Origin of the sequence: Leptolyngbya sp. Heron Island J, assembly GCF_000482245.1 — a bacterium.
Lineage (GTDB): Bacteria > Cyanobacteriota > Cyanobacteriia > Phormidesmidales > Phormidesmidaceae > Leptothoe.
Genome location: NZ_AWNH01000079.1, coordinates 1 through 56804, shown reverse-complemented (window position 1 = coordinate 56804; position 56804 = coordinate 1). Strand labels below are relative to the sequence as shown.

Here is a 56804-nt window from a genome sequence, read left to right as displayed (position 1 = left end):
TCCTTCCATGCCTTCAGCATTGTGGGGTTGATTCCGATGCTTGGGATGATGAAATAGAACAACAGGGGCGGAAACCCGTACGCGATCGCCAGCTTTCATAGACATTCAGTAATCCAAAAATTGAAAATTCGTGCGATCGCATTGCGAACAACAGGAATCAACATGCGTTTAGTATATTTTCTCACAAGATAGCGTCCTAAGTATGACCTTAAACAACGGCGTCGTTGCTACAGGTGTCTTGTGCGGACGGTATTGAGAGGCAGTGATACCTAGGAATCAGGGGTGGTGATGGTATCCTGCGGCTCGGGGGGAGCTGTACGCTGTAAGTTCTGCCACAGCAGCATGCCTGCTACACCAGCTACGCTAAACGCAATTAGCAGCAAAATAGCCAGTACCAGGGCCTGGAGAGAGCGTTTGGGCTTGGCCTCAGTGGGCCCATCAATTTCGGCTGGTTCCTCGCTTTCACCATACAGCAGCGCTTTAGAGGCTGCCGTGAGTTCTGTCGGCTGGCTCATATCTGGCTGAGTTGGTAAGGGGGGAAGGGTTTTCTCCTCAACGACGACTGTTTGCCCTGTGAGCCTACAGCTCATCAGCACCACTGCAATATTGTCATGACCGTTCTTTTGATTGGCTAACTCGACCCATGATTCAACGGCAGCGGGCAGCGACACAATATTTTTGATGATTAACCCAATGTAGTTGGCCCAGGACGTTTCTACCCGTTGATGATCGCTCAGGCCATCGGAACATAGCAGCAAAACGCCGGTTTCATCGAGGATAAAGCGTTGAATATGAGGGGTTAGGCTGTTGGCTTCACGGGTGCCCAGGGCCTGGATGAGAGCACCCGCATCACTGCGGACATGGGCTGCTGCAGGGTAGCTATTCCCCATGGTGATTTCACGCCCTGCCACATCGTCATCTACCGTTAGCAAATGGCATGCTTCTGCGGTGATCCAATAGGCGCGACTATCTCCCACATGGGCAATATAAAGTTCATTAACTTCCTCGTAGCCATCTGGTGTGGGAATCCGTTGGGGAATCATCACCGCTACTACCAGGGTTGTGCCCATGCGCTGTCGCTCGGTGCGACCCTGGCTGTCGTTTTGGCTGGCGACCAGGTTATTGGCGACTCGAATGGCCGCTTCAATCTGATCCATGACCACATGGGGAGCCAGAGGTTCTTCCTGTTCAGCGATTTCTGCCAGCAACCCTCGCAGCTGGAGCTGCAGCGATCGCACCACGGTCTGGCTAGCAATTTCACCGCCCGCATGGCCCCCCACTCCATCGCAGACAATGGCAATCCGAGGCAGGCTGGGCAAATCGGCAGTACTAGACCGCTCTAGTTCCACAGCGCTGGGATAGCAAGCATCTTCATTTTGAGGTAGCTGCCCGCTGCTGGTACTGCCCGCCACCTCGGTCATTAACGAAATTTCCATGGCCTGACTGAGCAGTACCCGGTTCAGCTTTTCTAGAAGCCGATCAAAATTAAGTTGCTCATCCTGACACTCATCCAGGATAGGTTGCAGGCTATTAGCGACCGTAGGGACTGACTTTGGCAGCAGATTCGCAATTAAATTGGCTAGTTCTTGTAATGGCGGTTGACCTGGAATCAGATTGCTTAGCCGTACCCGCCAGCCATCAACATGAATGGCTTCGGGGGCGGTGAGGCTAGCGGCCATATTCAGGTCAAACAGATGGGGCCACAGGCTAAACAGCTGCCAGCACCAGTAAACTTGCCGAAACGGTGTGGCTCCAGCCCAGGCGGCTCCCAGGGTGGGGAAAAGTCTGCCATGGCGATCGATTGGCGCATTGTCCAACAGCAGTACAGGGCCATCGACGAGTTTGCATTCACCATAAACCGTTGGAATGTGTAGCTGGTGAGGATAGGCTTGCAGGTAGGGCCGCGCAGCGGCTGAAACCGTGTCTGGATTTTCTGGTGGTTCTGGTGCTTGGGTATCTTGCCATACGCCTGGACTCAGTACCCAATAACGTTCATTCACGCTTTGGCCAGGCGGAACATCACGCCCAGACCCCAGGGCTAAAACGTATTTCTTAAAGGGGTAGATGTCCACTTGAGTCATGGGTGCCAGGATAGAAAATTTTCATGTCCAAGCTGGAGTGTTGATCTTTGGAGCTACAGGGAACTGCAGGGCTGGGCTTGGACGTAGTTTAAAGCTGCTAAAACTGCAAAGGAAAAAAAGAATAGGTTAATGGTAGTCGCAAAGCGATCAAATGAGGAGTTCTTTAACATCTCTGCCAATCTGAATTTGGCTAGATTACCCTTGAGATAGCTGGAATGTTGAGTACCCATGAACTTGGCGATTTTTTGGATTCTGCTTGGTGTTGCCCTTTGTGTGATGGAGTTAATGGTGCCAACGGCATTTTTGGAATCGGCGCTAGGGGTAAGCGCGATCGCAGTTGGACTGCTGGGAATGTTGCTACCGATGGCATTTAGTTGGCAAGTAGCCCTGTGGATGGTGCTTTCATTGCTGCTGTTCTGGGCACTGCGGCGATTTGCTCCCCGACGACAGCCGCCGGCACTGATGGATTCGACAGAAGCGAGAACCATTACGTCGATTCCACCAGGGAGTAGCGGGCGAGTCATATATGAGGGCAATTCATGGCCTGCTTGCTGTAGCGATCGCGAACTTGCGATCGCAAACAATCAAACCGTCATTGTCGTGGGTCGTCAGGGGAATACTCTCATCGTTATGCCCGAGAGCGCCCTGTTGTAGGGTCGTTGCAGGCAACGACCCTACAACAATCCCAAAATATTTTTTAGAAAGACATACATCATGAACCCATTTGCACTGTTGATTATGTTGGCCTTTGGCGGTTCTCTTGCTGCTGGGTCAGTCCGTATTGTCAATCAAGGGGATGAAGCTCTAGTAGAAAGTCTGGGCCGATATAACGGCAAAAAACTGCAGCCTGGTTTGAATTTCACCGTGCCCTTTATCGACAAGATGGTTTACAAACAAACCATTCGTGAAAAGGTGCTCGATGTCCCACCCCAGCAGTGCATCACCCGCGACAACGTTTCCATTACCGTAGATGCCGTTGTTTACTGGCGCATCGTTGATTTAGAGAAAGCGTATTACAAGGTTGAGAATCTTCAAGCTGCCATGGTGAACCTGGTGCTCACCCAGATTCGTTCAGAAATGGGACAACTGGAGCTAGACGAAACCTTTACCGCTCGGGCCGAAATCAATGAAACCTTATTACGAGAGCTAGATATAGCCACTGACCCTTGGGGGGTCAAAGTGACCCGTGTGGAGCTGCGAGATATCGTCCCTTCCAAGGCCGTCCAGGATTCTATGGAACTCCAAATGGCTGCCGAACGGCGTAAGCGGGCAGCTGTACTGACCTCAGAAGGAGAGCGAGAATCTGCTGTAAATGCAGCCCAAGGTCAAGCTGAGGCTGAAGTTTTAGCCGCCGAAGCGCGCAAAAAAGCATCTATTCTGGCCGCTGAAGCTGAGCAAAAAACCATTGTGCTCAAAGCCCAGGCCGACCGCCAAGAACGAGTCCTGCGGGCCCAGGCCACAGCCGAAGCCGTACAAGTCCTTGCCCAAAAACTAAAAACCGATCCCGCCGCCCGCGAAGCCCTACAGTTTTTGTTAGCCCAGGGCTATCTAGATGTCGGCAGCAAAATCGGTGCTAGCGACAGCAGCAAAGTCATGTTTATGGACCCCCGCGCGATTCCTGCCACCTTAGAAGGGATGAAGTCTATTGTCGGTGATTTAGGGCAGCATTAAATTATCGCCGTTCCCTGAGCGGAGTCGAAGGGAACGGTTCCAGTAGACACGTTTGGGAGGCCAGACCATGGGCAAGCTAGTGATACCAAAACTATCTGGAAAGCAGATAGGCCAAGTCATCACTCCTATTCAAGTTGCCAATCGTATTGATCAGGTTTTGCATGAGCGTAAGTTCATGCCAATAGATGAAATTCGTTAGAGTGCTTTTAGCCTGACACCATCTGGCATTTATCGCAGAGGCCAAAAAATTCGAGAGTGTGATAAAAAATGCGGAAATGATGGGAGTCATTAAGGTGCTTTTCCAGTTCGTGGACTGGGCATTCATCGATCGGTAGCGACTCACCACAGCGAAGACAGGTCAGGTGGTGGCGGTCTTCGTGGGTCATGCTATATACCGCTTCACCGTTAGAAAGCGTACGCACCTGGACCGTGCCATCCAGTTTTAGGGCTTCTAGGGCTCGATACACGGTAGCTAATCCGATGCGACTACCGTCTTGTCGCATCACACCGTGCAAATCCTGAGCAGAAATCGCCTGCTCTTGATTTTGCAATGCTTCTAGGATGTGCTCCTGGTTGCGGGTACGACGAATAGCCATGGGTTTGGAAGGAATGGATTCTATTAGCTTAGATCTTAGGCTCCAAGTTGAGATAGATTAGGGGCTAATGTAGTCTGTCCCTATGTATTTGAGATTCCAGGGGTGCGATAATATGAAGCCTGTTAACATCCAACACTTTAGGTTCTCCGTAGCGTAAACGGCTAACTGTGGTTTGGATAAACGACTCACCCCCTAACATTCTGGATTTACATTGTGGCGCAGACTTATCAAGCTCAAGTGTATGTGACTCTTCGGCCTTCAGTGCTCGACCCAGCAGGTACAGCGGTGCGCTCTGGGCTAGAGCATATGGGATATGACAATGTGACGCAGGTTCGCATTGGTAAATATGTAGAGGTGTCGCTGACGGCGGATAGTGAAGAGGCGGCACGTCAGCAGCTTGACCGGATGTGCGATCAGTTATTGGCAAATCCGGTAATTGAGAATTATCGGATTGAGTTGCAGGCAATGGCGGCGGCATAACCCTCCCCGTTGCCCCTCCTGGGAGGGGATTAGGTTTTTGATTATGACAGAGGTTTTATGAAATTTGGTGTCATCACATTTCCCGGTTCTAATTGCGATCGCGACGTAGTCTACGTCACTCGCGATATCCTTGAGCGGCCCACCCATTGCATCTGGCACGAAGACAACGATCTAGGCGACGTGGATGTGGTGGTGGTCCCCGGTGGCTTTAGCTATGGCGACTACCTGCGCTGTGGTGCGGTGGCTCAGTTTTCCCCGGCGATGCGCTCAGCGGTCGAATTTGCCAATCAGGGTGGCTTGGTTCTGGGTATTTGCAACGGCTTTCAGATTTTGACTGAGGTAGGGCTATTGCCGGGGGCACTGATGCGCAATCGAGATATGCGGTTTATTTGCGATCGCACTCCCCTCAAAGTAGAACGTACTGACCTCACCTGGACCCAAAACTATACGAAAGGGCAGGTAGTGACGATTCCCATTGCCCATGGTGAAGGTTGTTATTATGCCGATGTGGATACGCTTAAGTCGCTTGAAGACAACAATCAGGTTGTTTTTCGCTACAGCAGCCCCGGGGGAGCGGTGGACGACAGCAGCAATCCCAACGGTTCCCTCAACAACATTGCCAGTATTTGCAACAAGAAAGGAAATGTCCTTGGCATGATGCCCCACCCAGAGCGAGCAGCTGATACCAGACTAGGCGGCACGGATGGATTGTTATTATTTGAGTCAATTTTAGCAACAGCGTTAAGTGTTGCTTGACGTTTAAAGGTCTCTGTTAGTATCAGATTTCTCCGAAGTTTTGACTAGCCAATATTAGAAAGTTTTCAGCATGAGTAATCTGTTCGGTGGCTTGTTCAGCTGTCAGTGCATTTAGTTGACCGTAATCGCCAGTTGTTCGTAAGGACTGTGCTTCGATAAGGTAGCGATGAAATTCGACTGGTACGCGTTGGGGTTTGGCAAATTCGCGCCCAAAGGCAGAGATGACGGCTGAATGTTTGGAAAAAGCTAAACCTTCACCCGCTAGAAATGCTTGAGCAACGTAGAACATGCTGTAGTAGGCACGCGATATCGCATAGTCTGTAAAGTCCTTGCTCAGCAGAAGCTTGGCTGCTTCTAAGCTTTGTTGTGCTTTTAAGACAAGTTCACGCTGTTCATCGGTCATAATAGAATTCCTTCTCTGCGAACGTTACGCAGAAGAGGAGTATTACGGTTACTGTAATGGTCTTCATCCATGAAAAGGCAGCTGATGACGGCATCGTGCTGAAGTGAAAGATCAGCTACTATTTGGCTGGTCTTTTTGATTTCTGCTCCAGCATTTACAGGCGGTCTTAAAACGACAAGCACATCAATATCTGAATCTTTTTCGGCTTCACCACGAGCTTGAGAGCCAAAGAGGGTAAGGTGTAAGAGTCGATCTTGATAAAGCGTCGTCAACTTGGTTTTTAGGCTAGAAAGGATTGCTCTAGTGCTGGGGTCTATAGTTTTCTTTACTTCCATGGCATTGGAATTTAGCTGATAGGACGGTTTTCTCTACTCGTATCGTGCATATATACCAATCTTGCCAGAAAAACTTCTAATCGTCCCTATTGGGGACATCTTTCAGCCCACCTATTGATATATTTTGCCATCGTGTTTAATCCATCCTCCAATATGTTCTCCAGCCGGATCATGGTGAGTCCAGTGGATAACACCCCCTTCGGGGTTCCACTCGTATTCACCATAGAATGTGACCATATCACCAACCTGAAGTGCTTTGATCCTCGGAGCTAAGTCGATATTGTGAGCTACTAACAGAGTTTGTCCAGAGCTAAGCTTGATGATGAATCGCTGATGTTTACTGCCATCCAGATCATCGGAGAGAAGCTTGATGACTTTTCCTTGGCCTCCCACTTGAAGGTCATTTTTTTGTTCTTTGAAGGCTTCTTGTAATAATTTCTCACTACTATCAACAGTTTCTGACTGTGCGGGCTCAGAAATGTTGCTGTTGCCTTGTGGAGGTTCACAGGCTATAGCGAGAAGGACTATAAGAGTAATCGCTAGAAGTTTCTGTGTGATGTGCATCGGCGAGAATAGTCATGTGGATAGGGATGTCTGCCCACTATCTTTTTGGAGATTATCTTTATTTAACTGAACAGTAAGAATGGTCTCAATGTTTAGATTTAGGCTCTAGTCAATGTGTTGACAAAAACGCTAACAAGACAGATGTGTAGATTTGTAGGGTGGGCAGCTACAGCAACCGCGGCTATTAATCGAGACTGATTTTGCTCACCTTACGGTTACGTTGATTTTGGCAGACCATTCGGAATCGTGAATTGTCGATCTGTATGGCAATAATCATTGCCTGCCATGCGACCTATGGGAGCGAGCTTGTGAGTATCAACGCGATAGTTTTCGTCTACCAGATCATCGCGGACAAACCAATGGATCACTTCACCGATAACCAGGTTAAACGTGCCAACAGGGACAATTTGTATGGTGCGACATTCAAACGCGACAGGAGATTCTGCCACCCTGGGCGCTTTGACGACTTTGCTTGGGACTGTTGTTAGGTCAATGTGGTCAAACTCAGAGTCACCGTAGGGCAGTGGTTCCGATGCTTCGGCGACCTGTTGAATATAGGGCTCAACGGCCAAATTAATCACGTACTCTCCGACGCCACCTTCACTGACGGGGCGCACATTGCGTAGGGTGTCTTTTTCAGAGCCGTCTGATTTGGGGGCAATACTAAAGGCCAGGGCCAGAGGCTTATGACCAACAGCATTAAAGTAAGAAAAAGGAGCCAAATTTGTCTTGCCCGTAGGGGAAATGCTAGAGACAAATGCAATGGGTCGCGGGACTACGGTGCCAATCAGCAGTTTGTAGCGTAAAGATGGGTCTAGGGAGTCAGGATTAAGTTCCATAGCAGGAGATGATCAAAAGCTTGACTCGAACGATACAGGCGTCCTACCCTAATTTGCAAGGCAATGATTTCCGTCGTGGCCTTAACTCAGAACTCAATAACTGGCACCACCAGCGAGTGCTACCAACACTACGCTGATGGCTAACTTCCCGGATTACGCAGCAATCCAGGTCGCTGGGGGTATTATGCACCAGCCATCCCGATTTGCGAAATATCATGGCGGAGTGGCTGGCTGTTGGGTTCTGGTCAACCAGCCCCTTGCGGTCTATTTGGGCCAATCAAGGGGCCATCGTTATCTGGAGACCAGAACTATGTTTCAAGAACCAACCCAGGACGCATCTGCGTCCAATTTTCTGCGTAGGCCTGAGCCCCTATCCGAGCACGCTTACGAACCTGTGCGCCATATTGTCCTTGGTAGTCTTACCGCCGTGCGCGACACGATTAAACTGCTCCATAAGCTCAACTACGCCGAGCCCAACGACTGGAGTAAACCGTTGCCCACTGGTAGGCCCAATGAAGTCATGGCCATTTTGACCAAAAAGGTCAGAGTCGATTAGGGGCAGTAACTGCCAAACCTGAGTTATAAGGCTGTTAAAAATAACTGAAACCATAACTCAGAAAGATTGTTGCCAGTGTCCTCCCCTTACCAAGGCTACTGTATATACACATCTAAAAGATGATGCCTTGAAAGGTGGCTTTGGCCTTGGATTAGCCCTCATTCTAAATCCTTCTCCCCCAGGGAGAAGGACTTTGAGGCTAGGCCCCCCTTCTCCTCCAGGGAGCAAGGGGTTGGGGGATGAGGGCTCGGAAACCTAGGGCAACTCTCCGACTAAAGAAATTCTGTTGTGACACATTTAGTTGCGAATAACCTCGACCAGGGGACGAAATAATTCATTCAAATCCTGGTGTGCGCTTAAAAGTGTTGGAAATGGTCGACTGCCGTAATCTTCACCGACGGTTAGTGGAAAAATATCTGCTTCCTCTAACGGTGTCCATACGGCACCTGCTGCCTGGGTAATGGCCCAAACTGCGGCGATATCCCAAATCTTGGGGGTGGCTTCTACGGCTCCAAGACTTATGCCCGCACCAACTGTCAGCAGATTGTAGGTGGCGACACCCAACATGCGAATTTTGCATGGGAAAGGCTTTTGCAGCACCTTAAGACTGCGAGCGCAAAGGCTAAAAAACTGGCTACCGGCGGCGGCATCTGAGGAGGTGTATATCGGCTGACTGTCGAGAAAGGCCCCGCTGGGGCCGTCTAGGCCAGAGTTTCCCATGAAAAACCCATGGAACCGTTGGTCTAGGGGAGGAATGTATACGTGGCCAAAGACTGGTGTGCCTTTGTACAGCAGCCCTAATGAAATGCCCCACAGCGGAACGCCCCGAGTGAAGTTAGTGGTGCCGTCGATGGGGTCAATAATCCAGCAAAAGTCTTGCTCTGGAAAAACATGGGTGTCTTCTTCGCTCAACACACCATGGTCTGGTAGTTCTTTTTGTAACCGTCGCCGGAGTTCGCCATCGGCCCACTTGTCTGACTGGGTGACCAGACTGCCATCGGCTTTTTCTTCGGCAGTGGCGTTGCCAAAGTCTTTAAGCAGCTGGGCTCCAACGACGGTCGTTGCTGTTTCTGCCACGGTGAGGATGTGTTGCCAGTCTGGGGTCATGGGGTTAGTCCATATCACTTTCTAGGGCGGTTGCGATCGCACTTTTCGCAGTCGTCTGAAACTCACGAATATTCACCCGACTGACAATCGCCACTGCAATCAACATACCAACTGCCTGGGTACCAAAAACAAGACCATAGGCGGGTAGCAGTTGATCATCGGGAACAGGTCCAATGGCAAAGTATTCCAAAATGCTTTTACCCAAAGACAGCAAACTACCGCCTAGCACAGTGGCTGTACCACGAGCAATGGCCTGGGCCAAGCCCCAGGCACCGATAAAGGTGCCTGCTACCTCGGCCACGGTCAAATCCAACATCAGCAAAATAGAGCCGGTGGTCAATACCCCCGAGGCGAGGCCAAACAACCCGACACCAATCATCAGCTGCTGAGGGTCACCCGTTGTGCCAAAAACAATCAGCAGAATTAAACAGAAAGCTGCCCAGAGACAGCCAAATTTAATGGTGCGCTTTTTACCTAGCCTGGGGGCTAAGAAAAAGCCGGTGGCAACAATGCCAAACAATGTACCCATGCCAAAGTAAGCATTGAGTTTGGTGGTTTCAGTAATGGGCATACCAAAAATCTGACCACCGTAGGGTTCTAAGATTGCATCCTGCATAAACAGACTGAGGCTAAGTACCAGCAAGAATACAAAGAATAATCCTGTCTGACGACTAGCTGTCAAGACTTTGAGTGCAGTGCCAAATGTAATCTGATCGTCTCGCTGGCTATTTCGCTGTTGCAACCGTGAATATTTTTTCTCAATGCCAAAGGTGCTCAGAATGGCAATGCCACAGACGATAGACGGTGCAATGATAAACAATCGGTTAACTGAGCTCCGTAGCTGATCGAGGGTGGGGGTATCGCCCAAAGAGCCGAGGACAATCGTGGTAATAATTACACCGGAGACAATGCCGACCATCAGCATGCCCCAGCCAATACCCACGAGCTTTGACTGGGTGTCATCATCGGAGACATCTACCAAGAGTGCTGTAAACGGTGTGGATGTGGATGCTAAGGCTAAACCGTAGAGGGCAAATACAAAGGCTAGCAAGCCAACCCAGGGATAAACAGCATTTGTCCATCCATCGGCTTCGACGCGGCTGCCAATTTGCCAAACGATTTGGACGGCTGTGAAAGCCATGACTGCCATAGAAACAATGCCGAGCCAGATATAGCCGCTGCGGTGATAGCCAAATAGCGGTTTGGAGTCTGACATCTGGCCAATCCACACGCGGGCTGGGGCCATAAACTGATGGACTGCGATCGCGCCAGCAGCAATCAGTGCTGGCACCTTCAGTTCATCAATCATGACGCGGTTGAGCACCCCAAGTGTCAGCAGCGACATGATCCCCAGGCCCATATTAAAAATGCCCAGGCGTAGCATGGTGAATAGGCCAATTTTGGGTATGACACGGTCTGCAGCTGTATAGCTACTGGTCAGATCTGGACTGCTCATAGCCTTCGATTTTCTAAAACGGTTTGTGAACTGAAAGTGTATTCCCAGCTTAAACGCCAACAGCCCCCCACGAACAGGATCTCAATGCATTGTAGATAACCCCCATAGGGGCTCCCCTTGTGGGTACCCTGCCAGCAGGGGAACCCATCGACCAAAATCCCTAAACAAAAAAAAGCGGCAGGTATTCCTGCCGCTATAGCCAAACTAGGAGAATTAGAGGAGAGTCATCGGGAACGGATGGCTGTTAGACGTGCTTAGGTATTCCCAACTAAACACGCCGTTACAGCCAGTGAACATTAACCAGCCGTTGTGTCAGCAACATTTACCTTCACTACCTGGTTACGGACCTCAGCCGCTTTAGGGACATGCACTGTCAGGATGCCATTGGTATAGTCGGCGCTGACCTGTTCATGTTCGATGGCTACAGGCAGATTCACTACACGACGGAAGCTGCCATAGCGTCGCTCACGACGTAACACCTGCTTGTCGTCAGTCACCTCAGGGGCAGTATGTTCGCCAGAGATGGTGATGCTTTTACGGCTGGCTTCAATATTGATGTCGTCAGCCTTGAGACCGGGTAGAACTATTTCTAGAACATAGTCATTACCGGCATCAACCAGATCAATCTCAGGTATCCAATCTGTTGCTGTGGGTGTTAGATCTTCAAAAATGTTATCGAGTTGTTGTCTAATGGTTTCGATTTCGTGGAAAGGCTGCCAGTAGCGTACGATCATGTTTTGTTTCCTCAGCTCTTGATTGTGTTGTTTGTAGAGTTGGGAAGAGCGTTGTCTGTGGCCTCTTCCTTGTGTCTTACAGTCATCATGATGCCCTATAGAAATAACAATACCCAGGGAAGAGAACCTCACCTGATATTAGGGCTTGCCGAAAGTGTTGTTGTTATCTTTGCCCAATCTGTCAGGAGAACCCTAATGGTTGGATCGGTTGACCGTACTGAAGCTATGGTGAAGCAAAGGTAGACCTGAAACCCCATGGTAAAAACAGCACTGATTACAGGCGCGTCTGGTGGCATTGGTTACGAATTAGCAAAGGTTTTTGCTGCGAATAACCATGATTTAATTTTGGTGGCTCGCAGTATCGACAAGCTTCAGCGTATTCAAGATGAATTGACCAAAACCCATGGCCTACAGGTTCATGTTATCGGCTGCGATCTAAGTCAAATCGATGCCCCACAGCTGCTTTTTGAACGTATACAGCAGCAGCAACTTACCGTAGATGTTTTGGTGAATAACGCGGGTTTTGGTGATTATGGTCCTTTTGCTGACTGTGATTGGGCCAAGCAAATTGCTCTCATGCAGCTGAATATGGGCAGCCTGACTCACCTGATACGCCTGTGTTTGCCACCGATGCTGGAACGCGGCTATGGCAAGATTCTGAATGTGGCCTCTACAGCCGCTTTTCAGCCGGGGCCTTTTATGGCGACTTACTATGCCAGTAAGTCCTATGTCATGTCATTTACGGAAGCGCTGGCCCATGAAATTAAAGGAACAGGGGTGACGGCAACAGTGCTGTGTCCCGGACCAACGCGAGGGACAGGCTTCCAGGCACGGGCGGAGCTAGGCGATGTAGACTTTTTTAAGAAGTTTAAGCTGCCAGCAGCGTCTGAAGTGGCTCAGTTTGGCTATGCTGCTTTAGAGCGCAATCAAGTGGTGGCGGTACATGGATTTTTTAATCAGCTGCTGGTGTTTACTAATCGCTTGATGCCTCGTCAGTTGGTAACTAATGCTGTGGGCCAACTGCAAGCGCCACCGGAAAATTGATTAGGGCCGACGGTTTTTGTTAATGGTGAACGAAATGGACGGGGAATGCTGCTGGGGCGCTGGTGGTTTTTGGGTGGCTGCTTTTTGGGGAGCTGGTTCTGGCTCGGGGGGCGTAGGGACGTCAGTGGTGGATTCAGTTGGGGGGAGGGAGGTGGTAGATGTGCTGCTTGCGATCGCAAGACCTACCCCGGCCAAAATCGACAGTGGTAGCGAAGCTTCTGCCAGCCAGTGCAACCCAGTCACCCAGTTGAACAGTGCCAGCGCCACATAAAAACAAACAATACAGACCGCCCAAAATTGCATAGGTTTTACATCATGGATGATTAGTTGATCATTTAGTAATTAATCGTTGACGGTTAAGTCTACAAACACCGTTACACAATTTATCCCCAATTCCTCACGCTTTATATCCCATCACCAGCCCCCTCAGCCCAACCCCAACCAACGTTCATCAATCTGCAATCAATTTTCCATTATCTAGCGGCTAGAGGATGGCAATAGCGCTAGAGTGAGGTAAGTGGGGTGCTGCCCCCTGTAAGACGTACATTAAATGGAATCATTGTGGACGCTGCATTTAAAGGAATCATTCGGCTATCAAAGCGGGAAATTGAACAGATGCGTAACGCCTGTCAGCTGGCTGCGCGTCTATTGGATCATCTGGAGCCAATGGTTAAACCCGGTGTTAGCACCCTAGAACTAAACGATGAGGCCGAGCGTTGGACCCAGGCCCACGATGCCAAGAGTGCTCCCTTGGGATATCCCGGCGGCGAAGGGGTTGATCCGTTTCCCAAATCCATCTGTACCAGTGTTAACGAGGTCGTTTGCCATGGTATTCCCAATGCCAAGCAAATTTTGCAAGATGGCGACATTATTAATATTGATGTAACCCCCATCTTGAATGGCTATCACGGAGACACCTCTCGGACATTTTTCGTTGGAGACGTATCCCCCCAAGCGCGCCGACTAGTGGAAGTCACCCAAGAAAGTATGTACCGTGGGATTAAGGCTGTTAAACCCGGTGCCCGGATCGGTGATATTGGCGCGGCTATTCAAACCTATGCTGAAGCAGAAGGGTTTTCGGTGGTCCGTGATTTCGTCGGTCATGGTGTCCATCGGATTTTTCACACTGAGCCCCAAATTCCCCACTACGGCACGCCAGGTAAGGGTAAAAAGCTGTCCGCTGGTATGGTATTTACCATTGAACCGATGATTAACGTCGGAACTCACGAAGTGGAGCTACTACCCGATGGTTGGACCGCTGTGACCAAAGATCGGCTGCTGACAGCTCAGTTTGAACATACGGTTGTGGTGACCAAAGAGGGAGTCGACATTTTAACTCAGTTACCTGTAGCTGCGACGGTGTAAGCAACCGCGTCATCCCATGCATAGAGTTTGCTATCTGCTTTTACTGATACTGGTGGTAGCCTGTACGCCGTCTCAGGAGACTGAGCCCATGCCTGCTGCCGCACCTGAGGCGGCATCTGAACCAAATGCGTCAGCTCCCATAGCTGCCAATGAGCTGCCAGTAGCCGATATTGTCTCGGTGGCGGTAACTGGTGAAGCTAATAGTTACACGTTTGCTGTGACTATTAGCAGTGCAGATACAGGTTGTGAGCAATATGCTGACTGGTGGGAAGTGGTTGATGTGCAAACGGGTGAATTGCTATACCGTCGCATCTTGGTCCACAGTCATGTAGATGAGCAACCGTTTACCCGTAGCGGTGGACCTGTGGCTGTTGCACCCGAGCAGCAGGTGGTTATTCGAGGGCATATGGGTGGCATTCAGAGTCGCTATGGCGGCCAGGTATTGCAAGGAAGTGTTGAGACCGGATTTAGCCCTGCCGAAGATTCTCTACCTGGTCTAGAGACTGTTGAGCCTTTGCCTGAGGGCTGCACTTTTTAGGTTTAACAATGATTGTTGCAATCGTTGCAATCCATGTTGAACAGTTTGCCAGTTTCGCGTATTCACGGGGTATTTTGCGGTTAAAAATTCTCTTTGTTACACTTTAAATTCTCTTTTCTTACTAATGCTGGCTCTAAAATAGCTTAAGATTTCAAAGCACAGAATGCTTTTTGATCCAGCAAAGATCTGGAAACAAGGATGCTGCTTCAGAATCGTGTTGCTCTGATTACCGCAGGAGACTGTCGGGTCGGGCGTCGTATGGCTAGCCTGTTGGCGCGTCACGGGGCCAGCCTGGTGCTATGTGGTTTGGACCAGGCCCAGGGTAATCAACTGGTGCAGCAACTGGAGCGCAAAGGGGCTAAAGCAAGGTTCTGTTTGGTGGATGTGGCGGCTCCCAATGATGTTGAAGCGGTGGTGAAAGATGCGATCGCTACCTTTGGTCGGATAGATATTTTGTGTAACAACGCCAGCTTTAGTCTTTTGGGCAATGATGCAGCAGTGTTAGACCTGACAACAGAGTCCTGGGAGCATATCGTTAGCATCAGCTTACAGGGAGCCTTTCTGTTCAGCCATTATGCGCTACCGTTTTTGAGCCGTTCGACCATGGGCTCAATTATCAATATCGTGCCCTACCCTCGTAAAGGGATGCATGTAGTTGAAGGCACGAGTCGCGGTTGGATGATTGCTATGACTCGTGACATTGCTGAGGGAACGCTCAGAGCCGGTGTGCGCGTCAATCTGATTTGGCCCCATGTGGCTGTGAGTGGTGCCACTTTAGCCAGCTATCAAGTGGCACTGGCCCACAAGGTCTTTCGCATGCCCAGACGGGATAAGGATGCAGCTCGTGCTATTGCCAGGGCGACTCTGTATTTGGCCAGCGATGTGTCTGTAGATGTGACTGGAGCGGTGGTTGTGGTGGATGCGGATTATCCGCAATGGGCATAGGTTTAATTTTGTAGGGGCGTTCCATGGAACGCCCCTACAAAATTGGGGAACGCCCTTACAAAATGGGCATTAGGCAGCCAGATCATCCTGAATTTCTAACTCTCCTGTCCAGACCTGGGAGAGGAGTTCAACGCCAGCTTCACTAAGTAAAACATCGCCTCCCTCATAGCCAATGTCTTCTGCTGAGCCGCCTGCAGCTAGGACTAGATCTTCTATCCAGACATGACAGGGGGTAATCGGGGTCAGCTTGAGCAGTTGGTCTAATAGCTGACAGGTGTTTGCTGTGAGATTCTGTTGGATCAGTTGATATAGAGCAATGCCAGTGCGCTGCTCTACTCCACCCAAAACTTGATGCGCATACCAAGCAGCTTCATTGGTGGGTAGCTGTTCTAGACGCTGTTGTAAACGTTGTAAGAGTGCGGTTACAAAATCAACTCCCAGCTGCTGATTAAGGGTTTGCACGGGACCGTCCAGGTCGCGTTCGATCACACTGGAAATGTCATGCCAGTCGATATCGGGAAAGGCATTTTGCAACAGGATAAAGCCACGCTCGTTAATATGACAGGTTCCTTGACTAAGGTCATAGGAGAAATCTTCCCCCGGTTGAGCACCGGCTTCAATCAGCATACGAAAGAGTTGAACGTTATCAGAATGCATAATAGTGTGATCAATTGGAGATGGGCGATAATAAGTTTTTAATATTTTATTTTCATATCAAGCTAGCCATTACAGCGGTGAACTGGTGTATCGATCGGTACAGAATTTGCAAAAGTATATGAAATAAATTCAAAGAACTGGACTTTCAAAAGTCAAAATGTAGAACTTGTATATCAGCTACGGCCATGGGTTGGTGAGGGTTCTATGACACTTATGGTACTTGTTTAGTCTATTTTGGTTAAACCCATCGACAGTGCTGAAGTGTACCGTTCTATTTATAGGATAGACGAGTTGAACCGGTACTAACGTCACCCGTTGGGGCGATATCTACAGCCTACGACTGCTCTCGATAAGCGGCGTAAACGGCGTTGACGTTATACCAGTTCAAGAAAATACGGGCGACTTCCAGGGAGAGTTGGGGACGTCCTTGATCAATTAGCCACTGTAGTAGGGGTTTAAGGGTGCGCTCATTGAGTAAACCACCCAGGGAGAGCAGTCCCCATAAAAGTCGATGGAGCCAGGTCATTTGGATCATCATGCGCACATCCAGGGTGGGGTGTTTTTGGTAGAAGACGACTCCCATGCGAGCCCGCTGGATTTCGACATCGATCAGTCGGGGTAAATCGTCGAGGCTAAAGGGGGGATGCCAGTGATAGCCGACGGCCTCTGGGCATTTGACGAGCTTTAATCCTAAATTTTTGAGCCGCACGCCGAGTTCCAGGTCTTCCCAGCCGTATTGGGTGAACTGGATGTCAAAGAGTCCGGCTTCAGTGAGCCAATGTTTTGCGATCGCAACATTCCCCGTCGCAAAAAAGGCTTGAGAATAATCAGTCACCTTAAACGGTTCTGATGTGGGGGCATCAAAATTGCAGGTATTGACCACTCGACCATAGGTAAACACCCGGTCATTCCCTTGACTGGCATAGTGCTTAGTGAGGGCATCCCCATGGTGCTGCAAAAAGCCATCAAGCACTACCAGATCGCTATCAATAAAAATAATTGTATCCCCAACGGCTTTCTCCACGCCAAGGTTACGGGCGACTGCGGCTCCCCGATGGTTTTGTTCGTACAGTTTGACATGGGGAAATTTCTCTGAATGCAGCCACTCTACGGTGCCATCGGTAGAGCCATCATCCACCACCACAATTTCATAGCCTTCCACCTGGCTATTAGCCCGTAGTACCTGCTGCTCCATAGCCCGCAGGCATTTTTCTAAAATAGGCTGGCGGTTGTATGTAGGAATAACAACGCTAAAAAACATGGATCGGCAGTTAAGATAGCGACCTCTATGATAGCGGGCAGCTCGACGATCTTTGGAACGGTTGTGTTCCCGCTTCGATCCCTTGTCGTAATATAGAGGTTTGTAATTTAATCGGAAATCAACTATGGGTCGGGCTGAACGGGTTGTACTTGCCTATTCTGGCGGTGTGGACACTACCGTGTGCATTCCTTACTTAAAAAACGAATTTGGCGTCAAAGAGGTGATTACGCTGGCGGCGGATCTTGGTCAAGGTGAGGAACTCGGCCCGATCCAACAAAAGGCTCTAAGGGCTGGGGTTAAGGAGTCGCTAGTGGCCGATGTGACAGAAACGTTTGTGACTGACTATGCATTTCCAGCCATCAAGGCCAATGCCCTCTATGAGGATCGCTATCCTCTATCGACTTCCTTAGCCCGACCACTGATTGCTAAAGAGTTGGTAGCGGCTGCAACCAAGTATGGTGCAGATGCAGTCGCCCATGGCTGTACGGGTAAGGGGAATGACCAGGTGCGGTTTGATGTTGCGATCGCAGCCCTCAACCCCAACCTCAAAGTACTGGCCCCTGCCCGCGAATGGGGCATGAGCCGCGAAGAAGCCATTGCCTATGGCGAAAAATTTGGCCTCACATTTCCGGTTAAAAAGTCTTCTCCCTACAGTATCGACCGCAACTTACTGGGGCGTAGCATCGAAGCCGGCATCCTCGAAGATCCCTGGGTCGAACCCCCGGAAGAAGTATATGCCTTGACTAAGGCCATTGCCGATACACCCGACGAACCCGAGTACGTTGAAATTAACTTTGAACAAGGAATTCCTGTTGGCATTAATGGCAACAACCTGAGCCCGGTAGACCTGATTAGCCAGCTCAACAACATTGCAGGCAATCACGGCATTGGTCGCCTGGATATGCTCGAAAACCGGCTGGTCGGCATTAAGTCTCGCGAAATCTACGAAACCCCGGCTCTGATTACCCTCATTGCTGCCCACCGCGATCTTGAAAGTCTCACCCTTCTGGCCGATGTCACCCAGTACAAGCGTGGCATTGAACAAACCTACAGCGAGCTTGTCTACAATGGTCTCTGGTTTAGCCCCCTCAAAGCGGCTCTTGATGCTTTTATCGACAAAACCCAAGAGCAAGTTTCTGGCACCGTTCGTCTAAAACTCTTCAAAGGCAATGCCACCATCGTGGGGCGTAAATCCACTAACGCTCTCTACACAGAGGAACTAGCCACCTACGGCGCAGATGACCAGTTTGATCATAAAGCCGCCGAAGGCTTCATCTATGTTTGGGGTCTTCCCACCCGTATTTGGTCCGAGAAAATGCGCTCTTCATCCTAAGCCATTACATCGATCCTTGTAGGGGCATGCCCTTGTGGCTGCCCCCTTTCAATTTCTAATATTGTTGTTTTAATCCAGGTTAAACCAACCCGTCATTGCCACCGCGAGCGCATCCGCTGCATCATCCGGGCGAGGAATTTTCTCTAGCTTCAGTTCTCGTTTTACCGCCTCTTGGACATCCTGCTTATCTGCATTGCCATAACCCGTGAGTGCCTGTTTGATCTGGGCAGGGGTAAATTCTACGAAAGGTAGATGGTGCTGGGCTAATACCAGCATAACAACACCTCTAGCCTGGGCTACCAAAATTGTGTTGCCCATCCGATAAAAAAACAATTTTTCAATGGAAACAGAATCGGGCTGATAAGTCTCAATCAAACTGTTGAGGTCTTCGTAGATTGTGCACAACCGTGAACCGACCTCGGTCCCTGCTGGCGTTTCAATAATGCCAAAATCGACCACTGCCAGATCGGGTTTAAGATCTCGGGTGGTCGCTGGATCATATTCAAGAATACCGAATCCTAGAATCGCCAAACCAGGGTCTAACCCCAGGATTCGCTTTCTCATTTATCGAGCACCTACAGGCGTGCGACCGTTGGCAGACGGATCAGGAATGGTTACACCAAAGACATTACCAAAGGTTTTCTCGACCTTATAGCCAGAGTCAATGGACTCCAGAGGATCTTTACGCAAACGGTGACGTAGGCAGAGCGCGATCACGGTTTGAATATCGTCGATAGTGACTTCCGTACGTCCCTCATAGGCTGCTAGTGCTTTTGCTGCTCGATTGGAAACAATATCACCGCGCAGACCATCCACATCTAGTTCGGAGCAGACTTGAGAAATCTGAACTCGATATTCGTGATCGATTGTGACCTCTTTAAGACGCTGCTGCGCACTCACAATTTTCTCTTGAAGAGCAGTTTGCTCAGCTTGGTACTTGACCAAAAATGCATCCGGATCTTGGTCAAACTCAGAACGCTGTTCCACAATCTGTACGCGTTGGGCGGGGTCTTTAACTGTGCGAATTTCTGCATGCATCCCAAATCGATCCAGCAGCTGTGGCCGCAGTTCACCTTCTTCTGGGTTGCCAGAGCCAATCAAGACAAACTGAGCTGGGTGACGAATGGAGATGCCCTCACGCTCCACAGTGTTGCGTCCCGAAGCGGCTGAGTCCAAGAGTACGTCTACCAGGTGGTCATCCAGTAGGTTAACCTCGTCTACATACAGCAGTCCTCGGTTGGCTCTAGCCAATAGGCCAGGCTCAAATGCCTTAACGCCCTCGGATAAAGCTTTTTCAATATCGATGGTGCCACAGACACGATCCTCAGTTGCTCCCAAAGGCAGGTCTACCATGGGCACTTTCATCGTGCCTACAGGAATTGATTGCCCTGCTAACTCACGCTTAACCTCGGGATCTTCAGGTGAGCGATTAAATGGATCGTTCTCGACTACGCTGATTTCTGGTAATAGGTCTGCCAGGGCACGAATTGTAGTGGATTTGCCAGTACCGCGATCGCCCATAATCATTACCCCGCCAATCTTGGGATCAATGACATTCAAGATCAAGGCAAGCTTCATATCTTCTTGGCCGATTACCGCAGTAAAGGGAAAAACGGCACGCTGGGTGGGGGTAGCAGTACTCACAGGGCTTTTTAAACGCAATACATATTAACGACTGGTTTAATTGTGCCACAGTGCGGTTCGCCTACTGCTGTGATTCAGGTTCTGCTCAGGTCTTGCTCAGAAGGATACGTTAATCTATCAACAACTTCGCCGATTACGTCCCTGCTAGTTCTAAGTTATGAGCTTTATTCACATCCGTCCCAACTGGCAACTACCCGAAAAATTGGCTACGCCAAAAGCTGTCTATCTCAACCGTCGTCGGTTTCTCAAAAATTTGGCTGGCGTTGGTTTAGGGATAGCGGCAACGAGTTGTACTGGTCGCCCCCTGACGGCTGAAGGGACAGAGGAGCTGACCAGTACTTTTGGTGAGCCGCTTGATAATTTTAGAGCCAATCCAGCATTTGCCGATGCGGGGCGGCCGGTGACTAATCAGCTATTTGCCAGTCGCTATAACAACTTCTACGAGTTTGGCCTCACCAAAAATATTTGGGCCAATGCCCAGAAGCTACCGATAGATCCGTGGAAGCTGGAGGTATCGGGGTTAGTTAAAAACCCTAAAACCTACGACTTAGACGATCTCTATCGTAAATTTCCCCTAGAAGAACGAGTATATCGATTTCGCTGTGTAGAAGCCTGGGCTATGGTTGTTCCCTGGCTGGGGTTTCCGATGCACAAAGTCTTAGAGGATGTGGAACCAACTGCGGCTGCTAAGTTTGTGCGTTTTGAATCGTTTTACGATGAAAACATTACTGAGGGGCCAGCTGTCTCATTTTCAAATCTGCCCTGGCCTTATCATGAGGGGCTGCGGATTGATGAGATGGCGAATGAACTAGCTTTCTTTGCTGTGGGTATTTATGGCCGGACCATGCCTAAACAGCATGGAGCCCCAATTCGTATGGTGGTGCCCTGGAAATATGGCTTTAAAGGGGCCAAATCCATTGTCAAAATTGAATTTATGGCAGAGCAACCTGCTACTTATTGGAACACCATTTCTCCAAACGAATATAAGTTTGAAGCCAATGTCGAGCCTGATGTGCCGCATCCTCGTTGGTCACAAAGGCGTGAGCGCCTGATTGGATCCGGTGAAGCCTGGGATTGGGAAAAGCAGGATACATTGATTTATAACGGTTATGGCGAATATGTGACCGATCTATACGCTTAAGGTGTAAAGTCTTTCGGTTTGAATGTTGAATGCGAGTGTAAGGCGTTTATTGAGAGCCTTGCACCCAATCCTCACCAAGGTGCTTTTTCATTTTGCAATGTAAGATACCTGCTTCTATAAAGTCAGACCCTGCAATCGAATACCCAATAGATTGATAGAAGGGAACTGCCGTTTTCTGGGCGTGACACCATAGGTAAGGTAGCTGATGTTCATGGCCAATGGCTTCAATTTCTTGCATCAGTAATCGTCCCAAACCTCGGCGTCGAAAACTGGTCAGGACAGCCAGGCGGCCTATTTTGCCATCTTTAAGGACGTCTAAGCGGGCCGTACCTGCAGGATAATCGTCAACTAGGGCCAGGACATGTTTACAAACGGCATCACGTTCATCCATTTCCAGCTCTACGGGTACCCCTTGCTCGGTGACGAACACGGTTTCACGAATAGAGCGAATTGCAAAATCGTAAGCTGAAAGTTCACTACGGACAACTGCAATGGCCATGGTCAGAACTGAATAGATTTATACAATGACGAATAATGAATGGGCGCTTTGCCAAACTCATGCATATTGCTGACCCCGACTATATCAATACTGTTTTTTCGTTTCCCTATCGTGGTGTAACGATTCAAATCGCCAGCAGCACTCATCTAGACGCAAAAATTTATACGGCTTGGATTGATTACGCTACAGGTAGTGCTGTCGCTGTACCTAAGGCTTATAGCCGCAGTGAAGCGATTAGACGAGCTAAAACCTGGGTAATGGAGAAATTTACATTCTGATACAGAAAGTAACAGCCAACGATGATCAGAAAACTGATATCCGCTGACTGTTATTTTCTGTATTGGGTGTTGTGAGGAAACGCCTTAGTCTGTCGTTTCCTCGGAGCCAGCATCTGGTGCTGAGGAGATGTCCTCCTTTTTATCTGGAATGAATAGTTTTTCTAGACGCTCTTTAGACCAACTTTCGCTGACAAATGATACGGCGCTAATCTCTTTCAGGCGCACCAGCCAAACGGTACGACGGGATACTTCATCGTCAGGTTCGTCGTCTTCATCAGGCTCGTATACATGTACGTAAACGATTTCAACGCAGGTATCGTCCAGATAAACGGGAACACCACTTAACCCGCCCCAAGGAAGGCGGACCTGTACCTCGTTACCCTCCTGCATAGCCTCATCTAAACGCTGATGTAGACGCCCATAGTAGGATTGCTTCTTGCTATCCCCAACGAGATAAGGTACTTGCCGATTTGTAGTCATGGCGCTCCCTGTCAAGCTAGTGAACAAATTTTGAGAATCAATGACACGTCAGCTCAGGCTGATGTGATCAAGCTGCAGCTATTCACTGCTCTTATTTCGTTACGGGTATGGGTTGATGACGATTAAATCCCGCTGAAAAGCCCCCCGTGCCAGATATTTAGTTTCATAACCTAAATTATGTCAACTAAATAAGTAGTAGTTGTGGAGACACCTCAGCGGTAAATTTAGCATGATCATCCCGTACTTATAGGTTAACTAGTTGGCCTCGAGGTGACAGTAAGTATTTCCGCACATTATTGATACGGGCCATGGGCATGGGGGCTATTGGTATTGGAAGGGCTGAACTTGCTGATATCTACGCAAGTATGCATGCGCACAGGTGTCTACTACCATGAGACTTCTGATATCTACAAGTATGACAATGCCCATTTCGTACTATGGACTGGTTTTAAGGAATGATAGGCTTTGATTTGATTGGCTTTGATGGGAGCAGAGAACAATCTTTTTAATAAATGCTGTCTCATAAAGTCTCATAAAATCTTTTTGCTTGTTATTTCTTGATGAAATAATTTTGCTGTTATGCATAGAGTTTACTCCATAAGTGATATCGCCTATTAAGGCAGGACTTATTTTATGAAAATATCTTCATTTTCGTGTTTAAGATGAATAGGAGCAAAGTTTTTGAAAAATACTCTACTGTTTATAGCTCTAGAGGATTGTGCAGAGCCATTATCATATTGAATGCTTTTTATAGAACCTCTCAGAGCATCGTTCGGATACAATAAGGACGCAACAAGGACGCAACGAGAATCTTTCTATTTTTAGAAAATTCCAGAAGGTATTTTTCGCTCTCGAAAGAACCAATTCTTAACCTGTCATACCTCCAGTCAGGGTTATATATCTGAGGGCTAATGTAGTCAAAGCTATATTGAGATACCATTGCGTTGAATGCCAACCAATCCTAAAAAAAGAATGTAAACTCTAGGTATGGTTTCCATTTGTTGTGCTACAAAATGTAGCGCTCAATGTACATATACTTTGCAAAACTATTAATGAGCCTGAACACCAAACTGCCCACTACCGATATGCAGGTTACTAGCATCCGTTTTGAACGGGAGTTGATTGATAAGCTCAAGACCCTGGCAGGTAGTCGCGGCTATCAGTCACTGGTGCGGGAGGTGCTGTGGGATTATGTTCGCCAGCATTCGGATGATCCTGGTTTTCAAATACAGCGTCAGCAAATCCGGTCAATTATGGCCGCTGAAGCACAACGTCGTGAGCGCTGTGCTTTAACGGGCGTCACTATTGAGCCTCAAGAAGAGATGTGGATGGCGTTTACGACAGAACATGAGCTGGTGCCTTTGAGTATTGATAGTTTGGAAGAGGATTAGGCTGAACTCTTGTAGCATTATCCGTGTGTTGAGCTGTGTTTATGTCGGCTAATGTGACCTGTGCCTGAGCCGTTGGCCAGGCACAGGTCGTTTGATTCGGGTTGAGTCTGGTAGGCTGACGGCTAAATGAGTTTGTATAGCCTATGTCTTCTAGCAATTTGTGTCCTTGTGGTAGCAAACGCCCCTACGCCAACTGCTGTGAGCCATATCTGGTACAAGCTGCTATAGCGCCGACTGCAGAAGCTTTGATGCGATCGCGATACGTAGCCTACTACAAAGGCAATATAGAGTATCTAATTAACACCCGCTATCCATCAAAACGGAAATTTGATGATCGCATTAACCTCATCAAAAGTCTCAAGACCACCGTATGGGAATCGCTAACGGTGGTCAGCACCAGGCAAGGTAAAAAAACTGACACAGCCGGCTATGTAGAATTTGTAGCCGTTCACAGTCAGCCAGAGTGGGGGCAACTCCACGAGCGTTCTAAATTTATAAAAGAGAAAGGCCGCTGGTTTTACGTCGATGGTGAGCTGCTGCCGCCCATACTACCGAAACGTAATCAGGCCTGTTGGTGCGGCAGTGGGAAAAAGTTTAAACATTGCCACGGCTAAAAAGTGTTGAGTTTTGAATTGGCGCTCTGGGGTTGATTGAGTCAAGTCCAAGGGCTGCAGCGCATTATGCAAAACCCAAAATTTAAAGCGCATAATACACCCCAACCTACTTACTACAAACTGCGTAGCCAATTTACGCACTGGCCTCAACTCATCGCTCAGCTATTCACGCTACGTTAGTCTCAGTGAGGAGCCATCCGCTAATTTAGGTATATAAAGGAGTTCGCCATGAGCTGGACGATCATGCCTCAGAACCCATGCCAGAAAGTTCTCTCCCCAACCAACCTCCTGCCGGTTGCGAAAGTGCTTATCCTCAGCGTTATAGTAGGGCCAATTTTAGGGCCCAGTGTAGCCTTGGCAAGCGATGGAGAAGAGGTGCCTGAACCTGCCAGTTCCAGATTTACCTGCGAGATTCAAAATGGCGAGTATACAGTGATGTATCGCCCTAAGAGTGAACCAGGGCAGGCATATCCGTGGGCTGTACCCAGTGAAATGGGCGGTGGTTGGACACCTGAGCGACGCTGTGAAACCATCAGTGCTCGCCTGGAAGAATATCGCCCCGATGGCTTGGTGGAGCTACGTACTGATGTTGAGAATGGCTATAACACAGTCTGTGCTACCACTGACGAGGATCTAGAAACCTGTCGGATTGTCTTTACTGTACCGCCTGGCCAAGATCCGATCGCTACTCGCGACGCCGTTTTCTCGAATATTACCCTGGCTGATGCAGGGACGAATACGAGCGCTGTGAATACGTTTGTTGGCGGGATGAGATTACCAGAAACTGATTTGTTGGGCACCGGAGGGCTCAATGATGAGATTTTAGGAGCTGTACGTGGAGCGCTAGGGGGGCACTCAACTCGTCGTAGTCCTAGTGGTATATATCTAAAGCCCTACTTAGACCCAGCAGATGGGGGAACTGGTCTGTACCTCAATTAATCTCAATTAATCAGGTTTGTCTCTGATATAGCCAGATGTGATGTAGCCAGATGTGACTACTTGAAGCTACTCTTTGGGCGGCAGTAACTGATTGGACCACAGGTCTTTGGCCTCTAACCATTCTCGATTAAAGATTTTTGACTGATATCGAGAGCCACTGTCACAGAGCACGGTGACAATGGTATGGCCAGGTCCCATTTGCTTAGCCAGGGCAAAGGCTGCGCCTACATTAATGCCGACAGACCCACCCATAAAGAGACCGTCTTTATAGAGAAGTTGGTAAACCACCCTGAGCGCTTCTGGGTCATCAATGCGAATAGCATCATCGGCCGGGGCTCCAGCCATGTTACCTGTGACGCGTCCATTGCCTATCCCCTCGGTGATGGAGTTACCTTCAGATTTAATTTCACCGGTTTTGACATAGCTATATAGGCCACTGCCCATGGGGTCGGCAACGACACACTTAATGGCAGGATTTTTTTCTTTCAGAAACATGGCTGTACCGGCATAGGTGCCACCGGTCCCGGTTGCTGCTACCCAGGCATTGATAGTGCCATCGGTCTGCTGCCAAATTTCTGGACCGGTGGTCTCATAGTGGGCCTGGCGGTTGGCCAAATTTTCAAACTGATTTGCCCAGATAGCATTGTCCGTCTCTTCAGCGAGTCGGCCTGATACCTTAACGTAGTTGTTGGGGTCTCGATAGGGAACAGCTGGGACCGTACGCACATCCGCTCCTAAGGTGCGTAGCAGGTCAATTTTCTCTTTAGATTGTGTTTCGGGAATGACGATGACGCATTTATAGCCTTTAGCATTGCAAATGTGGGTCAGGCCGATACCAGTATTACCAGCAGTGCCTTCAACAACGGTACCACCGGGCTTGAGCAGCCCCTTTTTTTCAGCGTCTTCAATAATAAAGAGAGCGGCTCGGTCCTTGACTGAGCCACCTGGATTAAGGAATTCAGCTTTACCTAGGATTTCACAGCCAGTTTCATCGGAAAAGCTATTGAGTCGAATCAGCGGGGTGTTGCCAACGGTGCCAACAAAACCTTGCTTGATATCCATAGGAGCCTGTGTCCAGTAAACGTTGGGTAATCAGTCTTTTTATCCTAATGGGGAATGGGACATGGGAAACGCTAGAAAAGCATAAAAGAAATGTAGACGTTGCTGAATCGAACCATGATGCCATCGGTAAAGTAAGGGCTGATTGTACTTTCTTCAGACCGGTTTATCCTCTAAATCGGTAACAGCGAAACGCAAACACCTATGACCAAAGGCTGAGGTCGATGGAGGTATCTAACAATGGCAGGGTTTCAATTAAGCCTGCTTCCACCAGCTGCTGAGCAGAGTGCTGCCAGCGCCTTGGATCGAGGGTGCCGATGGTCTGACCGTTGTTTTGTACGTAGTTGGCAATAATCTTAAGGGATTGGGTTTGGTAGTTAACATCCTGATAGTCTGGCTCAACATATTGCTGAACCAAAAGCTGGGCGGTTTGGGAGGGATGGTTGATGGCCCAGCGCCAGCCTGCAAAGGTGGCAGCTAAAAACCGCTTTAGATAGTGAGGTTGCTCAGTGACTAATTGCGTAGGGGCAAAAATTACCTGACTGTAGGCGTCGAAACCGTATTGATGGAAGGTTAGTACGGTAGGGGGTTGGCCTAGACGACGGGCAAAATCCAGTGGTTCATCTAGGGCGTAACATTGGACAGCGTCAAATTCGCCGTTAATTAGACGCTGATGCTTGTCGCGATAGGGGATGGTGACAATGTCTATTTGGTCTGCGGGGATATGGTTTTTGGATAAAACCAGGGCTAAGGCTTGACGACCGTCGCTATGGACACCGATACGTTTGCCTGGGAGCTGTTGGAGATGGCTCAGGTTTTGCTCGGGCAGGCTCATTAGGGATAAGGGTGAGGCTTGCAGCATGGTTGCGATCGCAACCACTGCCACCCCCTGTGCCTGCGCTGCCAAAATCAACGACTCTTCTGCACAGCCCAGGGTATGGGGTTGGGATACAACCGTTTGAATCACATCTAAATCAGGTGGAGCTGGCTTGAGGGTAACAGCCAGTCCTTGACGTCGATACTTGCCGTAAGCCTCTGCCACACACAGACCCGCAAACTGCGCATTGAGCCGCCAATCGAGCTGCATAGTTAGTGGCTGCAATCGACGCCAGGGTATCAGTCCGGCTCCAGCTTGTAAAAAAACGCGGCGCGATATCAACGCAGTATCTCTCCAGAACAAATAATTAACTGACCGTTTTCCATCGTAAAGACATTCGCCCGAATTCGGGCAATCTAAACCCGTGGATACTGGGCAGGAAATTTTGATGGTTCGAAGTGGAGCAATCTTTGAAACCTTAGTAGATAGACAGCAGCTGTGGACTACACTGTTCAACCACCTCAAGACAGCTATTCATCTGAAAACCCTACAAGGACAGTGGCTCTATGCCAATGACGCCAGCCATCGGCTCTGGGGACATGGCCCGATTGGAGAGACTACAACCGAGCAGCCCAAAACTGACCGAGATCTATTACCCCTGGCCCAGGTTGTAGACTTTGCCCAGGCAGATGCCAAGGTTATGCGCCATCAAAACGATACTGAATTTACAACCCGCTACTCACGTTATGCCAGCACAATTCTGGTTCGTAAATCTTTGATTTCTTTAACCCACGATCACCCGTTGATTTTGACTGAGTGTCAGGATGTGACCAATTGCTACCAGCAGCCTACAAATACTGACGCTTTGGAAGATGTTCTACAAGAGCTTCAGCAGGCTCAGCTACAGCTTGTTCAGAATGCAAAAATGTCTCACCTGGGGCAGTTGATGGCGGGTGTTGCCCATGAAATTAACAATCCGGTCAATTTTATCTATGGTAATATTCGCCATGCTCAGTCCTATACTCAAGATCTGATTGCATTAATCAGTGCCTATCAAGCGGTCTATACCCACCCCATGGACAACTTGCAGACATTGTTAGATGAGAGAGACTTTGACTTTCTCTCGACAGATTTACCTAAAGTATTGGCATCTATGCAATTAGGGGCTGAGCGGATTCGGTCAATTGTGGCATCGTTGAGCATATTCTCGCGGATGGATGAAGCAGAGATGCAACTTGTTAATCTCCATGAGGGGATTAACAGCACACTGATGATTTTGGAACATCGATTGAAGGCTAATAATCACCGCCCTGCCATTGTTGTTCATAAACAATATAACAAGTTACCCTTGGTGGAATGCTATGCGGGGCAGCTCAATCAAGTATTTATGAACCTATTGGTCAATGCTATTGATGCGATCGATGAATCTATTGAGAACAATACTTTGGCAATACTGCCATGCATTACTATTTCTACTCGCTTAGAAAAGCAGCAAGCGATTATGACCATTCATAATCATGGTCCCGGTATTCCAGTCCATATTCAGTCGCGATTGTTTGACCCATTCTTTACCACAAAGCCCGTTGGGAAAGGAACAGGTATGGGGCTGTCTATTAGTTACCGAATTATCAACGAGCGTCATGGGGGGCGCTTGACCTGTGAGTCAAGTGATGAAATCGGAACAACCTTCACCATCGTGCTTCCCGTCCGCCAATGCCTGGTTGCCGATGGGAGCAGACCTCAATAAAAAAGGTGCCCCCAAAAGAGCACCCTTGACGGTTCCAGCGGAGTGGATATCTAGAGAATGTTGTTTCTCACTTATTATTGCCTATTTGCCTATTTGTTAGGCTGAGGAGTCATCCGGAGGTAGGGCTTAACCTCGGTAACACCTTTGGGGAACTGTTGTTTGGCATCTTCAGTAGAAATGGAAGGGACCACAACACAATCACCACCGTCTTGCCAGTTAGCAGGAGTGGCTACCTTATGGTAATCAGTCAATTGTAGAGAATCGATGACACGTAAAATCTCATCAAAGTTACGACCAGTGCTGGCAGGGTAAGTGATGGAGAGACGTAGCTTTTTGTTGGGGTCAATCACAAATACAGACCGCACAGTCAAGGTGTTGCCAGTGCTGGAATTGGGATGAATCATCCCATACAACTCAGAGACTTTCTTGTCCTCGTCGGCCAGAATGGGGTAATCAACGCTGGTACCTTGGGTTTCGTTGATATCACCAATCCAGCCGTTGTGAGATTCAACACCATCAACGCTCAGGGCAATAGTTTTAACATTGCGCTTGTCGAACTCAGCCCGATACTTGGCTACGGTGCCTAGCTCAGTGGTGCAAACAGGGGTGTAGTCAGCGGGGTGGGAGAAGAGCACAACCCAGCTATCGCCAGCCCATTCGTAAAAATTAATATCCCCAGCGGAAGATTTCTGGGTAAAGTCTGGGACCTGATCGCCTAATTGAAGAGCCATAACCGAATTTCCTAATGTTTCCTTACATCAACTGCCTGTAATACTGCCCAATGCAGGGCAGCTTCAGATAAGCATCTCATAAACCCCGGTATTCCGGTCGGAGTTTAGATGATTCTTAATCATCCTAACGTGAAAGGACTCAAATGGTATCAACTGCAGCAGTTGTCTAGGAGTAAATATGTATATTTTTTAACCCCGTTGGGCTCAGTGATTAAGCCCAAATAATTGATTGGCCGGGGTGTCTGCTGCCTGGTGCTGACCGTTAGCTATCAACGCGTAAATGTCAGGAATTGATGCCAAACCTGATCTATAGCTGGAACGATAGCGTTGCTGTAGAAACAGCAACCGTCATAGCGGAGTCAGGGTGATTGCTGCGATTTCGATCGCTTTGGTTTTGTCTGAACTGTTTCACCTGTAGGGTGAGCATTGGGTGCTGAAAATAGATAAGCTGGATTCGTTCTAATATCCTCCAATACCCATTAAGCTTAGGAACTGTAGCGTCAAAGGAAAGGCCATGGCAGAGACAGCTAAACGAGTCCTGTTGGTAGATGATGAACCCGGCTTGCGCGAGGCGGTTCAAGCCTATTTGGAAGACAGCGATTTTCAGGTGCGTACAGCTAGCAATGCTACGGAAGGCTTGGAGCTATTACAGCAGGAAACGCCAGATGTGCTGATCTCAGACATTATGATGCCTGAAGTGGATGGTTATACGTTTCTAAAACAGGTGCGCGAAGACCCCCGCTACAAATCACTGCCGGTCATTTTTTTGACAGCTCGTGGGATGACTAGCGATCGCATTCAGGGCTATAACGCAGGGTGTGATGCCTACCTATCCAAACCGTTTGATCCAGAAGAGCTGGTAGCTATGGTCAGTAACCTGATTGAACGTCAGGCAGCCCGCACACCAGAGGCTGGCACCGTCCCTGATATTGCCGCCATGGCGCGCCAAATCGAGGAAATCAAGGCGCTACTCACCCAGCGAGGAACGATCCCACAAAAAACGTCACCGATTCGTATTGATCTGACACCTCGCGAGCAGGATGTCTTAAACTTGGTAGCCGAAGGCCTGATGAATAAGGAAATTGCTAGCCGACTGGGCACTACTGTACGCAACGTAGAAAAGTACGTGAGTCGTTTATTTGGGAAGACGGGGACCAACAGCCGGACAGAACTAGTCAGATTTGCCCTTGAGCATGGGTTGGTGACGACTTAGTGGGGGTGAGCTGATCCCCACGTATCCTTACTCATCAAATAAATCCAATGGAAACGGCCCATATGTGCCATTAACGAGGTCATACTCGGGTTCGCTGGTATGAAAAGAGACGAGGACGCCACGATTCGGTCCCACATAGTCATCTAGATACCAGGCCCCCTTGAGGGTATTGAACTTGAGGTAAACAGCTCCCTGGCGTTCAGGAAGTTCCAAGTTAATGGGGCGACATAGATGTCCCACATAGGCTTCAGTCGCTGCCTTACCTGCAGCCAGGGTATCTGTGCAAATGCCGAGGGTTTCGTAATCGGCTAATTCGCTAAACCACATCAATGCATCAACTAGATCCTGCTTTTGCTTTTTAGAGAGCTGAGGCGGGGTGACTAAACAACTAAACTGAGCCAGCTGCTGACGGATCTTTTTAAGATTGGCCGGTGAAGGAGTGAGGTCTAGCATCGCGTTTGAGTAGAGGAATGCTGTAAGGCTGGCTGATGATTTCGTGTTGATCAAGGTTGCTCTAAGGCGGGTTGATGGGCTCACTAAATCATGTGGCCGGAATCTTGCCCACATCCAATACTCGCGGTTTACCGGGAAGACGGCTACAGATTGTGCCTTGGATATGGGGTGAAGACAACAGCGCGTTGATTATTATGCCATTGAGCCCATGCCTATGACACTCACCTGCGATCGCAGAGCGCGCTATAACCTGCGGGTTAAGGATATGCCGACAGAGCAGCGGCCGCGCGAACGTCTGATGACCTACGGGGCTAAAAATTTAACATCTGCTGAACTGCTAGCTATTTTGCTGGGCACTGGCGTCAGCCGTGGGCATAAACTATCGGCTGTGAATTTAGGTCAATACATCCTCAATGCATTGGCTCAAGAAGGGGCGTCGGCCTTGGACGCATTACGAGATGTAACACCGCAAGAGCTAATGACCATACCGGGCATTGGCGCGGCTAAGGCCACTACTATTCTGGCTGCCCTGGAGCTGGGTAAACGCGTATTACAAAACCGCCCTGCTGATCGTACGCTGGTGGATGATCCCGCCGTCGCAGCTGCAGCCCTAAGCCAAGATTTAATGTGGCAAGCCCAGGAGAGATTTGCGATCGCCCTGCTGGATGTTAAACATCGTTTACTAGGCACAAAAATTATTTCTCTGGGTACTGCTACTGAGACGCTGGCCCATCCGAGAGAGATTTTTCGTGAAGTGATTAAGCAAGGAGCAACTCGTGCTATTGTGGCCCACAATCACCCCTCTGGTATGCTTGAGCCCAGTGATGCGGATTTAGACCTGACACGCCAGCTACTGGCAGGGGCCAAGATCCTGGGAATACCGCTTTTAGACCACCTGATTTTAGGCAATGGAGATTTTCTGAGTCTGCGTCAGACTACAGAGCTGTGGCACGGGCAAGATGAATAAATATTAGGTAAATATTAGAACCGCAACAATTTATTTAGCCCACAACAAATTACGAGATACACTTTAATCCACTCAAGTCAGGTTTGAGTGAAGCTTGCTCAGCATAACTAAATAAATGTTTATAAATCATCGTCTCAGAGGATTGTTCAATACGATGCTTCTCATTCGATGATAGGTTTGAATTTACTCGACACACGAATGACACACGAATGCTATCGGTCACACCACTTTATCTAAGTGAGCTATGGACTCTAGCTTAATTCTTTCGAATGTTTTAAACCCACCTGTCTTATTTTTCTTTCTTGGCTTAACAGCCGTACTGCTCAAGTCGGATTTGGAAGTTCCCCAGCCGATCCCCAAACTGTTCTCTCTGTATTTATTGTTGGCCATTGGTTTTAAGGGTAGCCATGAATTCCATGCCAGTGGTTTAAGTGGGGATATGGCGCTGGCGTTAATTGCCGCTGTTGTAGTGGCGGCTGTTGTGCCTGTTTATTCTTTCTTTATTTTGCGGCTAAAGCTCGATCTCTACAACGCCGCAGCGATTGCAGTGACCTATGGGTCTATCAGTGCGGTAACGTTTGTAACGGCTAGCTCGTTTCTCTCTCGGGTAAATGTTGACTTTGATAGTCATAGGGTGGCTGCTCTAGCATTAATGGAGTCACCTGCTATTATTGTGGGCCTGTTGTTGGTGAGAGTTTTTGCGAACCACCGTGATGCTAGAAGTTCGCAAGACACGTTTGATTGGTCTGAAGTATTGCGGGAATCTTGTCTGAATGGGTTGACCTTTGTCTTATTAGACATGGGACTGGTGGCGGCTCGCCGATTTAAAGATTTGCTCACAGTTCGATGGCGTTGGCTTTAACCTTTCCGTGCAACATCATCATCATCACTTCTGTTTACTTTCAGTTAATTCAAAACCTTTGGGGTTAGATCATGACATTCTCTCCATCTGTCCTACTACCCAGTCTCAACTTCAAGAATCTGCGGGGAGACTGCTTTGGTGGTGTAACCGCAGCTATTGTTGCCTTACCCTTAGCTTTGGCATTTGGTGTGGCCTCTGGGGCCGGACCCATTGCCGGTCTATATGGAGCTATCTTCGTTGGCTTTTTTGCAGCCCTGTTTGGTGGCACCCCGTCGCAAGTTTCCGGTCCGACCGGTCCAATGACAGTTGTCATGGCCTCCACCTTTGCCGCCCTGATCGCCAAACACCCAGAAACTGGTTTAGCCATGGCCTTTACAGTGGTCATGCTGGGTGGTCTGTTTCAAATTCTGATGGGCATATTGCGATTGGGTAAATACATTACCCTGATGCCTTACACCGTGATCTCCGGCTTTATGTCAGGTGTGGGTGTGATTATTATCTTGATTCAAATCGGTCCCCTGTTAGGTCATACGGGGCAAGGCGGGGTGATTGATTCGATTCTTCTCTATCCAACCGTCTTTAGTCATATCAATCCTATTGCTGCTGGCCTGGGGTTGTTAACCCTAGCCATTGTGTTTGCCGCTCCGCCCAAGCTCAATCGCATCTTGCCAGCTCCCTTGATTGCCTTAGTTCTATGTACCTACATTTCGGTTAGATACTTTCCCAATAGCGGTATTCCTCGCATTGGTGATATCCCTTCAGGATTACCCAGTTTGCACCTGCCCTATTTCTCCTGGGACAACATCAAAGACATGCTGGGGTATAGCATCATGCTGGCAGTCTTAGGGGCTTTAGACTCCCTGCTAACGTCTCTGGTGGCAGACAGCATTACTCGGACTCAGCACAATTCTGACCGTGAGCTCATTGGTCAAGGCATTGGTAATTGCGTTGCCGGTCTGTTTGGCGGTTTGCCAGGAGCAGGCGCGACTATGCGTACCGTGATCAATGTGCAGACTGGAGGTAAAACCAATCTTTCCGGCATTATTCATGCGGCTGTGCTGGCGCTAATTGTACTTAAAGCCGGAGGCTTGACCGAACCCATCCCCCATGCCGTACTGGCTGGAATTTTAATTAAGGTCGGAATTGACATCATCGACTGGGGCTTTTTGAAGCGAGCCCATTTGCTTTCTACCAAAGGGGCAGGGTTGATGTATCTAGTCATGGGGCTGACAGTATTTGTAGATCTGATTACCGCTGTAGCGGTTGGTGTATTTTTAGCCAACCTGCTGACCATCCAGGCGATTACCGATATTCAAGTACAGGATATGCGGGCGGTAACCCACGGCGATAACGAAAACTGGCTGGCCCCGGAAGAACGCGCTTTACTAAAAGCGGCAAAAGGTCGAGTTTTAATGTTTCACCTGAGCGGTCCTATGAGTTTTGGGGCAGCCAAATCCATTTCTCGACGGCTGGCAATTGTAGAAAATTATGAAATCCTGATCCTGGATCTAACAACTGTTTCTAGATTAGGAGTCACTGCTCTCTTGGCAATTGAAACCATGATTAAAGATGCCCTCGATAAACGACGAGAGGTGTTTTTGGTAGGTGCCCAGAGGCAGGTTGAACAACGGCTGCAACGGTTAGACGTTTTGCGAAAGCTACCGCCAACGCATCAGGTTTCTGAGCGCATAGTTGCCCTGGAACGCTCTATGGAGCTAATTCGTAGCTATGCCCCCCCTGCGGAAGTGTAGGCAAATGGATTAAAAATTACCATTCAGCTTTTTCTATAGATATGATTAAACGGCTTGAGCTCATTGTTGCTGCCGTCATCGTTGAGTAAGGGCTTGCACAGCTGGATGAGTGCGAAGCTCCTGGCTATTCGCGATGGGATTGAAAAGGGCGACCGAGGACAGGTACTCGATGATTTGAATCTAGGAGGAGACCTGGGCAATGCCTATGTTTTTTACTCTGCCAGGCTTCCTAGTTGGCCCTGATCACTGAGCGACTGCAGCTCATACTCAATAAATTTGGAGGAGAAGCTTATGTTTCAGATGTAGCTGTCCTTAATACGGTACACTGTGTGGCGTAGTGGTGAGCTGCTGGCCATTAGAAAGGCGTTAAGCGGCTCTGTGCTGGATGACGAGTTTCTCATGGTTAGTTCATGCTCGTCTTAAAGCATTTTTGAATAATCAGTGTTAGGTTCCTGTCTGCAAATTGGCTTATGCCTATTGCGCATTGGGGGCATGCTGATTGTTCATTCTATGGTCCTGCACCCAGGCTAGGGAATGGAGTTTTAAGTGATTATAATCATGTGCGCCATTATTTGATCTGAGAGCAGTGCCTTCTGAAAACCTCTAGCTTGTAGTCGTTTCAGATGACCTGACCCGGTATCTTTGCAGTGGTTTGTGTGTTCAGGGTGGTTTTCATTGTGACTGTTGGTTAGAGAATCTAAGCTGATGTATAGCCCTACGCAAACGTTAATTGGGACGTTTATTGACTATCTTCAAGCTACTTATCAAGCTGTTTTTGGGTATGGTCAGCCCCAGCACACCGAATTTTTGTGCTCTGCTGCGAATCTAACGTTAGTGGCGATTGCTCGCAGTGATGCTCTTTATCATGATTTGGAGCACACAATTTTAGTGACGTCGGTGGGGCAAGAAATCTTGCAGGCGAAGCGAGTCTGTGAAGGAGATGACAGCGTCACATCAGAGGATTGGCTGCATTTGGTCACCGCTCTGCTCTGTCATGATATTGGGTATTGCAAAGGGGTCTGTCGTCACGATGATTGTGAAGCGGGACGCTATAGGACGGGGATTGATGAAGATTTTATTGTGCTGACGTTTGGGGAAACGGATGCTGCGTTAGGGCCGTATCATGTAGATCGCAGTAAGCTGTTTGTGCAAGAACAATTTCAGCATGCTGCTTTAATTGACAGCACTACTGTGCAGCGGATTATTGACCGGACTCGATTTCCGGCTTCGGCAGACTATGTAATTGCAGATATCAGGGGGCTGGCTGATCTGGGTCGTTCGGCGGATTTGATTGGACAGTTTAGCGATCGCAATTATTTACAAAAGCTGCCGGCACTGTTTTATGAATTTGAGCAAAGTGGTGCTAATGCTAATTTTGGCTATCGGCATATCAAGGATGTCCGCCTAGGGCTGACGGGGTTTTATTGGAACTGTGTGCATGGGTATGTAGAAGATGCGATCGCTTACCTCAAACACACATCAGCGGGTCAGCAAATCATCATGGAACTCAATGCCAACTTATCAGCGGACAAAACTCGTCTGTGCGCTTAGGGGATTGCACAAAAATCAAGTCCCAGGTTGAGACTATAGATGGGTGGATGAGTGATGGGGTAACGGGGGAATTATTCAAGCGCAGGAGCCTTAGCTGGCTGGCTGACCCTCGGGATGCTTTCATCTACAAGATTCAGATGAATGGCCTTCCTGAGTAATTGGTGCATTCTCCAAATCAGCAACGGCATTAAATTTTAGTGATCGTATCTTGCAACATCTGTATCCATATCGGCGGAAAGCACCTAAACTAGGTGCTGTTCTTACCTTAGAGACCAATGGCACCACGCGATGCGAGCAAAACTGCAGCTGCTGCTGAAACCGTAAAAGCTACGCCAACCAAAGACGCAGCCCCAGCTAAATCAGCTCCTACAAAAGCTGATCCCCCAGTGGATACAGAAAACTTAGATACTATCTTCAGCGCTCTCAAAACGCTGATGACGACAGTGGACAAGCTACAAAAATCACGTCAGGAAGTAGGCGATATTAAACCGTTGATTGTGCGCATGCTGGATGGAGAACTCTTATCAGGAGATGAATTAGAACAGCTAAAGACCGGGGTAAGCGGGCTTTCTAAACTGGTACGAATTTACAGTGACTATCAAACTGCGCTCGAAAAAGCTCAGCCTGCCAGAGAAATACTAGATACTGTACTGAAGTAGATTCATGGCAGAGTATGACTGCTGTTAGGGCTAATCATATCTGTTGCATGTAAAGAAGTGACCAATCGCTGCTCAACCAGATAGGAGCTTCCCCAGCTAGCAATAAAAATTAAACGATAGCCCTCTGAAACAAAACTTCTTAAAAAATATTGACTTAATTCAGATATCCAAGGGCCTAAAATCCCCTTTTTACAAGGGGTTTTAGGCCCTTAAATGCTATGGAGAGTGGTTTATTTGAAAGCAATTGGCTAAGACAAACCACTAGCGTGAGCCGCATGACTGGTTACCTTAAGCCGTAGTTGCCTATAGACAGAGCTATTTGAACGCTTTTAGCATCTGTTCTTATCTGCCTGTAAGGGGCTGTATGATGTTTCATCAACTAATGTATGTTCCCCAGGGGGAATGTGCTCTATGGCCAACCAATCTGATGAGCCTGCCCCTTATTGCGGATACTCTGATGGGCATTGCCTATTACGCCATTGCTTGCTCTTTGATCTATTTTCTTCAGAAGCGCAAAGATATCCCCTTTACTTCCATCTTTCTATTATTTGTAGCGTTTATTGTTGTTGGCGGTACTAATCATTTCATAGATGTCTGGACACTGTGGCATCCAGATTACTGGCTATCAGGCACGGTCAAGGTGATAACAGCAGGGATTGTCGTTTCCACAGCGCTTCAACTTATCCCAGTCATCCCTCAAGTCCTTGATCTCCCTAGTCCAGCTCACTTAGAGCAAATCAATCAGCAACTTCAGCAACTTCAGCAAGAAATTTCTGAGCGAAAACAAGCTGAGCAACAACTGCAGCAGCTTAATCAATTTTTGGGACTAAACCTCCGGGAACGGACAGCTGCCTTAGTTAAACAAGAGATCCAGCTGCATGCCTTTTTAGATAACGCTACCGATCTGATTCAGAGTGTGTCTCCTGAGGGGAAGATTTTGTTTGTGAATCAAGCGTGGAAAACAACTTTAGGATATAACGATGCCGATGTCGATCAGATGTCAGTTTCTAGGATTATTCATCCTGATGAAATTGCTTGCTTTCAATCAGTCATACAACAGCTATTGACAACACCAGGAGATGTAATAGCTGTAGAAACTAAATTTATCGCCAAAGACGGTCGGGAGATTCTGGTAGAAGGCAACATTAACTGCCAACTGGAAAACGGACAGCCTGTGGCCTTACGATGGATTTTGAATGATGTTACACAATACAAAAAAGCGACGGAAGAACTGCAGAATTCTAAACTATTTTTAGAGCTAATTCTAAATACAATTCCACTGTATATTTTTTGGAAAGATCAAGAGAGTGTTTACCAAGGCTGTAATGAGCGCTGGGCGACAATGGCAGGTTTGGCAAGCTCTGAACAGGTAGTTGGCATGACTGATCAGCAGCTTCCCTGGACCGATGACGAACGGGAGTGGTATCTGCGATGCGATCGCAAAGTACTCACCACCGGGCAATCCCTACTAAATATCCAAGGGCAACAAACCCAAGCCGATGGTCAACAGAAATGGCGACAGGCTAATAAAGTCCCCATTCGAGATGCAACTGGTCAAATCGTGGGGCTATTAGGCATCATTGCAGATATTACCAAGCGCCAACACACTGGAGGACAACTTCAGCAATATACTAGCCAGCTAGAAGTCGCCAACCAGGAGTTGGAAGCCTTTACCTATTCCGTGTCCCACGATTTACGAGCACCTTTGCGAGCGATCAATGGATTTAGCCAGGCTCTACTAGAAGACTATGGGGATACTCTGGATGAAACCGGAAAAGACTACTGTAATCGCATTCGTAAAAATGCAAGCCGTATGGGCCTGCTAATTGATAATTTGCTGACTCTATCGCGGGTAGCACGAGCTGCAATGCACTACGTGACGATAAATCTGAGTGACCTGGTGCAAGAGCTGGCAAGCGAATTACAGACATCTGCCCCCCATCGTTCTGTCGAATGGATAATTGCCCCTGATGCACTTGTATACGCCGATGCCAACCTGATGCGAATTGTACTAAACAATTTGCTACAAAATGCCTGGAAATTTACCAGTTACCATCCAACTGCCCGCATTGAATTTGGTGTGCTGCAGCAGGATGAAGACCCGATCTACTTCATCCAGGATGATGGAGCCGGGTTTGATTTAGCCTATATCCAGATGCTTTTTAGAGTTTTCCAAAGATTACATACAATTCATGAATTTCCGGGTACCGGAATTGGGTTGGCCACGGTTGAGCGGGCTATTCATCGACATGGGGGAAAGGTTTGGGCTGAGGGAGCTGTAGAGCAGGGAGCCACATTTTATTTTACGATTCCCAAGTATCTGCACTCTGTGGCGACCTAGGCCATGATTTGATTTGAGGAGAAGTTTAGTGGGTCGCAGAGGGGGCCTGGATGGCATGCAATCATCTTCAAGCTTGGCTGCTTAAGGATCTACCGCTTGCAAAAACCTTTCAGACCCAGCCTCCTTTCTGGATAGGAGCCGCTATGACAGCTGTCATGGCTGTTTTGATTGAAGCTTCCCGTCAAGCAGGTAGCATTTTGCCCATCCCGTTTATGTTGCTGCTGCTGGCGGCGGTGCTCTCGGCCAGCATCGGTGGCATTCGGGCGGGATTATCCAGCTCAGTTATCTGGGCAAGTTATGTCATTTATGCCGCGACTGTCCCATTTGGACCACCGACCTTGACCGGAGGGCCTGGTCAAGTGAGTTTAGGTATTTTAGTGATGCTCTTGGTAGTGCTACGTCAGGGCATCACCAGCGATCGCAACCGACAGTTGAACCAAAAATTAAAAGCCCTAAATGAAACCCTAGAGAGTCAGGTGAGAGACCGCACCGCTAAACTCTCTGCAGTCAACGCACAGCTGCAACAAGAGATTCAGGAACGGTATCAGATTGAGGCAGCGCTACGCAAAACAGAAAAACAATTTCGAAACGAAGACGGCGCGCCTCTCTTATCCCAGGGCACAGTCCAGGATATAACAGAGCATCAGCGCATCGCAGTCGAACGCTCAAAGGTCAACCAAGTTCAATGTGAACTCACCTTCCTAGAGCAGATTCTAGAGAATATTTTAGCCGGGTATTGGAACTGGGATATTCCTAATCATCAGGAATATCTCAGCCCAGGCTTTAAACGCATGTTTGGCTATGAAGATCATGAGCTGCCCAATTCTCCCGACACCTGGCAAAAGCTCATCTTTTCAGAAGATTTACCCAAAGTCTTAGAGTGCTTTGAACAGCATGTTCATAGCCATGGTAAAGTCCCCTACTATAACGAAGTACGCTATCGTCACAAGGATGGCTCAACAGTCTGGATAATCTGCTCAGGCCAGGTAATCGCATGGGATCAAGCAGGTAATCCACTGCGAATGATTGGCTGCCATGTCGACATTAGCGATCTCAAACATGCCGAGGACCAGGTTAAACGCTATATGGCTAAATTGGAGATCTCTAACCAAGAGTTAGAAGCTTTTTCCTACTCGGTTTCCCATGACTTACGGGCTCCTTTGCGGGCGATTCATGGCTACAGCCAAGTCCTACTCGAAGACTACGGCAATGCTCTTGATCAAGTAGGCAGAAACTACTTTGAGCGGATTTGCATCAATGTCAACCAGATGAGGGACTTAATTGATAACTTGCTTAATCTCTCGCGTGTCTCGCGAGCTGAGATGTGTTGCACCACAGTCAACCTCAGTGCCATTGCTCAAGAGGTAATGGCTGAGCTATGCATGTCAGAGCCAGAGCGCAGCGTCGACTGTAGTATTGCTCCCGCAGTGATGATCTATGCTGACCCTGACCTCATCAAGATTGTGCTGGCCAATCTTTTACAGAATGCCTGGAAATTTACCAGTCATCATCCTATTGCGCACATCGAATTTGGCATCATTTCCCCTAACGAGCAAACGATATATTTTATTCGAGATGATGGAGCCGGTTTTAATTCTGCTTACAGCAAAATGTTATTTGGGGTTTTCCAGCGTTTACACGCGCATCATGAATTTCCCGGTACTGGTATTGGCTTAGCAACGGTTCAACGGATAATTCATCGTCATGGCGGTAAAATTTGGGCCGAAGGAGCCGTAGAGCAAGGGGCTACTTTTTACTTTACAATTCCACGTAGACCTTCTGAATTAAGTGCATAACTATGGTTTCCCTTCGTCCTATCTTTTTAGTCGAAGATAATCCCGATGACGAGAAACTAACCATCCGTGCTTTACAGCGTAGTAATATCACTAACGAAGTTCAGGTGGCCCGAGATGGGGAAGAAGCCCTGAAAATGATACTTTCGGCTACCCCACTCCCCTGTGTTGTGTTGTTAGACTTAAAACTACCTAAAATTGACGGAATAGACGTATTACAGCAGATTCGAGCTAATGAACGAACCCGATTTTTACCAGTTGTCATCTTGACATCATCCAGCGAAGAGGGTGACATCGTGGAAAGCTACAGTGGCGGTGCCAATGGTTATGTCCAGAAACCAGTCGATTTTAAGCAGTTTACTGCAGTTGTGACTCAACTGGGTCTCTTTTGGGCCCTAATTAATGAGCCTGTAGCTGAAAAATAGTTATAACCATGGATACTCTCCTTAATGTCCTGATTATCGAAGATTCAGAAGATGATGCTCTACTTATAGTTTTAGAGTTACGTCGTGGCAATTTTAAGCCTGTATGGGAACAAGTGGAGACAGCGGATGAACTACGCACTATGCTTGCAACCCGCAGTTGGGACGTGATTATTGCAGACTATCATATTCCTGGTTTTAATGCACCTGCGGCTCTCGAAGTTGTCAAACAAAGCCAGCTAGATATTCCCTTCATTATTGTTTCTGGTAAAATCGGTGAGCAGCTGGCGGTAGAGATGCTGAAAGCAGGTGCCAACGATTATCTTATGAAAGATAACTTAATCCGATTACCTGAGGCCGTGCGGCGTGAATTACGAGAAGCTTGCAGTCGGGTAGAGCAAAAACAAACTGCCGTCGCCCTAGAAGCTAGTGAAGCTTGCTTACGGCTAGTAACTGAGAATATGAGCGATCTGGTATGTTTACATGATCCTATTGGGCGGTATCTCTACGTAACCCCCTCTAGTCATGCCTTACTGGGGTATAGATCTGAGGAACTTAAGAGACTTAACCCTAATGAGTTCATTCATCCCAACGACAGAGAACAAAATATTCTAGATTTTTCTACGTCAGTATTGTCTAGTGCGTCTATCCCAGTTACTTATCGTATGCGGACCAAAGCTGGAGAGTATATTTGGCTAGAAACTCTCAAAAAACCTATTTTCAATAAAAATGGAGCACTTATCCATTGGCAGACAACATCGCGTAACGTTAGTGAGCGCGTCAGAGCACAAAACCAACTAAAGCATGATGCTCTACACGACAAACTTACCGGGTTGCCAAACCGCAGCCTGCTTATGGAACGACTACAGCTAGCACTCAAACGAGCTAAGCGTTCTCCCGACTATCAGTTTGCTGTACTTTTTTTAGATCTTGATAACTTTAAAGTCATTAACGACAGCCTTGGCCATTTCTTTGGAGATGAACTTCTTTTAGTTATCGCTAAAAAACTCACTCAGATTGTTCGCGAGATGGATTTGGTTGTGCGATTAGGGGGAGATGAATTTGTCATTCTGTTAGAAGAGATTTATGGTATTAGAGAGGCTGTACGTATAGCTGAGCGGCTTTTTAAAAGTCTATGTATCCCAATTAAGTTAGCTAGCCGAGAAGTCTTTACCAGTGCCAGCATTGGTATTGTATTGAGTGCTGTTAGCTATCAACATGCTGAAGAACTCTTACGTGATGCCGATCTTGCTATGTATCGGGCTAAGAACAATGGTCGAGGACAATATGCGATCTTTGATACTGCCATGCGCCATCAGGTCGTCCAACAAATGCACCTGGAAAACGAACTGCGACAAGCCCTAAAAAATGAAGATTTCATTCTTTATTATCAACCCATCATCAACCTTGAAACACGGGTTATTCAGGGTTTTGAAGCGTTAATTCGATGGCAACATCCCCAACGCGGCTTGATATCGCCTTCGGAATTTATTCAACTTGCCGAAGAAATAGGGGTGATTGTTCATATTGGTGAATCCATGCTGCATCTGGCATCTCAACAACTCGAAGTGTGGCAAACTCAATTTCCAACAAATCCTTTAAGTGTGAGCGTTAATCTCTCAGTAAGTCAGCTGCACGAATTTCTATTAGAACAGCTAGACGAAATAATCAATATCTATAGCTTCCAGCCAAGTAGTCTGGCACTAGAAATTACAGAGAGTATGTTGGTGCAACATGTTGAGGAAACACGTGATCTGCTCGAACGGATCAAGAGCAGAGGCATTCAAATTAGCATTGATGATTTTGGTACAGGGTATTCTTCTCTCAGCTATTTACATAAATTTCCCATTGATACGCTCAAGATTGATCGTGAGTTTGTGAGTTTGGCAACAACGGATACTCGCAACCACATTATTGCAGAGTCTTTGACGACCTTAAGTCATCTACTAGGATTAGATACGATCGCAGAGGGAATTGAAACAACTGAACAACTAGCTTGGTTGAGAGAGATTGGGTGTCAATCAGGTCAAGGCTTTTTGTTTTCGCATCCTATTTCTGCGGCTCAGGCAACAAAGCTGTTAGCAAATAATTTACCCAATTTTGTAGTGCAGCCAGAATATAAATGATGGCTGTTATGGTGTCTTGACCTAAGTGCAGAGCAAGTTTTCTGCTAAACGGAGAGTATGGGGAGCTTGTCTTGGTGATAGCTATACTTGCAATAACTCCTAAGTGATGGTAGGCCAGCAGCTTATGGGTGGCGACTGAATGGTTGAGTTGAGGAGACGTCGTGGCTAATTTGCAGCATTTGGAGCAGCTACAACAGGGCGTGCAGCGGTGGAATCAGTGGAGATTGAATAACCCCAAAATTAGGCCCGATTTGAGTGGAGCCACCTTGCTAGTAGCCCAGCTAAGTGGGGCCAATCTAAGTCGTGCCAGGCTACGTAGAGTGAGGCTAGAGCGGGCTGAACTGAGTGGAGCTAATCTATACAAAGCTGACCTGAGTGGAGCCGATCTAACCGACGCTAATTTAAATGGAGCTAAGTTACGTAAGGCTAGATTGCGAGGCATAAAGCTGGGAAGAACGGAATTGCAAGGAGCCAACCTAAGTAAAGCTAGCTTGCCTGAGTCGGATTTAAGTGGAGCCAACCTGAGTGGGGCAAATTTAAGTGGGGCAAATCTGTGTAGAGCTAATCTCAGTGGAGCCAACTTAACTGGCGTTGATCTGAGTAACGCCTGGTTGGTAGATACGCAGGTGCTGGGTGCCGTATTTTCAAAAGCCTTGTTTACAGGAGCTTGTATACAGGGCTGGAGTCCTAATCGGGCAACGATATTGGAAGGAGTGATTTGTGACTATGTCTTTCTAAAAGATTTTCAGAAAGAACGTAATCCCAAAGGACGCACCTTTAAGTCTGGTGAATTTGCCAGGGCATTTCAGCAAGCTACAGGCATCGTCGATCTGATCTTTAAGGGGCGCATTGACTGGCAGGCGTTTTGGCAATCCTTTCAAAACCTGTGTCAGCAGTATGCTGCTGCCAATCTCTCTATTCAAGCCATCGAGAAAAAACAGGGCAGTGTATTTGTTATTCGGCTGGAAATGTCTCCAGATACGGATGCTGCCATGCTTGAGCGTCGGGCGAAAGAACTCTACATGGCTGAGGTACATGCATTGGATGCACAGTATAAGCAGTGGTTGCGATCGCATGGATACCCCTTAGATGTGGCACGCCTCAGCATCAACATGGAGCGTCGCGATAAAGCAACGCTCATGGGCATATTGACCACCATGGCCTACAGTCAGCAGGGACCAAAGTACCAAAACTCCTTGAACAGCCTTGCCAAACCTGCCAGGAAGCAGTCTAACGACCATATCCATCAGACACGCCCCCTAAAAAAATTAGAGCCGATTCAAGTCAAAATTATCGAGATGTTGCTGTCTGGCATCTCCCCTGGGGCCATCACACATTTAATGAGACTTGAATCGGGCCAGGTCAGCTTCTATCAGCGACAGCCAGCATTTAGACAAACATACTGGCGAATTTTTCTCAACAAAATGTTGGACCTGGCCAGGCTGTTGATGACCACCTTAAAAAAACTAGTCAATGATATCCAACTAAGATTGAAATATTGTCTCTGGCTGATGGGGTGGTGGTTAGCGCGTTTTTCCGCTGTTATGGACTACCAAGGCCCTCCCAATATCCCCGTGCTTCAAAGTGAGATTATCCATTTGCTGTTATTGGGAATGACGCCCGGAGACGTTGGCAATGCTCTGATGATTGAGCCTCAGCAAATTGATATATATAGACAACGACCAGCCTTTCGGGTTGCATTTTGGTATGCCTACTGTCAGAAATTACTGATCCTAATCGACCAGGCTACGGATGCCGTCAGAGAAATAGTCACCAATCGCCAAATCTCCCCCTGCTATTGTCTACTGGCAGCTGGCTGTTTGCTAGAGAAATTGCCTACCAACTTTGCCCGCACTCTCGCAAGAATGGAAGTAGAGCAAATGGCCTGTGTCCTGATGGCTATCGGTGCTGGCCAAATTTCTTATTTGTCATCGACGTTTTAGGACATGTCTGGCAAGGAAGCGCCCCATGGTTCAGACGCCCTCAGTCCACCACCACGGGCCATGCGCCAGTCAGGCAGGATATTCCCCATGCAATTCTTAAAGTTTTGTAACACAATGGGAGATGACGAGTAACGTTTACCTGTCCCCCATGACGGCTACCTATTCTGCAACCACCCCATCCCAGACCACACCGCTAGCAGCTGGTGGACCCGATCCAGAACGGTTTGACTGGTTTGAAGCCTGGTATCCCGTTCATTACGTGGCTGATTTAGATAAGGCTAAACCAACTCGCTTTACCCTACTGGATCAAGATTTAGTGATTTGGTGGGAACCTCAGGCACAGACCTGGCGCGTTTTTGCCGATCAGTGCCCCCATCGGTTAGCGCCGTTGTCAGAGGGACGGATTAATGAGTCCGGACAATTGGAGTGTCCTTACCATGGCTGGTCCTTTTCCGGTAGTGGAGCCTGTGAGCAGATTCCGCAGCAGTCCCCAGACGGAGAGGCTCATTTGTCAAATCGGGCTTGTGTCGCCTCCATGGCCACAGAAGTTCGACAGGGATTACTGTTTGTCTATCCGGGTAAGCCAGAAAATGCGGCTCGGGTAGAGGTGCCGATCATTAAGCCAGTGGAAGAGGAGCCAGATGCTTGGGTGATGCTCAACACGTTTCGGGATTTGCCCTATGATGCACTGACGCTGCTGGAAAATGTTCTGGATGCCAGCCATATTCCTTACACTCACCATAAAACTGTTGGCAAACGAGAAAATGCGGCCCCGATGCAGATGGACATTGTGTCTCTAGATAAACAGGGGTTTCAAGGGCTTTGGCCAGAGGGTCCACGGCGGGGCGCATTGGGATCGCAGCATACCTCTTTTGTTGCGCCTGCTTTGATGTACCACGACCTGACCTCCAAGCAATTTGGTCGAACTTTGACAGTTGTTTATGCAACACCGACTCATAAAGGTGAATGTCGTTTATTTGCCCGTTTCCCGTTTAAATTCTCTTCTAAGTTACCGAGCTTGTTTATTAAGCTAACACCACGGTGGTATAGCCACGTGAACAACAATCGTGTCTTAGAGGATGATCAAATCTTTTTGCATCTGCAAGAGCGACTGTTGGAGAGAGCATCTCATCGCGCTTATGCGCAAACCTGTTATTTGCCAACCCAGGCGGATCGCTATGTGGTGGCGTTTCGTAAGTGGATCAGTGATTTTGATGCCGATCCGTTTGCTGGGCAGACGTTGCCGCCTGAGAAATCTATCGATGTTTTAATGGATCGCTATCACTCTCATACCAAGCACTGTGGTAGCTGTCGTCCGGCATTGGCGCGAATTAAAAAGATTCGACTGGGTGCTGCGATCGCAAGTGCAGTCATTTGGTCGTTGATACCCTTAGTAATTGCAATTACCAACACCATCACCTGGCCAGCAGGCGCTATTTTAGGCGGTATGCCCTTAATCTGTATAGCGCTGTGGCTCTGGTTAGGCAACTTAGAACAGAAGTTTTATCAGGGTGATGCCACCCCACCCCGTAATCTACCTGGCTAGGATGCTGTGATTCAGCCTGTCCCCAAGCCACACCCGCTTATCCAGGCAAAAACTACTGAATACTGATTGTCAGTTCGTAGGTTGCATTGCCACGGGTGCCACCGATCACGACCCGATAGTCGCCTGTGTGTGGCAAAATGAGGGTTTCATTGAGAGCGCTAAAGGCCAGAATATATCCGCTAGGCGAAATCACATCCAAAACGGCATTGTCTTCTAGGGATTGAACGCTGACGCTCATTTGTTGACCACCGTTAGCTTTCAATAGATAAACATCTCGATCGCCGCGCAGGACGCTATTGCTGATAACGGCCTGGTTGGTGTCCGGTTCAAACTCAACTCGTCGGGTTCTGAGATTGGCAGCGCTATTGATCAAGTCTTGAGCTTCCAGGCCACTGTAGTCCTGAAATGCTGGATCAACTAACTGACAGTCGGTCAAATTAAAGATATTGTCCTTTGTCTGTAATGTGTCGTCCGTCAGTGTCCAGGTTTCATTGGTATTCTGCACCTCTTCTTCAATCCAGGTGGTGATATCGACGGCGGTTTCAGACTGGGTTAGGGTGCCTGAAAAAGCATGGGCAGCACTAGTGAGAAAACTGGCTTCTTCATTTTGTGTCGAGGACCGGGCATCGCCTTTAATCTGGTTATTGTCATCCAGGGTAAACCGTAGATAGGTGGCCAGGATGCCGTTGTTGAGTAAGTAGCAATAACGGCCAGGAATTGGCTCAAAGGTCTTTTCTGGGTCGGTTTCCTGGGATGGAGTTGGGGCGTTGGCGAGTTCAGAGGTGGGCTGAGGAGATGAGGGTGCGATCGCATCTGCGCTTTCAGGAATATCCGCACCACAACCCACAATAGCGCTGAGCACAATCGGCACCCCAAGGTAGCCAAAAGCCGAATTAAAACGCGCCATAGTAGTCCCTTAGAACAGCTTCTTTGTAAAGCATAAAATTAACCCGTGGCTGATTTAGAGGATGAACCGATCCGTTAGAGGTGCCATATATCAGCATCTTTCAGGTAAAACCATAGTTCGGGTCAGCAACGCCAAAGTAAATTATTCAGAGGTTGCCAATCGAATCTGGGTCATATCTAGATCCGTTCGATACTGCCAAGTTTTCTCGCCGTCAGTCACACTGATAGACCATCCCGGTACAATCATTTGGGCACAAAATTCATCTAGACCACTTAACCCAAGACAGGCATCCGGCCAGTCTGCCTCTGCGCTCTTGACGATGCTCAGATCCGCAGGGGAAATATTTTGTTCCGTGGCGACTGCTTGCAAGAATGCTTGTTGTAACTCTGAAGATAGAGACGCTTCAGACATATCTACAGTTTCCTCCAAACCGGAATTATCAGGACCTGGTACCGATGTAGATAGCTCATCAGCTGAAATACAGCTCGTAGTCAGCAGCAGGATCACCGCTATCATGAACACAATTTGTTGCATTGGCAACCTCCATGTTGGCTGATCTAGCCGATATCGCCTACCTTAAAGTATGTAAATTCCTACTAACTCAAATTCGTACATACTCGTTTTAAGTTAGAGGTCAGCGAATCTTCGGTTCTCTACTTAGTAGTTTAATTTCATCGTCCACCCAAAAATACTGGTTCCTTAGCGTCATATATCAGTAGCGTCCTATGAAACGGTTTTATTTAACCTTTGTTTGTTTAGGCATCGTCTTAGCATTGTCACTGGGGTCATTCTTTCCCACCACAGTCTCGTCCACTGATGCATTTGCACAACAACCCTCTAATCGCAATATACAAAACGTTGCTGTTGGAGAATTTGATTCTATCGTTTTAGATTTCCTCGAAACACCAGAGGTTCTCTCGAATTTGTCGAGTACCTTAACCTCCCTCGGTCAACAATTGGGTCTCAAACCCATACTCAATAGTGAGTTTTCCCAGGCCGATAATGTATACGTCGTTCCTGGCAATCAGGCACTGCTAGATAAACTTAAAAACTCTAAATGGCTCTCTCAAACTGAATATATTGAACCCAATTATATTTATTCTCAGGCTGGGGTACCCGTTAACGACCCAGACTATGATAAGCAGTGGAACCTGCGTCAAATCAAAGCTCCAAATGCTTGGCAGCGAGGAGTAACAGGTCAGGGTGTCACAGTGGCTGTGATTGATACTGGTATTAGTCAAGGTCCCGATTTAGCAAAAACAAAATTTGTTCCGGGTTATGACTTTGTCAACGACCGTGAGAGCGCTCTTGATGACAATGGTCACGGTACCCACGTTGCTGGCACCATTGCCCAGTCCACCAATAACCGCTATGGCGTAGCCGGTATTGCCTATGGCGCAAAACTGATGCCCCTCAAAGTTCTCAGTCGAGGGGGCTCAGGGACCATTGCCGACATCGCAGAAGCGATTCGGTTTGCCGCCGATCACGGTGCCAATGTGATCAATATGAGTTTAGGGGGCGGTGGCGATTCGAAGCTCATGCGTGAAGCCATTGACTATGCCCATAAGCAGGGGGTTGTTATCGTGGCGGCGGCTGGCAACGAAGGAAGAAGCAGTGCGTCATATCCAGCCCTATATCCGAATGTAATCGCTGTATCAGCGGTAGGGCCAGATCAGCAAAAAACCTCCTATTCCAACTACGGAACTGGTGTCGATATTGCGGCTCCAGGGGGTGCTACCCGCAACAAGGAACAGGATGGCATTTTGCAGGAAACGATTAATCCGCGTGCCCAGGGTGAATTTCAGTTCAAATATTTTCAGGGAACCAGTATGGCCTCTCCCCATGTGGCTGGGGTGGCAGCATTGATTAAATCCCGTCGTCCTACGCTATCACCGGATCAGGTATGGAATGTCCTGAAATCATCCGCGCAGCCAGTTAAAAACGATAGCCAAAATTACTATGGAGCGGGATACTTAAACGCTGCTGCCGCTATTGGTGGTGGTGGCATCCCGATTACCTTTAATCCACTGACGATTCGTTGGATTGACATCGGTCTTAAGCTCCTAGCTGCTGCTTTACTAACCTGGCTATTGACCCCCCGTGACAGTGAATTTAATCCTTGGAGTTTTACGTTTCTCCTCGGGATTATCTTAGGGAGTGTGGGCCTCTTTTTGCTACCCGCCATCCGCATTACAACCCTGCCACACTGGCCCTTACGACTATTGGGCAGTGCGATTCCAGAAATGGGTGGTGCCATTATGAACCAAACAACCTTAAATCCCATTTTTGCCAGCATTCTGATTCCCATTGGTCTGATGTCGGTGCTGATTAGTCAGCGTCACCTCAAATGGCTGGTGCTTGGAATTTCTGTTGGCATGACTGCATTTATGGTGATAGCCGCCTCGGGTTCACCCACCATCTGGCTAATCGGCTCTGGACGGCTGGCGCGATTATTTCTGTTGGCTAACGCCCTAATCTGCTTCTTTTCCACCTATTTGTTTATGAGAGTGGCGGTGGATGATGCTCAAAGATAGCTGTTGAGTCGGTGCTGAGGTGACATAGTCCCTCAGCCGCCGTCACGCGTCAGCGCTACCATTGCAGTGGTAATACGGTGCAGTTCTTCAGGCTGAATAATATAGGGCGGCATGGTGTACAGCAGTTTGCCAAAGGGTCGCAGCCAGACTCCCTGGTCGACAATCTGGGACTGAATGATTGCCATGTCCACAGGCTCATGGAGTTCAACCACACCGATGGCTCCTAGGACGCGTACATCCTTGACTAAGGGAGACTCACGGCAAGTAGCTAGCCCTGTTTTCAGCTGTGTTTCAATGGTCTGGATTTGGGTTTGCCAGTCGTAGCTTTCTAAAATGGCAATACTTTCTAAGGCAACAGCACAGGCGAGGGGATTGGCCATAAAGGTGGGACCGTGCATAAAGACACCAGCTTCACCCTGGGCAAACACCTGGCTAATTTTGGGTGTGGTTAATGTAGCCGCCAAAGACATAAACCCACCGGATATGGCCTTACCGATACAGAGAATGTCGGGGGAGATGTCGGCATGCTCACAGGCAAACAATTTACCCGTGCGGCCAAAGCCAGTGGCAATCTCATCTAGAATTAGCAGTACGCCATACTGTTCACACAGTTCCTTAGCTCGGCGCACATAGTCAGGGCTATAAAAGCGCATGCCCCCTGCCCCTTGCACCACAGGCTCAAAAATGGCGGCTGCGATCTGGTCATGGTTGTCAGCCAGAAGTTTTTCAAAGCTAGCAATATCCCTATCGTCCCACACCCCCCAGAACGGGATTTGGGGCACGTCGGCAAAATACTGCTGCCTCAGCACCTGATTAAACAAGTGATGCATGCCATTGACCGGGTCACACACTGACATGGCATCAAAGGTGTCGCCATGGTAGCCGCCCCGCACGGTCAGAAATCGATGTTTTTGAGGCTGCCCCAGGTTATACCAATACTGAATCGCCATTTTCATGGCCACTTCCACTGAGACCGAACCAGAATCACAAAAGAAGACCTGCTGCAGGGGGTCTGGAGTCAGTTCGACTAAACGCTGGGCTAGCTGTACCGCAGGCTGATGGGTGAGGCCCCCAAACATCACGTGGGACATGCGATCAATTTGATCCCGTGCCGCCTGGTTAAGGCGGGGGTGATTATAGCCATGAATACAGGTCCACCAGGAGGACATGCCATCCACCAGGGTGCGGCCATCTTCTAGCTCAAGATAAACCCCTTGCGCTGACTTGACTGGGAAAATGGGTAATGGGTTAGGCATGGCAGCGTAGGGGTGCCACACATGCTGGCGATCGATGGTGAGGAGCTGATCGGTGGGTAACGGAATCATGGTTTTTTGGGGTGGGTTGATTATGGCGTTAGCGGTTAACCCACCCCGCCTTTCAGGCACCCCTCCCAGGAGGGGAGGTACTGGATCCCCTTGTAGAGAACTAGCTTCGGGGATTTAATATGCAACACTTAAATATCTTTACGATACTTTTCCCCTCCTGGGAGGGGTTCCGGAGTGGGTTGCCGTGTTATTCAACAGTGACGGTGATTTTCTCTGAGATCACTGGATTTTCATGGGGAATATGGCTGTAGTTGCCTAATACGAGCTGCAGCGTATGGGCTCCTGGGGTCAGACTGAGCTCGGTTTCGGTTTGGCCTGCGCCGTAGTGGAGTACTTGCTCAGAGCCCTGCAGGGGTTCGGTCAGAGACGGTAGCTCGTCAACATCGATCAGTAAATGGTGGTGACCGGTGTTGGGACGGTCTATGCCGGCAGGAGCAATGCCCATGCCCGATAGGCCAAACTGGACGATAAAGGGAGAGCTGACTGTCTCACTGTCACTGGGCGAAATAATGTAGGCTGTTGCGGCTTCAGGCGCTGGGGAGAGGTCTAATGCATAGGCCGAAGGGACGAGTAGGCCTAGCAAGCAGGTGAGGCAGAGGGTTGCGATCGCAAGGCTGCGCTTAATACAAAACACCATAAATAACACACACTCGAAAACGGACATTACCTATGGTAAGCCGTTGCGTAACCACCACGGTCATATCTGTAACTGTCACAGTAAAAACAAAGGAGTTTTCAATGGTTTTAGGTCTAAATTAATAGTCCACCCACAAAAAGTGTCCTCTGCTTTTCCGCGTTGCTGGAGACCGGGAGATACAACAGAACCATGCAAGCGAGGTTCAGTCATTTCGGGGCACAAACACCCATGAAACACTAGCCCCGTCTGCCACAAAACGTTTCGAGGAATTCAATCATGTTCAATCGTATTCTTTGCACGCTGGGGCTAACGGCTGCTGTTCTTGCTGCAGCTCCCCTAACCGCCTCTGCTCAAACTGCTCCCGACTACAACTATGTTGGTATTGGTGGTAGCGACGAGGGTTTTGTTGTTAACGGTAAAGTTTCTCTTTCTGAGAATCTTTCTGTTCGTCCTGCTGTTGCCACTGACTTTGATTTTGATGATGGTGATGATGTAGTTTATGTACTGCCCATCACCTATGATTTTAATGCTGTTGATCCTGCGGGTCGTCTCAATCCCTTCGTGGGCGCTGGTATTAATGGTGAGCTGGGTGATGACAGCTCGATTGAAGCGGCTGTAACTGGTGGTGCTGACTATCGTGTTAATGATCAGTGGCTGGTTAATGGTTCTGTTGTTTGGTCTCCCTTCCAGGATGGTGACGATGATGTAGACTTCATGGCTGGTGTCGGCTACAGCTTCTAAGACTAAACACGTTTAACGCTAAACGCTCGTTTTCATAATAATCTCCTAGTTGGCCCCGCTTGCGCGGGGCTTTTTTGTTGTGTTAATGTTCTCGCGCACCGGACACAGATGACTTTTGCACTCAACAGTAACTCAGATTCGTTCTGGCGCAGAGGAGTTGTTATGCCGCTCAACTAAAGGTGGTGGCCAAGGCTTGGCAAAGGTAAAACATTCAGGTGAATCCCCACATAACGTAAGATGTTCTAGTTTTGCTTTACCCTCCTCTACAGTGGGCAAATAACCAGTAGGGATCCACCACATAGCAAAATGCTCGCCTTGGTACTTCTCAAACCAGTTACGACGACGGATAAAAAACTCACCATGCAAACTCTTGTAAACATAGGACTTTAATTGCTCTACACTCTGCCAAATTGACAGATTAACCAGCATTCTCGGATCAGGATATACTCGAATATTGGTTGCATTTCCAGATGCAGTTTGTAATCGCCAAACAAAACCCGGACTATGATCTGCAACTGAATTTACCTCATTAAGTGCAGCGGCAAACTCAGCCATAATTGGATCGTCTATAGGAGCTTTCATCAGAGCAATATTTATTTGGGCAAGACAATAGTCCTGTCGATACGGTAAGTTCATTTCTTCTAAGGTCATAGTTTCTCGCCTCAAAAAAGCATGCTCTAAAGTATCTACGAACCCAAGTTAATTCGTCTTGAACGATCTTGACATGTTGCGATAGCGACCTGGTGTAATTCCTAGAATTCTCTTGAAGTGACGAGTCAGGTGACTTTGATCTGACATGCCAACCATGATTGCGGCATCTGCAATAGATATGCCTTGCCTCAGAAGCCGCTTTGCTTTTTCCACACGAATTTGATTTAGATAAGTATATGGTGGCATTCCTACGGCGTTACGGAATACGCGAATTAAATATGAGCGATTTAAGTTTGTAATTTTTCCTAATTCTTCTAGTGAGATGTTAGAGCTTAAGTTATCGTGAAGATACTCTTTAATTAAACGTACAGATTGATGTTCTTTACCTAGTCGAATAGATTGAAGTTTAATATCAGCATAGTTGAGCAGAATGTCTGATAAAACTTCAATTAACTGGCTCTGTTGTGCTAACCGACTGTTTGATTGTTCAAGCACTACATGTAGAGAAAGGATATCTCTAGCCAATACCTTATTCTGAACAACAGCGTCCTTGAAGTAGGGAAAGCCCCTTATTTGAACATCACTGGCTATTTGCTGAATGAAGTCGATACTGGGATATACCATTCGATAAGTAAGTGGTAACTCCTCCGCAGAATAGCCCGTATGGACTTCCTCTGGATTCATAAAAATAACACTTTTGGAAGGAGCCAAATAGTTAGTCCCTCGGTAATAGTTGCCTCCTATTCCAGCCTCAATAACGCCAATTGAATAGCTTGGATGAGAGTGGCGAGCATAGCTGTAACAGATGGCTTCTGCCCGAAATAGTTCCAAGTTGCCGAACTCTGGCATTAGCCACAGCTTTGTACTCTGGCAAGTCGAATTACTCATATTAAAGAAACTTGTGTGATTACCCTGACTTTAAATACTAGACAACAATAGTAAAACTCACCAAGGATTCGGCTGCATAGTCGATTAAGTGCAGCAGTGTTTGATAGTCTACATATTGTATCGAGTTCTTTTGAGCCGCCGCTGCAACAATTTGTTATGCTCTGTTATTTTCTTTATATTCACCGCTGTTAGAGATTGTTTGAAAAGTGCCCTGGCGACTAGAAGTCGAGGACTTTGTTCGGATAGGTGCAGTTTTAGCTGCCAAACCCTTTGCAAACATGCTCTTAGATAACTATGGAATAAAGGCATGTCTTGCGTCTCGATAATTATCAAAACTAAGCGAGATTTCAACCAGGCTTTCAACACACTACCCTCCATAGGGTAGCGTTTATCATAGTTCGCCAACCAGAGAACTACGAGCGGTAAGCAATGACACGGATCTCCACTAATGCACCTTCAGTGATGAGTTCAGAAACACCAATAGCTGACCAAGCAGGATAAGGATCTTTCACATATTCATCTTTGACCTTCGTAAAGGTATCAAGATGTTTACGTAGAGCAACATGGTAAGTTGTCATTTCTACAACATCATCAAAAGAAAGTGTTGCTTCTGTCAAGTACAGTAGAACCGTTTCAAAAGCCTCTCGAAACTGTGCCTCTGGATCGCTTGAGATACTACGATCAGGACGTGTTCCTGTAGCACCTGAAAAGAACACGAACTTGTCAATTTCGATAGCGGGTGTGAAGTGCCAGTCGTTGTAATAATGAGAAAACTCTTTGGGAATAATCGGCTTTTTCATGTTTTACCTATCAGAACTAAAGGGAAGGTTGGGGGAGCCATAACTCTGCCTGGGAGGTATTTATCCAGAAACTTTCTGGATAAATACCCTACAAGTATATCGACCAGAAAGTTTCTGGGTAATATCTTCAGTTTCGGAGTTATCCAGAAAGCTTTAGAGTATCTTTTCTAGCTCAAATAAACGATTGAGCAATAATTGCTACATAAGAGTTTCATGGTTTTTATATAGCCATAGAGTAAGTGATAGACATTATTGGTCAACTCTCAGGTGTTTATCGGCTAGTGGATATGGAGTATGGTGTCTATTGGATTCGTAATCAACCGCAACATGGCAATCTGCTGAATACATTCAGCAGATTGCGCCGCACATAGCCGTTGCTATCTAGGGCGTTTAGGGATCACCTCTGTTGTGAACTATGTGCGCAAAGCTATATTTCTAGCTTGACGTGAGAAATGTCTTAGCGGTACTTTAGTTCTCACGCCCTGCGGGGCATGACTACAAAGCTCAATATTTGGCACCAGCGGCAGGTGCTGACAACACCGTACCGCTGGCTGACCCCAAGACTGATTACGGCAGTCCGGTCGGGTAAGGAGGAGCCATCGCTGACTCCCCCTCCCCTAAGAACCGTGCGTG

60 protein-coding genes (1 of these 60 running past the window's edge) are annotated in these 56804 nt (G+C 48.0%); 32 read left to right on the top strand and 28 right to left on the bottom strand.

What is annotated here, in order from left to right; genetic code table 11:
- Nucleotides 1-105: the beginning of a ferredoxin-thioredoxin reductase variable chain gene (locus N836_RS62140; RefSeq protein WP_081716941.1), read on the bottom strand. The gene continues 138 nt to the left of window position 1, outside the view; 105 of the gene's 243 nt are visible here — the first part of the coding sequence; it begins with the start codon at nt 103-105; its stop codon lies beyond the left edge, outside the window.
- Nucleotides 106-269: 164 nt separating this feature from the next.
- Complete coding sequence (locus N836_RS62135; RefSeq protein WP_023074923.1) at nt 270-2081, bottom strand: PP2C family protein-serine/threonine phosphatase; 1812 nt, start codon at nt 2079-2081, stop codon at nt 270-272.
- 228 nt (nt 2082-2309) lie between these two features.
- Here N836_RS62135 and N836_RS62130 point away from each other — a divergent pair, with 228 nt between their 5' ends.
- From N836_RS62130 to N836_RS77935, 3 genes are all read left to right on the top strand, one after another.
- Nucleotides 2310-2735 (top strand): NfeD family protein, encoded by a 426-nt coding sequence (locus tag N836_RS62130; RefSeq protein WP_023074921.1) that lies wholly within the window; start codon nt 2310-2312, stop codon nt 2733-2735.
- Between the two features lie 60 nt (nt 2736-2795).
- Nucleotides 2796-3752, top strand: a complete 957-nt coding sequence (locus tag N836_RS62125) for an SPFH domain-containing protein (protein WP_023074920.1) — start codon at nt 2796-2798, stop codon at nt 3750-3752.
- A 67-nt stretch (nt 3753-3819) separates the two neighbouring features.
- The gene (locus N836_RS77935) at nt 3820-3951 is read left to right on the top strand and encodes a hypothetical protein (protein WP_023074919.1); all 132 of its coding nucleotides are present in this window, start codon (nt 3820-3822) and stop codon (nt 3949-3951) included.
- Nucleotides 3952-3958: 7 nt separating this feature from the next.
- On the opposite strand, the gene N836_RS62120 is transcribed toward N836_RS77935, so the two are convergent.
- Complete coding sequence (locus N836_RS62120) at nt 3959-4348, bottom strand: Fur family transcriptional regulator (RefSeq protein ID WP_023074918.1); 390 nt, start codon at nt 4346-4348, stop codon at nt 3959-3961.
- A 213-nt stretch (nt 4349-4561) separates the two neighbouring features.
- Here N836_RS62120 and purS point away from each other — a divergent pair, with 213 nt between their 5' ends.
- Both purS and purQ read left to right on the top strand, forming a co-directional pair.
- On the top strand, nt 4562-4828 hold the full coding sequence (gene purS, locus N836_RS62115) for a phosphoribosylformylglycinamidine synthase subunit PurS (protein ID WP_023074917.1): 267 nt from the start codon (nt 4562-4564) through the stop codon (nt 4826-4828).
- Between the two features lie 57 nt (nt 4829-4885).
- On the top strand, nt 4886-5584 hold the full coding sequence (gene purQ / locus N836_RS62110) for a phosphoribosylformylglycinamidine synthase subunit PurQ (RefSeq protein WP_023074916.1): 699 nt from the start codon (nt 4886-4888) through the stop codon (nt 5582-5584).
- A 22-nt stretch (nt 5585-5606) separates the two neighbouring features.
- Here purQ and N836_RS62105 read toward each other — a convergent pair whose 3' ends face one another.
- The 4 genes from N836_RS62105 to N836_RS62090 all read right to left on the bottom strand — a co-directional run bounded on the left by N836_RS62105 (nt 5607) and on the right by N836_RS62090 (nt 7725).
- A complete protein-coding gene (locus N836_RS62105) occupies nt 5607-5987 on the bottom strand; it encodes a HEPN domain-containing protein (RefSeq protein WP_023074915.1) in 381 nt (126 codons plus the stop codon).
- The gene (locus N836_RS62100) at nt 5984-6322 is read right to left on the bottom strand and encodes a nucleotidyltransferase domain-containing protein (protein ID WP_023074914.1); all 339 of its coding nucleotides are present in this window, start codon (nt 6320-6322) and stop codon (nt 5984-5986) included. Before N836_RS62100 ends, N836_RS62105 begins: the two co-directional genes overlap by 4 nt.
- Nucleotides 6323-6433: 111 nt before the next feature.
- Nucleotides 6434-6886, bottom strand: coding sequence for a DUF3465 domain-containing protein (locus N836_RS62095; RefSeq protein WP_023074913.1), 453 nt, complete (start codon nt 6884-6886; stop codon nt 6434-6436).
- 215 nt (nt 6887-7101) lie between these two features.
- Nucleotides 7102-7725, bottom strand: a complete 624-nt coding sequence (locus N836_RS62090) for a flavin reductase family protein (protein WP_023074912.1) — start codon at nt 7723-7725, stop codon at nt 7102-7104.
- A 310-nt stretch (nt 7726-8035) separates the two neighbouring features.
- On the opposite strand from N836_RS62090, the gene N836_RS0138970 reads away from it, so the two are divergent.
- Complete coding sequence (locus N836_RS0138970) at nt 8036-8281, top strand: hypothetical protein (protein ID WP_031293597.1); 246 nt, start codon at nt 8036-8038, stop codon at nt 8279-8281.
- 297 nt (nt 8282-8578) lie between these two features.
- On the opposite strand, the gene N836_RS62085 is transcribed toward N836_RS0138970, so the two are convergent.
- From N836_RS62085 to N836_RS62075, 3 genes are all read right to left on the bottom strand, one after another.
- Nucleotides 8579-9388, bottom strand: coding sequence for an inositol monophosphatase family protein (locus tag N836_RS62085; protein WP_023074910.1), 810 nt, complete (start codon nt 9386-9388; stop codon nt 8579-8581).
- 4 nt (nt 9389-9392) lie between these two features.
- Nucleotides 9393-10844: a BCD family MFS transporter gene (locus tag N836_RS62080; RefSeq protein ID WP_023074909.1), complete on the bottom strand. Its 1452-nt coding sequence runs from the start codon at nt 10842-10844 to the stop codon at nt 9393-9395.
- 296 nt (nt 10845-11140) lie between these two features.
- Nucleotides 11141-11578 (bottom strand): Hsp20/alpha crystallin family protein, encoded by a 438-nt coding sequence (locus N836_RS62075; protein ID WP_023074908.1) that lies wholly within the window; start codon nt 11576-11578, stop codon nt 11141-11143.
- A gap of 255 nt (nt 11579-11833) precedes the next feature.
- Here N836_RS62075 and N836_RS62070 point away from each other — a divergent pair, with 255 nt between their 5' ends.
- Complete coding sequence (locus tag N836_RS62070) at nt 11834-12622, top strand: SDR family NAD(P)-dependent oxidoreductase (RefSeq protein WP_023074907.1); 789 nt, start codon at nt 11834-11836, stop codon at nt 12620-12622.
- Here the strand turns inward: N836_RS62070 and N836_RS62065 are convergent, their stop codons facing one another.
- Nucleotides 12623-12925, bottom strand: coding sequence for a hypothetical protein (locus N836_RS62065; protein ID WP_023074906.1), 303 nt, complete (start codon nt 12923-12925; stop codon nt 12623-12625).
- Between the two features lie 258 nt (nt 12926-13183).
- Between N836_RS62065 and map the strand changes: the two genes are divergently transcribed.
- From map to N836_RS62050, 3 genes are all read left to right on the top strand, one after another.
- Nucleotides 13184-13987: a type I methionyl aminopeptidase gene (gene map / locus N836_RS62060; RefSeq protein ID WP_023074905.1), complete on the top strand. Its 804-nt coding sequence runs from the start codon at nt 13184-13186 to the stop codon at nt 13985-13987.
- 88 nt (nt 13988-14075) lie between these two features.
- Nucleotides 14076-14525 carry a hypothetical protein gene (locus tag N836_RS62055; protein WP_051394651.1) on the top strand — a complete coding sequence of 150 codons (450 nt, stop codon included), beginning with the start codon at nt 14076-14078 and terminating at the stop codon, nt 14523-14525.
- Nucleotides 14526-14723: 198 nt separating this feature from the next.
- Complete coding sequence (locus tag N836_RS62050) at nt 14724-15470, top strand: SDR family NAD(P)-dependent oxidoreductase (protein ID WP_023074903.1); 747 nt, start codon at nt 14724-14726, stop codon at nt 15468-15470.
- Nucleotides 15471-15539: 69 nt separating this feature from the next.
- On the opposite strand, the gene N836_RS62045 is transcribed toward N836_RS62050, so the two are convergent.
- Together N836_RS62045 and N836_RS62040 are read right to left on the bottom strand one after the other, a co-directional pair.
- Nucleotides 15540-16127, bottom strand: coding sequence for a hypothetical protein (locus N836_RS62045; protein WP_152532233.1), 588 nt, complete (start codon nt 16125-16127; stop codon nt 15540-15542).
- A gap of 334 nt (nt 16128-16461) precedes the next feature.
- A complete protein-coding gene (locus N836_RS62040; protein WP_023074901.1) occupies nt 16462-17388 on the bottom strand; it encodes a glycosyltransferase family 2 protein in 927 nt (308 codons plus the stop codon).
- A gap of 124 nt (nt 17389-17512) precedes the next feature.
- Here N836_RS62040 and N836_RS62035 point away from each other — a divergent pair, with 124 nt between their 5' ends.
- On the top strand, nt 17513-18721 hold the full coding sequence (locus N836_RS62035) for an argininosuccinate synthase (protein WP_023074900.1): 1209 nt from the start codon (nt 17513-17515) through the stop codon (nt 18719-18721).
- Between the two features lie 69 nt (nt 18722-18790).
- On the opposite strand, the gene ruvC is transcribed toward N836_RS62035, so the two are convergent.
- Together ruvC and bchI are read right to left on the bottom strand one after the other, a co-directional pair.
- Nucleotides 18791-19285 carry a crossover junction endodeoxyribonuclease RuvC gene (gene ruvC, locus N836_RS62030; RefSeq protein WP_023074899.1) on the bottom strand — a complete coding sequence of 165 codons (495 nt, stop codon included), beginning with the start codon at nt 19283-19285 and terminating at the stop codon, nt 18791-18793.
- The gene (gene bchI / locus N836_RS62025) at nt 19286-20365 is read right to left on the bottom strand and encodes a magnesium chelatase ATPase subunit I (RefSeq protein ID WP_023074898.1); all 1080 of its coding nucleotides are present in this window, start codon (nt 20363-20365) and stop codon (nt 19286-19288) included.
- Nucleotides 20366-20522: 157 nt separating this feature from the next.
- Between bchI and msrP the strand changes: the two genes are divergently transcribed.
- Complete coding sequence (msrP, locus tag N836_RS62020; protein WP_023074897.1) at nt 20523-21506, top strand: protein-methionine-sulfoxide reductase catalytic subunit MsrP; 984 nt, start codon at nt 20523-20525, stop codon at nt 21504-21506.
- A gap of 46 nt (nt 21507-21552) precedes the next feature.
- Here the strand turns inward: msrP and N836_RS62015 are convergent, their stop codons facing one another.
- The gene (locus tag N836_RS62015; RefSeq protein WP_023074896.1) at nt 21553-22005 is read right to left on the bottom strand and encodes a GNAT family N-acetyltransferase; all 453 of its coding nucleotides are present in this window, start codon (nt 22003-22005) and stop codon (nt 21553-21555) included.
- Nucleotides 22006-22040: 35 nt separating this feature from the next.
- Between N836_RS62015 and N836_RS62010 the strand changes: the two genes are divergently transcribed.
- The gene (locus N836_RS62010) at nt 22041-22283 is read left to right on the top strand and encodes a hypothetical protein (protein WP_023074895.1); all 243 of its coding nucleotides are present in this window, start codon (nt 22041-22043) and stop codon (nt 22281-22283) included.
- An 84-nt stretch (nt 22284-22367) separates the two neighbouring features.
- On the opposite strand, the gene N836_RS0138965 is transcribed toward N836_RS62010, so the two are convergent.
- Entirely contained in the window at nt 22368-22763 is a 396-nt protein-coding gene (locus N836_RS0138965) for a hypothetical protein (protein WP_023074894.1), read from the bottom strand.
- Nucleotides 22764-23815: 1052 nt separating this feature from the next.
- Between N836_RS0138965 and N836_RS62005 the strand changes: the two genes are divergently transcribed.
- The 3 genes from N836_RS62005 to N836_RS62000 all read left to right on the top strand — a co-directional run bounded on the left by N836_RS62005 (nt 23816) and on the right by N836_RS62000 (nt 25707).
- Complete coding sequence (locus tag N836_RS62005) at nt 23816-24154, top strand: hypothetical protein (protein WP_023074893.1); 339 nt, start codon at nt 23816-23818, stop codon at nt 24152-24154.
- A 143-nt stretch (nt 24155-24297) separates the two neighbouring features.
- Nucleotides 24298-24768: a YchJ family protein gene (locus N836_RS0138960; RefSeq protein WP_031293593.1), complete on the top strand. Its 471-nt coding sequence runs from the start codon at nt 24298-24300 to the stop codon at nt 24766-24768.
- Nucleotides 24769-24996: 228 nt separating this feature from the next.
- Entirely contained in the window at nt 24997-25707 is a 711-nt protein-coding gene (locus tag N836_RS62000; protein ID WP_023074891.1) for a COP23 domain-containing protein, read from the top strand.
- A 66-nt stretch (nt 25708-25773) separates the two neighbouring features.
- Here the strand turns inward: N836_RS62000 and N836_RS61995 are convergent, their stop codons facing one another.
- Nucleotides 25774-26769, bottom strand: coding sequence for a cysteine synthase A (locus N836_RS61995; protein ID WP_023074890.1), 996 nt, complete (start codon nt 26767-26769; stop codon nt 25774-25776).
- Nucleotides 26770-26968: 199 nt separating this feature from the next.
- Nucleotides 26969-27925: an ABC transporter substrate-binding protein gene (locus N836_RS61990; protein WP_152532232.1), complete on the bottom strand. Its 957-nt coding sequence runs from the start codon at nt 27923-27925 to the stop codon at nt 26969-26971.
- An 82-nt stretch (nt 27926-28007) separates the two neighbouring features.
- Between N836_RS61990 and N836_RS0138955 the strand changes: the two genes are divergently transcribed.
- The gene (locus N836_RS0138955) at nt 28008-29330 is read left to right on the top strand and encodes an ATP-binding protein (protein WP_023074888.1); all 1323 of its coding nucleotides are present in this window, start codon (nt 28008-28010) and stop codon (nt 29328-29330) included.
- A gap of 89 nt (nt 29331-29419) precedes the next feature.
- On the opposite strand, the gene N836_RS61985 is transcribed toward N836_RS0138955, so the two are convergent.
- Nucleotides 29420-30061, bottom strand: coding sequence for a peroxiredoxin (locus tag N836_RS61985; RefSeq protein ID WP_023074887.1), 642 nt, complete (start codon nt 30059-30061; stop codon nt 29420-29422).
- Nucleotides 30062-30575: 514 nt separating this feature from the next.
- Between N836_RS61985 and N836_RS61980 the strand changes: the two genes are divergently transcribed.
- Nucleotides 30576-31274: a response regulator transcription factor gene (locus tag N836_RS61980; RefSeq protein ID WP_023074886.1), complete on the top strand. Its 699-nt coding sequence runs from the start codon at nt 30576-30578 to the stop codon at nt 31272-31274.
- A 27-nt stretch (nt 31275-31301) separates the two neighbouring features.
- Here the strand turns inward: N836_RS61980 and N836_RS61975 are convergent, their stop codons facing one another.
- Nucleotides 31302-31727 (bottom strand): DUF1824 family protein, encoded by a 426-nt coding sequence (locus N836_RS61975; RefSeq protein ID WP_023074885.1) that lies wholly within the window; start codon nt 31725-31727, stop codon nt 31302-31304.
- Between the two features lie 208 nt (nt 31728-31935).
- On the opposite strand from N836_RS61975, the gene radC reads away from it, so the two are divergent.
- The 12 genes from radC to N836_RS61920 all read left to right on the top strand — a co-directional run bounded on the left by radC (nt 31936) and on the right by N836_RS61920 (nt 47688).
- Nucleotides 31936-32694 carry a RadC family protein gene (gene radC / locus N836_RS61970; RefSeq protein WP_442785778.1) on the top strand — a complete coding sequence of 253 codons (759 nt, stop codon included), beginning with the start codon at nt 31936-31938 and terminating at the stop codon, nt 32692-32694.
- A gap of 244 nt (nt 32695-32938) precedes the next feature.
- The gene (locus N836_RS61965) at nt 32939-33556 is read left to right on the top strand and encodes a sodium-dependent bicarbonate transport family permease (RefSeq protein WP_023074883.1); all 618 of its coding nucleotides are present in this window, start codon (nt 32939-32941) and stop codon (nt 33554-33556) included.
- A gap of 71 nt (nt 33557-33627) precedes the next feature.
- Nucleotides 33628-35307: a SulP family inorganic anion transporter gene (locus N836_RS61960; protein WP_023074882.1), complete on the top strand. Its 1680-nt coding sequence runs from the start codon at nt 33628-33630 to the stop codon at nt 35305-35307.
- Nucleotides 35308-35412: 105 nt separating this feature from the next.
- A complete protein-coding gene (locus N836_RS76700) occupies nt 35413-35550 on the top strand; it encodes a hypothetical protein (protein ID WP_023074881.1) in 138 nt (45 codons plus the stop codon).
- Between the two features lie 462 nt (nt 35551-36012).
- Nucleotides 36013-36858 (top strand): hypothetical protein, encoded by an 846-nt coding sequence (locus N836_RS61955; RefSeq protein ID WP_023074880.1) that lies wholly within the window; start codon nt 36013-36015, stop codon nt 36856-36858.
- A gap of 275 nt (nt 36859-37133) precedes the next feature.
- Nucleotides 37134-37517, top strand: a complete 384-nt coding sequence (locus tag N836_RS61950; RefSeq protein ID WP_023074878.1) for a hypothetical protein — start codon at nt 37134-37136, stop codon at nt 37515-37517.
- A gap of 427 nt (nt 37518-37944) precedes the next feature.
- Nucleotides 37945-39858, top strand: a complete 1914-nt coding sequence (locus N836_RS73700) for a sensor histidine kinase (protein ID WP_161635014.1) — start codon at nt 37945-37947, stop codon at nt 39856-39858.
- Between the two features lie 143 nt (nt 39859-40001).
- Nucleotides 40002-41654: a sensor histidine kinase gene (locus tag N836_RS73695; protein ID WP_161635013.1), complete on the top strand. Its 1653-nt coding sequence runs from the start codon at nt 40002-40004 to the stop codon at nt 41652-41654.
- 2 nt (nt 41655-41656) lie between these two features.
- Nucleotides 41657-42076, top strand: coding sequence for a response regulator (locus N836_RS61935; protein ID WP_023074875.1), 420 nt, complete (start codon nt 41657-41659; stop codon nt 42074-42076).
- An 8-nt stretch (nt 42077-42084) separates the two neighbouring features.
- Entirely contained in the window at nt 42085-44199 is a 2115-nt protein-coding gene (locus N836_RS61930; RefSeq protein WP_023074874.1) for a putative bifunctional diguanylate cyclase/phosphodiesterase, read from the top strand.
- A 161-nt stretch (nt 44200-44360) separates the two neighbouring features.
- The gene (locus N836_RS73690; protein WP_023074873.1) at nt 44361-46142 is read left to right on the top strand and encodes a pentapeptide repeat-containing protein; all 1782 of its coding nucleotides are present in this window, start codon (nt 44361-44363) and stop codon (nt 46140-46142) included.
- A 148-nt stretch (nt 46143-46290) separates the two neighbouring features.
- A complete protein-coding gene (locus N836_RS61920; RefSeq protein WP_023074872.1) occupies nt 46291-47688 on the top strand; it encodes an aromatic ring-hydroxylating dioxygenase subunit alpha in 1398 nt (465 codons plus the stop codon).
- A gap of 52 nt (nt 47689-47740) precedes the next feature.
- On the opposite strand, the gene N836_RS73685 is transcribed toward N836_RS61920, so the two are convergent.
- Both N836_RS73685 and N836_RS0138930 read right to left on the bottom strand, forming a co-directional pair.
- On the bottom strand, nt 47741-48595 hold the full coding sequence (locus tag N836_RS73685; protein ID WP_023074871.1) for a hypothetical protein: 855 nt from the start codon (nt 48593-48595) through the stop codon (nt 47741-47743).
- Nucleotides 48596-48736: 141 nt separating this feature from the next.
- Nucleotides 48737-49129 carry a hypothetical protein gene (locus tag N836_RS0138930; RefSeq protein WP_023074870.1) on the bottom strand — a complete coding sequence of 131 codons (393 nt, stop codon included), beginning with the start codon at nt 49127-49129 and terminating at the stop codon, nt 48737-48739.
- A 191-nt stretch (nt 49130-49320) separates the two neighbouring features.
- On the opposite strand from N836_RS0138930, the gene N836_RS61915 reads away from it, so the two are divergent.
- The gene (locus N836_RS61915) at nt 49321-51129 is read left to right on the top strand and encodes a S8 family serine peptidase (protein WP_023074869.1); all 1809 of its coding nucleotides are present in this window, start codon (nt 49321-49323) and stop codon (nt 51127-51129) included.
- Between the two features lie 32 nt (nt 51130-51161).
- Here the strand turns inward: N836_RS61915 and bioA are convergent, their stop codons facing one another.
- The gene (bioA, locus tag N836_RS61910) at nt 51162-52454 is read right to left on the bottom strand and encodes an adenosylmethionine--8-amino-7-oxononanoate transaminase (RefSeq protein ID WP_023074868.1); all 1293 of its coding nucleotides are present in this window, start codon (nt 52452-52454) and stop codon (nt 51162-51164) included.
- 187 nt (nt 52455-52641) lie between these two features.
- Complete coding sequence (locus N836_RS61905) at nt 52642-53118, bottom strand: DUF4399 domain-containing protein (RefSeq protein WP_235071141.1); 477 nt, start codon at nt 53116-53118, stop codon at nt 52642-52644.
- A gap of 249 nt (nt 53119-53367) precedes the next feature.
- Between N836_RS61905 and N836_RS61900 the strand changes: the two genes are divergently transcribed.
- The gene (locus N836_RS61900; RefSeq protein WP_023074866.1) at nt 53368-53832 is read left to right on the top strand and encodes a YadA-like family protein; all 465 of its coding nucleotides are present in this window, start codon (nt 53368-53370) and stop codon (nt 53830-53832) included.
- 132 nt (nt 53833-53964) lie between these two features.
- Here the strand turns inward: N836_RS61900 and N836_RS61895 are convergent, their stop codons facing one another.
- The 3 genes from N836_RS61895 to N836_RS61880 all read right to left on the bottom strand — a co-directional run bounded on the left by N836_RS61895 (nt 53965) and on the right by N836_RS61880 (nt 56171).
- Entirely contained in the window at nt 53965-54483 is a 519-nt protein-coding gene (locus N836_RS61895) for a DUF3291 domain-containing protein (RefSeq protein WP_023074865.1), read from the bottom strand.
- A 48-nt stretch (nt 54484-54531) separates the two neighbouring features.
- Nucleotides 54532-55371 (bottom strand): AraC family transcriptional regulator, encoded by an 840-nt coding sequence (locus tag N836_RS61890; protein ID WP_023074864.1) that lies wholly within the window; start codon nt 55369-55371, stop codon nt 54532-54534.
- A gap of 413 nt (nt 55372-55784) precedes the next feature.
- On the bottom strand, nt 55785-56171 hold the full coding sequence (locus N836_RS61880) for a RidA family protein (protein ID WP_023074862.1): 387 nt from the start codon (nt 56169-56171) through the stop codon (nt 55785-55787).
- Nucleotides 56172-56804 lie beyond the last annotated feature (633 nt).

Coding starts and splice junctions, on each gene's coding strand:
- N836_RS62135 (WP_023074923.1), bottom strand. CDS start 2,081: ATGACTCAAGTGGACATCTACCCCTTTAAGAAATACGTTTTAGCCCTG.
- N836_RS62130 (WP_023074921.1), top strand. CDS start 2,310: ATGAACTTGGCGATTTTTTGGATTCTGCTTGGTGTTGCCCTTTGTGTG.
- N836_RS62125 (WP_023074920.1), top strand. CDS start 2,796: ATGAACCCATTTGCACTGTTGATTATGTTGGCCTTTGGCGGTTCTCTT.
- N836_RS77935 (WP_023074919.1), top strand. CDS start 3,820: ATGGGCAAGCTAGTGATACCAAAACTATCTGGAAAGCAGATAGGCCAA.
- N836_RS62120 (WP_023074918.1), bottom strand. CDS start 4,348: ATGGCTATTCGTCGTACCCGCAACCAGGAGCACATCCTAGAAGCATTG.
- purQ (WP_023074916.1), top strand. CDS start 4,886: ATGAAATTTGGTGTCATCACATTTCCCGGTTCTAATTGCGATCGCGAC.
- N836_RS62105 (WP_023074915.1), bottom strand. CDS start 5,987: ATGACCGATGAACAGCGTGAACTTGTCTTAAAAGCACAACAAAGCTTA.
- N836_RS62100 (WP_023074914.1), bottom strand. CDS start 6,322: ATGGAAGTAAAGAAAACTATAGACCCCAGCACTAGAGCAATCCTTTCT.
- N836_RS62095 (WP_023074913.1), bottom strand. CDS start 6,886: ATGCACATCACACAGAAACTTCTAGCGATTACTCTTATAGTCCTTCTC.
- N836_RS62090 (WP_023074912.1), bottom strand. CDS start 7,725: ATGGAACTTAATCCTGACTCCCTAGACCCATCTTTACGCTACAAACTG.
- N836_RS0138970 (WP_031293597.1), top strand. CDS start 8,036: ATGTTTCAAGAACCAACCCAGGACGCATCTGCGTCCAATTTTCTGCGT.
- N836_RS62085 (WP_023074910.1), bottom strand. CDS start 9,388: ATGACCCCAGACTGGCAACACATCCTCACCGTGGCAGAAACAGCAACG.
- N836_RS62080 (WP_023074909.1), bottom strand. CDS start 10,844: ATGAGCAGTCCAGATCTGACCAGTAGCTATACAGCTGCAGACCGTGTC.
- N836_RS62075 (WP_023074908.1), bottom strand. CDS start 11,578: ATGATCGTACGCTACTGGCAGCCTTTCCACGAAATCGAAACCATTAGA.
- N836_RS62070 (WP_023074907.1), top strand. CDS start 11,834: ATGGTAAAAACAGCACTGATTACAGGCGCGTCTGGTGGCATTGGTTAC.
- N836_RS62065 (WP_023074906.1), bottom strand. CDS start 12,925: ATGCAATTTTGGGCGGTCTGTATTGTTTGTTTTTATGTGGCGCTGGCA.
- N836_RS62055 (WP_051394651.1), top strand. CDS start 14,076: ATGCCTGCTGCCGCACCTGAGGCGGCATCTGAACCAAATGCGTCAGCT.
- N836_RS62050 (WP_023074903.1), top strand. CDS start 14,724: ATGCTGCTTCAGAATCGTGTTGCTCTGATTACCGCAGGAGACTGTCGG.
- N836_RS62045 (WP_152532233.1), bottom strand. CDS start 16,127: ATGCATTCTGATAACGTTCAACTCTTTCGTATGCTGATTGAAGCCGGT.
- N836_RS62040 (WP_023074901.1), bottom strand. CDS start 17,388: ATGTTTTTTAGCGTTGTTATTCCTACATACAACCGCCAGCCTATTTTA.
- N836_RS62035 (WP_023074900.1), top strand. CDS start 17,513: ATGGGTCGGGCTGAACGGGTTGTACTTGCCTATTCTGGCGGTGTGGAC.
- ruvC (WP_023074899.1), bottom strand. CDS start 19,285: ATGAGAAAGCGAATCCTGGGGTTAGACCCTGGTTTGGCGATTCTAGGA.
- msrP (WP_023074897.1), top strand. CDS start 20,523: ATGAGCTTTATTCACATCCGTCCCAACTGGCAACTACCCGAAAAATTG.
- N836_RS62015 (WP_023074896.1), bottom strand. CDS start 22,005: ATGGCCATTGCAGTTGTCCGTAGTGAACTTTCAGCTTACGATTTTGCA.
- N836_RS62010 (WP_023074895.1), top strand. CDS start 22,041: ATGAATGGGCGCTTTGCCAAACTCATGCATATTGCTGACCCCGACTAT.
- N836_RS0138965 (WP_023074894.1), bottom strand. CDS start 22,763: ATGACTACAAATCGGCAAGTACCTTATCTCGTTGGGGATAGCAAGAAG.
- N836_RS62005 (WP_023074893.1), top strand. CDS start 23,816: ATGAGCCTGAACACCAAACTGCCCACTACCGATATGCAGGTTACTAGC.
- N836_RS0138960 (WP_031293593.1), top strand. CDS start 24,298: ATGTCTTCTAGCAATTTGTGTCCTTGTGGTAGCAAACGCCCCTACGCC.
- N836_RS62000 (WP_023074891.1), top strand. CDS start 24,997: ATGAGCTGGACGATCATGCCTCAGAACCCATGCCAGAAAGTTCTCTCC.
- N836_RS61995 (WP_023074890.1), bottom strand. CDS start 26,769: ATGGATATCAAGCAAGGTTTTGTTGGCACCGTTGGCAACACCCCGCTG.
- N836_RS61985 (WP_023074887.1), bottom strand. CDS start 30,061: ATGGCTCTTCAATTAGGCGATCAGGTCCCAGACTTTACCCAGAAATCT.
- N836_RS61980 (WP_023074886.1), top strand. CDS start 30,576: ATGGCAGAGACAGCTAAACGAGTCCTGTTGGTAGATGATGAACCCGGC.
- N836_RS61975 (WP_023074885.1), bottom strand. CDS start 31,727: ATGCTAGACCTCACTCCTTCACCGGCCAATCTTAAAAAGATCCGTCAG.
- radC (WP_442785778.1), top strand. CDS start 31,936: ATGCCTATGACACTCACCTGCGATCGCAGAGCGCGCTATAACCTGCGG.
- N836_RS61965 (WP_023074883.1), top strand. CDS start 32,939: ATGGACTCTAGCTTAATTCTTTCGAATGTTTTAAACCCACCTGTCTTA.
- N836_RS61960 (WP_023074882.1), top strand. CDS start 33,628: ATGACATTCTCTCCATCTGTCCTACTACCCAGTCTCAACTTCAAGAAT.
- N836_RS76700 (WP_023074881.1), top strand. CDS start 35,413: ATGAGTGCGAAGCTCCTGGCTATTCGCGATGGGATTGAAAAGGGCGAC.
- N836_RS61955 (WP_023074880.1), top strand. CDS start 36,013: ATGTATAGCCCTACGCAAACGTTAATTGGGACGTTTATTGACTATCTT.
- N836_RS61950 (WP_023074878.1), top strand. CDS start 37,134: ATGGCACCACGCGATGCGAGCAAAACTGCAGCTGCTGCTGAAACCGTA.
- N836_RS73700 (WP_161635014.1), top strand. CDS start 37,945: ATGAGCCTGCCCCTTATTGCGGATACTCTGATGGGCATTGCCTATTAC.
- N836_RS73695 (WP_161635013.1), top strand. CDS start 40,002: ATGACAGCTGTCATGGCTGTTTTGATTGAAGCTTCCCGTCAAGCAGGT.
- N836_RS61935 (WP_023074875.1), top strand. CDS start 41,657: ATGGTTTCCCTTCGTCCTATCTTTTTAGTCGAAGATAATCCCGATGAC.
- N836_RS61930 (WP_023074874.1), top strand. CDS start 42,085: ATGGATACTCTCCTTAATGTCCTGATTATCGAAGATTCAGAAGATGAT.
- N836_RS61920 (WP_023074872.1), top strand. CDS start 46,291: ATGACGGCTACCTATTCTGCAACCACCCCATCCCAGACCACACCGCTA.
- N836_RS73685 (WP_023074871.1), bottom strand. CDS start 48,595: ATGGCGCGTTTTAATTCGGCTTTTGGCTACCTTGGGGTGCCGATTGTG.
- N836_RS0138930 (WP_023074870.1), bottom strand. CDS start 49,129: ATGCAACAAATTGTGTTCATGATAGCGGTGATCCTGCTGCTGACTACG.
- N836_RS61915 (WP_023074869.1), top strand. CDS start 49,321: ATGAAACGGTTTTATTTAACCTTTGTTTGTTTAGGCATCGTCTTAGCA.
- bioA (WP_023074868.1), bottom strand. CDS start 52,454: ATGATTCCGTTACCCACCGATCAGCTCCTCACCATCGATCGCCAGCAT.
- N836_RS61905 (WP_235071141.1), bottom strand. CDS start 53,118: ATGTCCGTTTTCGAGTGTGTGTTATTTATGGTGTTTTGTATTAAGCGC.
- N836_RS61900 (WP_023074866.1), top strand. CDS start 53,368: ATGTTCAATCGTATTCTTTGCACGCTGGGGCTAACGGCTGCTGTTCTT.
- N836_RS61895 (WP_023074865.1), bottom strand. CDS start 54,483: ATGACCTTAGAAGAAATGAACTTACCGTATCGACAGGACTATTGTCTT.
- N836_RS61890 (WP_023074864.1), bottom strand. CDS start 55,371: ATGAGTAATTCGACTTGCCAGAGTACAAAGCTGTGGCTAATGCCAGAG.
- N836_RS61880 (WP_023074862.1), bottom strand. CDS start 56,171: ATGAAAAAGCCGATTATTCCCAAAGAGTTTTCTCATTATTACAACGAC.